This window comes from Leptotrichia sp. OH3620_COT-345 (genome assembly GCF_003932895.1).
In the GTDB taxonomy this organism is placed as follows: Bacteria; Fusobacteriota; Fusobacteriia; order Fusobacteriales; family Leptotrichiaceae; genus Pseudoleptotrichia.
Genome location: NZ_RQYW01000006.1, coordinates 1 through 57,671 on the forward strand (window position 1 = coordinate 1; position 57,671 = coordinate 57,671).

A 57,671-nucleotide genomic window follows, 5' to 3' on the forward strand; every position below is an offset into this window, starting at 1 on the left:
AAGAAAACAAATCCAACATTCAAATTATTTCAACGAAAAAATACGAGAATGAGTGTGAAGAAAAATCACTGTTTGAACGAAGTGAGTTTGTGATTTTTTAGTGAATGAAGTATTTTTGAGAGAGAAATAATTTGAGTTGGAAGTTTTTTGGTACAACTTTTTTTGCAAAAAAGGTTGTGAGGAAGAGTAATGGAGTATCCTCTTTATGATTATCTCAAGTATCGGGAATGTTGATAAGAAAATTTTACTAATAAAAAGCTTTTAGAGTTTTTAGGAAATAAAATATAAAATTTAATGGAAAATTTTTAAAATAAGATAAAAATATTTAAAGAGATGATTTTTGTTTGATAAGTAATATAAAAAAATTAGAAAATTTCAAGTTTTTTTGTTAAACTTTTTATAAAAAGTTTATATTTTAAAAAATTTATTTTTAATTTTAAAACAAATAAATAATAAAATAACAACAAGGAGGAAATTTTATGGTTATAAATTATGGGAATGGAGAGATAGCTAAAAGTATTGAAAATGTTATAATTTTTGGAAAAGTTGCAATGAAATTAGTTGTTTCGAATCTTCTTCTTATGATTTTTATACTTGTAATATTGAATATTTTATATGAAATTTTCCATCTGGCAGTAGAAAATGAACCTGCAAAAATTTTATCCAAAATAGTAAATGAATTAGTATTTGCAGCATTTTTATTTTTTATTATGACTAACTGGTTGGGAGGACTTAATATACTTGAAAATATAATAGAGCCTCTTATATTTGAACGTATTCCTAAATATATATTCGGTTTTCATGTTGGGAGTAAACCTTTATTTGTGACAGACGGTGTTCTTTTAAATCTTGACAAGGTATGGAAAACACTTGAAGAAATTCCTAATAGAATATATGATTTAAAATCATCATGGAAAATATTATTTGAATGGGTATTAAAAAGTAATTTGGGTTTTCATATAATAATGATATTATTGAAAATATTTATGTACATTATGATTATACTTTTCTTTGCAGACATACTCAGATTAATAATAGAAGTACATTTAATGTATATTTTTTCAGGAGTAGCTTTTGTGTTTATGGTATTTAAGCCTTTGAGAGAAAGTTACGGGCTTGCAATATTTAAAACTTTAATTGCTACTGGAATACAATATTATCTGACTTTTGTTTTACTTGGTTTGAGTACAGGGTACTTAAATTATATTTATACGGTAGGAGGAAAATTTATATACATTATGAGCCTGTTTCTTCTTATGGGACTTATGAAGTCAGCAATGAATATGATAAGAAGAATAGGAGGAAAATTATAATTCAGTAAAGATTGTTATTAAATTTGGAATACATTTAAAAAAGGAGATGCTTATATGAAAAGATTGTTATTTATTTTGATTTTTTTGTTTGCAGTTGGCTGTTCGGAAAAAAAGATAGCTGAGAAACGGAATGGAGAAAATATTGTTAATAAAGTAGATACTAGTTTAAAGGAAGATACCAAAAAAGAAAAAAATTATGAAATTTCTTTATTAGAAAGAATGGTAGCACTGGAAAAAGAATTGAAACCGGCTTTGGATTCAGGGGTAACAGCTGATATGTCAAATGCAGCAGCTACATTATCTGAAGCATGGGAAGAAGAATTAAATAAAATTTATGGACTTCTTATATCGGAATTATCGGAAAAGGAAAAAGAAAAGCTTCGTACTGTTCAAAGAGACTGGTTGAGTAAAAAAAAGAAAGAAGCGGAGGAATCCGAAGGAGGAAATATTGCGGTTCTTTTATCTTCCGGACGTGAGTTAGAATTAACTAAAGAAAGAACGGTAGAATTGGCAAAAATGTATGACAGTATGCATAGATAAAAATATTTTGAAATATATAGCAATATTAATTTGAAATTTAGCTGATGGTATTTATTAAATTATTATACGATACTCAGTTAAATTTTAAAATTATTTGAAGTTATTCTGTAAATTATGAGGAGGTACTTAATTCATATGTTTTGTATATTATTTGTATATTAATAGTAAAATGCAATGTTGATGCTATAAAAATATATATTTTTATAGTTAAAGAGCTGCTTTTAATTCCGTGAAACGGCTCTTTTTATTTATTTTTCTAATTTTTAAGTATAAAAAGAGAATAACAATTGAAATATTTAAAATAAAAATAAGTGGAAATACTTTCTATTATTAAATGTTGAGAATTTTAAGATTTTAATAAAATTATGGAAAATTTTATTTATTTTAAGGATATTTTATTTTTTTAAATATAATGAAATTTGATTTTATTATAAAAATTAAAAACTAAAAGGAGGTTACTTATAATTTCAGTATAAGTTTATATATTCCAAAAATTAAAAAAATGAAAATTTTCTTTATTTATTCTTTGATTTTATGTGAAGTTTTGATATAATAGATTATATTTTTTAACAGAAAGGAAAATACTAAAATGAAAAGCGTAGAAGAAGTGAATATTTCCCTTGAAGAAATACAGAAATTAAATAAAGAAATGAGAATGAAAGTTCTTGAAAAACATCCTGATGATATTGAGTTGGATGATTTGAGTTATATTACTCCTTATGATGCCGTTTTTTCAAAACTGCCATATAGATATAAACAGATAATTAAAGTAAGAGATGACAGTGAAGTAATTTTTTCACAGTTGGGAAAAGATATATTGGCACTTCTTGAAGATAAAAATGTCAATGAAATAAATTTGAATCAGGATGGATATATAAGAATAGATATGTTCGGTAAAGGAAAATTTAAAACGGACATATTTATGGAAGCAGATCGTGCTGAAAATATGATAAAACTTATTGCCGATTACAATCATGACAGTATATCTAAAGAAAATCCCATAATTTCTACAAATTTGCCCACAGGAGAAAGGATAGAATGCCTTATAGGTAATGTGGTAAAAGGAGCTCCTGTTTTTTCTTTGCGTAAAAGACCTTCGAGAATATTTCCTCTTGAGGAATATGTAAAGGCGGGAAGACTAAAAGAAGAGTACAGGAAGGTTCTTGTTGAAGAAATACATAAAGGAGCAAATATACTTATAGGCGGAGGAGTGGGAACAGGAAAAACAACTCTTGCAAATGCATGTATACATGAGCTGAAAGGAACACGTAAAAGGATAATAATTATAGAAGATACCCCTGAAATTATATGTGACTGTGATGATAAAGTCGAGCTCACTACGACAAAATACGTAAAGCTTGCAGATCTTCTAAAAACGGCAATGCGACTTAACGGTGATACCGTAATAGTAGGAGAATCACGTACAGGTGAAGAAGTGGATGTTCTTCTTAAAATATGGAATTCCGGTTCAAAAGGGGGATTTAACACTATTCATGCTGATGATGCACAGGCTGCATTGAAAAAAATGGAACAATATATGGCAAAAGTAACAGCTGTCCCTCAAATAGAAGAAATACTCCAGGCAGTAGACATTGTTGTCTCAGTAAAAAAGGATATGAACAGTAGTATTTATGTTAATGAAATTGTAAAATTGAAAGGTTATGATTATGAAAATAGAAGATATATCTTGGAAGATATAGTCACTAAGAAAATTCCTGAAAGAGAGAAAAATTAGTTAATTTGAATTTTGATATCGGAATAAGAGTTTTCCCATAAATTGAAAATGATTTTTTAATTATTAACAGTAAATGTTTTAAAAAATCGGGAAATTATTGTTTCCGGATTTTGTAAAAACAATAAAATATGTAAAGTTCAAGTTTTTTATCTTTTTCTGTTTTATTAAGTTTTTATTGTATATTAAAAATAAAGGTGTAAGATTTTCATATAAGGTAAAAATAATTTTTAAATTGTAAACCGATATATATTTAAAGTTATAAACTTTTATTTTTACTGGCTTTCGGGAATAGTGAAATACATATAGTTTAAAAGTTGGTATATTTTTATAATTTATGAAGTGAATTTTTTTATATTCATTAGAAAATAATATAGTATTTTTTAATAAATAAAAAGTTATTTTTTTTCTGTTTTAAAAAAAATGAAAAAAAATAACTTTTTTCTTTAGGGTTGAAAGTATATTAAACATTGACTTACAGAAAATAAAAATTTTAAAAGTAAAAACTGTTTTTTTGAAATTTCCTAAAACTTAAAAAATACTTTTTTTTATTATATAATATTTTTAATAATAAAAAAGAAAGGAGTACAAAACTTTGTGGATATTAAAGAAATAAAAAAAATGAAGGAAAAGTATGAATTTGGAAATTTGGAAAATTCAAAAGGAATGTCTACATCAGTGGAAATGATGTATCACGTAACCGTCAAAATACAAAGTCTGCTAAAGACGCTATATTTGATAATTATATGTCTTACAATAACTAATGCTGTTACTTTAATAGGATTGATTTACAGAAGTGTAAAAAATCCTTATATTCCATATGCTGTGAGAATTGATAAAGACGGAGCGGTAAATGGTCAGGTACTTGCAGGTCAGCAAAATATGAATGTAAGTGATAATATAATCGAATATTTTCTTGTTGATTTTATAAAAAAAACGAGAACCGTATATAAAGACAGGAATTTTTATCAGTCACAGACAAAGGAGAAAATGTCTTTTGTAAATAATATAGCAAAATCAAAAATTGAAGATTTTATAAATAATAAAACAAATACTGATGAAGTTCTGAGAAATCAGAAGTCGATTTCAGTAGAAGTTGAAAGTTTTGTAAAAATTGATACAAATAAATATCAAGTTACTTTCATTGAAAGAACTTATTCCCAAAGCGGTATTCCGGAAAGGGAAGCCAAATATACAATGGTTGCTTTCCTTGACTACATTCCTGTCGGTTCAAATGCCATGGTAAGAATGAATCCTTTAGGAATAATAATAAAAGATGCGGAATTTGGAACTGTAAGTACATCGCAGAGACAGGTTCAAACGATACCTTCAACATCTCCGATACCTCCGGTTACGCAGTAGGAGAAATTTTATGGATAAGAACAACATTCTGAAAGAACTGTTGAATCTAATTAATAATACAGGAATAAAAAATATGGAGGAACTCTCTTTCGGACTTCTTTATAATTGGAATTTTGAAAACGATTTTCATGTGCTTACTATAGGAATAAGGGAAGAATTTCATAACGATAAGGGAAGGGAATTTACGGAAAACAGTAAAAAGTTCAGGGAAGATACTCCGGTTCATAAAATTTATTTTAATACATATTATGAATTGATAAAATATCTTGTATGGATAGCATACGGCATAGAATTGTCAGATATCTTCAGCTTTGAAAGGGAAGATGCAGAGTATATGAATTTTAATTTCTCTGAAAGTGAAAATCTTAATAATATATTAAAAGAAATTTTTTCCGAAATAAGGAATGATGATGAAGTAGAAGAGTCTGTAATACAATTTCTAAAAGAAAATAAAGAAAAAGAGAGTGAAATAGATAATCTTTTTGAAGATCTTAATATTCGGGAAACAAGAGACATAATTCTTGACAGTCCCGTATATTCAGGAAATATATATTCAAATAATTGCGGATATGCTTGGGATAATATAACTGATTTTAAAATTCTTCATTTTAATATAAATTATATAAGAGGTAGTGAGAAATCTGTTTATTCATTGGATATAAAATTTCAGATAGAAAGTTATCTTGAAGATAGTAATATTGTTAATTATTATGATGTGGAAATTCCCGAATTTCTCATTTTTCCGTCAATAATTAATGATGACTGTGACAGGAGAATGCTTAAAAATAATTTATCATTAATTTATAATATGACGGAAGATATAATATACAGTATGATTTTAAAAGAATTCAGAAATTTTAGAGAATATCCTGTTGCAGTTTCTAAAATAGTTGAAGGAATAAGTCTTGAAAACTTTAAGGAAGAAGTACTTTCAAAATTGGCAAAGTATCTTGTCGGTCTGTTTTATGTAGGGAGTAGGAATATTTATACTGAAGAAGATATAATGGAATTATGTAATGAATTTATGAAACGGAGTTTCTTTGAATTTAAAAAACACCTTTTTTCAGAATTTGTAATCAGTAGTACCGGTATGAGAATAAATGATCTTAATACGGTTAATTCCTTTTATACAATGATGGAAAAGATAGCTTTAGGATTTGAAAAGGAGAAAGATAATGAAAGAATTTAAAATTAGCATAAAATCAGTTATTTTTTTCATAATATATGTTTTGTCGAATTTTACCCTTTACATCTATTTTTTCAATATGATATTTCTCAAAAAATTTCCTAATATTTACAAATCGTTGAAACAGAATACTCAAATTAATATTTTAGGCCCATTTGCTCTTACAGGAAAAAAAATGAATTACAGAGGTCAGATTATTGATATTTTGGAAAGTACATTTGTAAAACAGACAAAAGCGACAGTAATTTTTTATCTTATACTTATTAATATTATTATTTTTATCTTGTATATTCTTTTGAAAAGTAAACGAAGAACAGTTAATTCACATGGTTCTGCCAAGTGGGGAGGAATAGAGGAAATAGATTTTAAGCCGGGAAAAGATAAGTATTTCGGAGTAACTTTAAAATCGGATAAAGGAGTGGTTCTCGGAAGATTTAACGGGATAACTCTTCGTGATAACAACAATACTCACATATGTGTTACAGCACCTACAAGAACGGGAAAAGGAGTATCTATCATAATACCTACACTTATAGATTCCTGGAATGAAAGTGTAGTAGTTCTGGATATAAAAGGTGAAAATTATCAACTTACATCAGGAGCGAGAAAGGAAAAATTTGATAATCTTATTTTAAGATTTGCTCCGAAATCAAAAAATTCATGTGGTTACAATCCTCTTGCGGAAGTAAGATTTCTGACGGAATATGAAATGTCGGATGTAAGACTTATTGTAGATATTATTATGCAGGAAGATAGCGGAAGCGGAAATAAGGATCCTTACTGGAATAATTCGGCGGCAGATCTTCTCATAGGAATAATCTTTTATGTAATGTACAAGAAGTTTTTGATGGAGCCTAAATTTGTTACTGAAAACGGTGTGGAAAAACCGGTATCTACAGCAAGTATGGCAGATGTAGTTGATTTTATAACGGATCCTACATATGATGTACCTATTAAGGAGATATTACTGAGAAAAGCACAAGAAGAAAATATGATAGAGGAATTTGGAAAAAATGAAAAAATAAAAAAATATGTTTCAGAAAAATTACTGAAAATGTATGCAACAGATGCTGAAATAATAAATGAGGGAAGACATCCGAAAGCTGCAAGATATCTTGTAGAAAAAGGAAATTTACCTGAGCAGACTTTGGGTTCAATAATAGGTTCGGCAAAAGTTAAACTGTCAATATTTGAAATACCTATAGTTAAGAGAAATACGGATCACAGTGATTTCAGAATATTTGATCTTATGAATTATAAAAATCCCGTGTCTCTTTATCTGGTAGTTCCTCCGGCAGATATTATCTCGTTGTCACCTCTTATTAAAATACTGTTGTTACAGATGGTAAATATTCTTACCCCCGAAATCGACTACATAAATAAAAAAGGGCATAAATGGAAAATGCTTATGCTCCTTGATGAGTTTCCTGCCATAGGAAAACTTGAAATATTGGAAAAAGGAATAGGCTATGTGGCCGGATACGGAATGAAAATGATGCTCATTCTTCAGTCACTTGATCAGCTGTTTAAAATTTACGGAAAAGAAAACGGTTTCCTGTCAAATTGCCAAGCACAGGTATTTTATACATCAAATGATGAAACAACTGCAAATTATGTCAGCAAGTTACTCGGAAAGGAAACTATCGAACAGTTTACTCAGTCTAATAAGACAGTGGGAACAATAATAAAATCTGAAAGTCAGCAGTTTTTAGGAAAAGATTTACTTTCTCCTGATGAAGTGGGAAGATTTCCAAGTGATAAGATAATAATAAAACTCTCGGGAAGAAATCCTATAAAAAGTGATAAAATTGTATATTTTTTGGAAAAAGAATATAGCGAACTGACAAAAATTCCATATATTTATACTGAAAGTTGTTATGATACAGGTAAACAGTATATAAAGCTCACAAAGGAACAAAAAAGAAAAAATTCCGATTATCCGTATAGCTACCTGCCATATGAAGTTGCACTTAAAAATATGAAAGGTGACTTAAGGGAAATATATAATTCAATAAAAGCGGTGACTCCTGAAATGCTCAAAGAGCTTGATAAAAAAGAACTTGAGGCATATAAAAGGAGTAAAGAAAATTACATAAAAAATAGTAAAGGATTGAAAAAATATTTTGAACTGTATAGTAAACTTCAGAAAGAAGATCCGAGATTTAAAAATAAGGAATCTGAAAATAAAAACAGGAAATCAGTAACGGAAGAATGGAATAAAAGTGAAAATGAAATAAAAATTTCCGATGATGTAAATTACGATGAAATGACCAATCTTATATTTACAAATGTAAAAGATAGTTCTGATGTAGTAAGTAATATAAGTTTTGGAAATAGTTTTAATGATAAAATCAATAAAAAATAAAATGAAGAACATCCAGCAATAGTGGAAGTAAAAAAATTATGAATTCACTGATAATCGGAAATTACTACAAATTAAAAAAATGATTAATAGGGATAATTTTGAACTTATTGAAGTAATGTTAAGCGGAACTAAAAAAATGAAATACATAATAAACGGTATTAGATATAATAATGAAAAAGCTATTATAAATATTACTGTTGAACAACCGAATTTAGATATAGTAAATGATAAAGTAGCTGAAAATTTTGAAAATGAAGAGATAGGTTACGATATTTTAATAAATGAAGAAAAAGTTAAACTGATTAAAGGAATTTTTTATAAAACGATTCAAAAAGAACTTGAAAATAATAATTTGAAATATTTTAAAGAAACTTTGGATTTGACATATATAAAAATAGGAGAAAGTTGGGGGTTGGAAATAGAAAATAAAGATAAATTTTTTGATATTTTTATATCTAAATTGAAACAAGAGCAGTAATCTTTATTTTAGATATTATATGTTCTTTAGAAAAATAATTTACAAATCCTTGATGAACCTTTATTTTCATTATAAAATAAAAAAATCAAAATATTATATTTATAATTGTTTATTATATAAATGTTGAAAATAACGGAAATAATGATGAATTTATAAGGGAATTTACATTAAAAGGATAGAAAATAAATATAAAATAAAAAGTAAAAAAATATATGAATAATTGTCTAATAAAATATAAAAGGTTAGGAAAAATTTATCATATAGAATCAAATGGAAATTAAAGCATAATTTTTTGTACAAAAATACTTGGAATTTACTCTCTATCAGAAATAAAACGGCAACATTAATTGAAAAAAGGAATATGAGATAATTTATTTGAAAATAAAATTAAAAGTTCAGGAGTTGATGAATATTTGGAAAAAAACAACTTGGAAAGAAGCTTTGAAAGAATATCATTCCATAAAAAAATGGAATTTGAAAAAATGAATGAAGAAATAAATGATAAAAAATTTAGTCAAAATTCTAATTATAAATTTAAGAATAATGATAAAGAAAAAAATAAATATTATCATATAGAAAATTTAGAATTGGATTCTCAAAAAATTTTGGAAAGAGTAAAAGGACATGAAAGGGAGATTGAATTAGAGTAGCGGAGAAGAAACTATCATGAAGAGAAAGGTGATCTGAAAGGAAAGATTGTAAATATACCTTATACTTTAGGTCACACGACAGCCGAATGGAAAAGCTTGGATGATAAAAAAGTAAAAAAAGAAGTTTTAAAAAGGACATTAAGTGGTGAAAATACTAAAATGGCTATAGAAACATTGAAAAATTTTGATGTTGATGAAATAGATGCTAAGATGGAAGTAATACAGGATTTTAGTAATGATCCTAAAATTTTACAAAAATATACTGAATTATAAAAAATAAAGGTTGTTTTAATCCTACTGATGAAAATATTGAAGAATTAGAAAAATTTTTCAGTAAATATGAAATTTTGGAAGAATCGAAGCTTGATAAAAAATCGGGAATGTCGACATTGGTAGTAGGAAATAAGGAAACTAAAGAAGTGGAAATAATATTCGGATGAAGTCAGGGGCCTAGTAATGTATTTTCTAAGGGATCAAAGGGAAAACGCGCAAGACAGGACTGGAGTAAAAATAATGCCGTGTCACCGTTTCTTACACCTGAAACTCAGAAAGCGGCAAAAGATTTTGCAAATGAAGTTAAAGAAAGATATAGAAACGGTCATAATGGATACGGAAAACTGACAATGGCAAACGGTCACTCAAAAGCAGGAGAAAAAGCGATTTATTCTACTTTTTTTATGAATTTTATATAAATATACAATGTTCAATAACAGAAAACGAGAAAAAATAAAGGAGTCATAACTTACTATTATAATTGTGAAATATCCGAAATATTTCACGTTGTCGTAAACGACAGAGAGAGAAAATAAAGATATGTTTTCTTGCTATTTTAATTATATAATTTAAAATAATAAGTTTAAAAAATTTTCAGTTTATATTTTAAAAAGGAGAAGGATTATGGTTTTAAAAAAATTGGGAGTAACAGTATTTGCCGGAGTAATGTTAACAGGATTCGGATATGGAATGGATCGTGCCCCTAAAGTTAAAGTCGAAATTATTGAGCCGACTAAAGTAAGGGCTTATGAAGAAGACGATTTTAGAAGAATAAGAAGAGAGATGTATGCGAACGGAACAAAAGTAAGAGAGTTTCTTTATTTTTCACGTTGGCATGAATATCTTGAACAGGTGGAGGAAGAAAAACTTCGTCAGGAAGCTTATGAATACTCCCTTAGGGAATATGAAACAGAAGTGGAAAAAGTAAATAAAGTAAACAGAAAAATAAGAAAACATAATGAATCTACTACATATACAAATGTTCCACAAGGAGATTCTGTAGATATAAGCAGGGCTAATTATACTGTACAGAATGCAGACGATTCAAAAAACGATTAAACCCCGCCGAGTTCAAAACAATGAGCTTAGAAAAAAGTGCAAAATATAAAGAAACTGCTAAAGGCAGTCGGTATGGGGTAAAGGAAAATGGAACCATAACTGTCAGCGACAAAATATATAATGAAAACCGTGTTTCGACAGCTCATAGAACTTTGCCGTTGGGAAAAACGGTGAAGGTAATGAATTTGGATAATGGAAAATCTGTCATTGCAGTTGTAAATGACAGAGATCCCTATATAAAGAACCGGATAATAGATTTATCGAAAGAAGCTTATTAGAAGGATTGAGGATCTTAGCAAAAGAGTTATTTCTGTAAAAGTGGAGACAGTAGAAATAAAAAGTTTATTTTTGAAAGGAAAAAAATGAAGACGAAAGTAGAGAAAAAGAAAGGAAAATCCGGGAAATTTTTAAAAAATGTCATTGATAAATTTCGTATTACCACTACAAATGACAGTGTAAATTTTTATATACCTTACAGAAGAATGATTGATAAAAATACTCTTCTTTTGAAAAATGGAGGATTTGCCAGAATTTTTGAGATTGTAAATCAGGATTTGGACTATGTCGACGATATTGATAAAATTCTTGAATATCTTAATGATACTTTAAAAGAAGCAGGAAGCGGAGTAGTTCTTCATTATGAAACACAGAAAATGCCTATTACGAGAGAAGAGGAAAAAATAAGTAAATTTTCTCCTATTCCCACAGTTATAGGGCATAAAGTACGTAGCAGCCTGTTCAGAAAAAAAAGATTTTATGAAATTCATCATTATTTGACAATTTCGTATCTATATGATTACAATAAGGAAAAAAATATAGATGAAGCTTTATTTAATAATGGAAATCTCGGGAAACAGGATTATCTGAAACAGTTCAATAATTTAATAAAAGAATTTAACAGAAAAGTGGAAGACATTCTGTTCAGACTTGATTATGCAGTACTTAGAATAAAGATTCTTGAAAATGGGGAACTGTTAAATTTTCTATATAGAACGATAAACCCTCTTACTTCGAAGGTTAATCTGAAAGTTCCTCCTTTAGGTTTTTCAATTGATGAATGGTTGAGCTGTTCTCAAATGGAAATAAAAAACGGAATGCTCAAAGTGGGAAATTATTATACAAAAGTAGTAAGTATAAAACTTTTTCCTGATGCCGTCATACCTCAAATATTTTCAGAACTGGAAAAACTCAAATTTCCGTTCAGAAGTGTGACGAGGTTGATAGGATTGTCTAAAGAGGAAGCTATCAGTTCAATCAAGAATATTGAAAGATATCAGTTCGGTAAGAGATATAACATGGTACAGATTATTCTGAATGCATTTAATGCAGCAAAAGGTGAAAATCCTGATGGAGGAAATGTAAACAGAATAAGAAAATCATATGAAGCGAAATATGCAAGGGAGGAGTTGGAGGCAAATAGAGTTTCTTACGGATATTATACATTTTCCGTAATTATTTCAGATACCGATGTTCAAAAACTTGAAGAAAAGACGAATCTTGTTATAAGAGTGATAAATAGACATGGTTTTACATGCCTTGATGATAAGCTTAATGTCAAGGATGCCTATTTTGGGGCTATGCCGTCTAATATAAAGCAAAATATCAGAAAAAGCCCTATGAATTCAGAATCTTTAGGGTATATGCTGCCTATATCGTCTGTATTTGAGGGATTGAACTGGGATGAAAGAATTAAAGCTCCGAACCTTTTCAACACAATAAGTAATGACAGAATATTCCATTTTAACAATAAAGTGGATAAAGATGTCGGTCATACCCTTATTATCGGTCCGACAGGAAAAGGAAAATCGGTAATGCTTGGAACTATAGTTCTTAATTTTATGAAATATGAAAGTGAATATCTTGATGAAAGAAAAAAATTTAAAAAAAGCGGTTCACAGGTATTTATATTTGATAAAGGTGCTTCATCAAAAGTACTTACCATAGCTTCAGGAGGAAAATTTTATGACTTGGACAGTGAAAATCATATGGCATTTCAACCGTTACGTAATATTGACAAGACAAAAGATCTTGAGTTTGCCATGGACTGGGTAATGGGACTTATAGAACAGGAAGATGAACATCTCGCAAAAGATGTTGAAAACAGGAAAGAAATTTACGACGGGCTATTGTCACTTTCAAAAATGGAAGAGCCGAGAAAAAGGACAATAACAAACCTTGTAAAACTTGTTCAGTCATCTAAACTGAAAGAAGCTTTAAGAGTCTATTCTCAAGAAGGAATTTACGGTTCATATTTTGATAATAATGATGATGTTATGGAAGATGTAAACTTTATGACATTTGAAATGGGAAAAATTATGGAGAAGCCCAAAGTTCTTCTTCCCGTTCTGGAATATCTTTTCCATAGAATTGAAACTGAAAAACTTGGAAAAGATATACCTACTCTTGTAGTTTTAGATGAGTGTTGGGTTTTTTTAAGACATGAAAGAATGAAAGCGAAAATAGAAGAGTGGCTTAAAGTTTTAAGAAAAGCCAATGCTTCGGTAGTTTTTGCCACTCAGTCATTAAGTGACATTGAAAAATCGAGCATTGCGACTACAATAAAAGATGCATGCATGACAAAAATATTTTTGCCTAATGAAAATGCACTTAGTACACACAGTAAAATATATGAAGGATATAATCTTTCTCAAATTGCAATAGCTACAATAGACAGAGCTTACGGACAGAGGCAGTATCTGTATAATTCAAAATACGGGACAAGGCTTTTTGAGCTTAATCTTTCAAAACTTGAACTTGCATATGTAGGTGCGGGAGATGATATATCGAAGACAATGATAGAACGTCTGTCCAATACTTATATGGAACAGTATCCTGAACCTGAGAGAAGGAAAGAATATTTGAAAAATCTGAATAGAGCTTATCTCAAATATAAGTATGATGAAGGGAAAATTGATAGAGAAGATCTGAAAATAGCAGATACTATAATAGAAAAAATTTCTTAAATAAAAAATTAAAAATAGAAAAGGAGATAAAATGAAAAGAAAAATTACATTGTTAATAACAGCATTTACAATGCTGTTCACAAATTTGATGTTTGCTGCCAATCAGCAATTATTAGGAATATCGGTAACAACAAGCACAAATATGACTACAAATTCGGTTCTTAACAGAGTTCTGGGAGGAATAATGGGATTTCTGCCTTGGATTCAATGGATTGTTACTGCCGGAGGATTGTTAATGTTTGCAATTTCAATTTTTAACTTATATAGAGGACAACAGTTGGATTTGGCCGAACTATTTAAAAATTTAGTAATTTATGGGATAATAATAGGTGGTGCATGGTTCGGTCCTAAACTCATTTCGGATATGTCGGGAGCAAGTGACTCGGGACAGGCACAGTCTGTAAATATTGTGCAAACATATATAATTGAATAAAAGTTTTGAAACTGGCAATTTATTTGTCAGTTTTTTTTTGCTATTTTTTGTCTCTAAGATTTGTAAATAAAGGGATTGAATGGAAAAAACCTGAAATTTGACAGATTACAGTTTTGTATTATAGAATATTCATATAATAATATAAATAAGGGGAAAATACAAGATTAACAGGATAAAATAATAGTTAAAAAAATTTTAAATGGGGATAATAAAAATAATATTGAATTTACAGAGGTATTATTCAGAGAGATGAGGTTAAAGTATAAATAATTAAAAAAAGAATGGGTAAAATATAAAATTTGGAGGAAAGAAATGAAATTATTTGATGAAGATACTTTTGATGACGATCTGATTAATAGCGGTGCTGAAGAAGTAAAAAATGAAGGCGGTTTTTTTATCGACTTGGAAAGTTCAATTTCAAAAGGTCTTATAAGTACTCTCAAAGCTTTAATTTCAAATAGCGGGATATCAGACAAGATTATGAATGATATATCTGATAATAAAAAAAACAGTAAGACTGCTTCTACATTAAAGAAAAAAGGAATAGTAGGAATGGCTTTAGAAATGATAGGTAATTTCTTTAAAAGGAATACAAAAAAGAAAGAGAAATTGAAATCACCGAAAAAAATAGATACATTATTAAATAGTCAAGGTACTGAAATTTCTAAGTTAAAAAAAGAAGATAAGTCTATTGAGACACAATTATTTAAAAATTCAGAAAAAATAGAAGAAGTGATGGATTTTATTATGAATTATATGGAGAATAATGAAATGAAAACAGAAAAAAGAAATACCGAAGCTTTAAATACTTCCAGAAAAAAAGAAAAAAATTACCGTGATATGTAAAGTAAAAGAACTGTTTTATGAAAAAAAATTATAAACTATGAATAAAATATGTATTTTCAAATTAAAAGAGACTATTTTTATAGACTTTTATAAAAAAAGATTATAGATATAACATTTTTTATCTTATGGAATAGTCTATTATTTCTATTTTATACTGTCAAAAAATAAAAATAATTTTAAATTTATATAGTTTACTTAATTAAATATTAATTTTCATATATATTTTCATAAAATAAATATTGAAAAAATTTAAAAAAATGGTAAAATAATAATATGAAAAAAAGAAAATTTGAAATTATAAAAGAAAGGCAAAAAAATGAAAAGTTCAAAACCTGTTAAAAATATTTTTTTGAATTTATTTAATAATATATATTTTAATTTTTTGATAAAAAATAAAATATATAAAACTATTTTTTGCTGAATTTCCTAAATTTAATAAAAATATAAGTAAAAGGAATTTCTATGATTATGATGACGGTAAGTTAAACAACAATAAAACATTCATAAAGGAAGTTCTAGAAATAATAAAACAAAATAGCCGGTTTGCAGGATAAAGGGGGTCAATATGAAAGACATAATAAAATTTAAAGAAATGGAAATATTTGTTTTTATATTGAAGCCTAAGCTGATGTTGACAGAATATTATTTTTACAGCCAAAATCTTCATGAAATAACAGGATTTCTAAATTTTATGAATGACAGGAAATACAAAAATAACTATTACCTATATACAGAAACGGTATTTACTGTTAATGGAAAGGAAATAAAAACTAAAATAGTTGATGAAGATTATGAAGATAAAATGATTATCGATGCAAGAGGTCATCTTGTAAATTTGAATACGGTGATTGATCGGATAAACAGATTTAATTTCCGTAAAATAAGAAAAAATAAGTTTAGTAAGATATTCATAATGGAGCAGATGGATAAGTATGAATAAAGGAGTTAGGTATATGGAAAAAGAAAATGAATTTCTTATAATAGAAAATCTTACACAGGAAGAAATGGATAAAAGTTTTGAAAAATTTAAAAGGTATATAATAAAAATGTTTGCAGATTTTAGAAAAATTAATAATCAAAGTGTTAAAGTGACAGATTTGAGCTATAACATTGAAAAATTTATAAAAATCAATATGGACGGTATTTTTTATCTTGAAGGGAAATATGTAAAAGAATACTCATTTGATATACAGAAAAGCTTTTATACAAACAGTACTGAACTTACCGATGTTACGTTCCGTAATCCGATAACAGGTATAAATACGGTTTTTGCTCTTGTTATAAAGGATATAAAGGAGTTTACTAAAAAGTCCGATTTAGTTTATAAAGATGCTGTAAATATTAATATAATTGATGATTTTGTAAGATTTACGGATAGATATTTTCTTGATTTTATTAATGTTTATAGCTTGATGGATTTTAACTGCCTATATATAAAGAAGTATGGCAGAATAATACAGGTTATAGGAGAAAATAATTCTGAAATGGGGAATGATTATGAGCTGTTATCTTCTATGAATTTTATAGGAAGTGAAAACAGGAAAAATTTTCATAATATTGAAGAGATTTTGGAGTTGAAGTTTCTTGAAGACATTTCTTATGAAGAATTGGAAAAACAATATAAAAAATCTGTTGCTGAAAAGATGTGATAAAAATGAAACTTTACATATTACCTGGATTACTTATAATAATTGAAATAAGCTTTTTAGTGTATGTTATTGCAAGAGATTGTAATAAATCTTTCAGAAAAGTTGCAGAAAATATGAAAGAAAAAATTATTGAAAAAATGAAACTGAATCTTAATACGGAAACAAAAGATTTTTCAAAAAGAAGTTATCTAATTCTTTTTGGAATAGTGGGTTTTACGCTTTTTATGGATAATAAAATGGTTGTTGTAATTTTAATTACGGTATTTATGATTTTTCTTTTAAAATTAAGGATATCGTATGAAAAATTTGAAAAGCTTTTTATACATTATAAACCTTCTTTGAAAAAATACAATATATATCTGTCGATACTTCTTTTGATACAGACAATTACAATAATTTTGACAGTTTTATTTGCAGGTTGAGGGAGAGAAAAGAAAAATGTCGGATATTATACTTAATATAAATTCAGAAAATTACAATTATATCATGATTGATAGTATTTATAGGAAACTGTTAAATAGGATAACAGATGTGGAATTTGATTTTAGAAATGATGTAAAAGATGTAATTAATGTAATTGAGAGTATATTTTTAATAAATGTTAACGGAAATAATATAAAACTGGAAAGCAGATTTTTTTTACACCTTCTGGTTTTTGGTTATTTCATTGAACTTGAAAACAGTGAAAATGAAGGATTTTATAAAGTAATATTGAATAACTTTATTAAGGAAAATATGGAATCTTACGAAGAAAAATTACGAAAAATACGAAAAATAAGTGGAATGCATTTTGAAAATGAAAGCAGAAAAAAATTATACGATTTATTGAAAGATATTTATAAAGTCAGTGAGCAGATTTTTGTATTGATTGTTAGTGATGTTGGGAAAAATCAGAGAGATAAGATATTAAAACAAGTAATTCAAAAGTTTAACTCATCTAACAGAGAACTGGATAGTATAATTAAAGAAAAAGTTTCAATGGATATAAAGATAAGAAAATGTTATGACGAAATTGAAAGAATATTTGATACATTCAATATTACAGAAATTAAAGAATATAATACAGAGGAAATCAATATCGGAACGTATCTTTTAAGGATAATAAAAGACAGTATAAAAGCTATATATATTAATCTCATTATAGAAAGGGAGAATCCTGAGAACAGTTTAAAAATTTTTTTTAATTCCAATACGTGGTTTATTTATTTTTATAGCTTACTTATTACAAGGTATAAACAAGATAAATCTAATCTTTTAAAGCTCAGTCAAAATATGGATTTTTTGAAATTTGGAGCAGATACATATACTGTAAATAAAGTTATGAGAGATTTTATAGAAAAAAATAATTTGAAAGAAATGAAAAAAGAACTGAATCCGGAAATTTTCTATTTTCTTTTAGCAACGGGGTGTGGCAATAAAAGTATATACAGTACTACTTCCATAGACGGAAGCTGTATATCCGAAGTAAATTTTGCGGATGAAAATGGAAATAAAGTGTTTGAAAAGAGTCTGAAAATATATAAATTGAATATCGATTTTGCAATACTTGACTTTGTAAATATGCTTTTCATGAATGATAATAGAAATTTAAAAAGATATATAACAGAGTTTATAGAAAAATTTTATGCAGGGATAGAGCAATACAATGAAATTGAAGAAATATCTGTAGAAGTGGAACAGGCTTTAAGTAATATTTTTAATAATCTTGAAAAAAGTATGACGGTAAAGTATAACGAAATAAAGAACTTATACAGTATGAGTACAAAACGCCAGAAAATAAATATGATAAAAGAATTTATAAATATTCTTATACAGAAAGTAAATAAGGACCTTAACAGTAAAAAAAATATACTGAGAAATTATAAAATAGCAGTTGAATATCTCGAAAAACATATGAAATGCGAAATTCAGATAAGTAGAGATAAAATTTCTAAAGATGATATATTTATAACTCATAATCTTACAGATAATATAAGACTCGAAAATGAGAAAATAATGAAAAAAATAATGAAAACCGATTTCAGAACAATTGAAGAACTGATAAGCGGATATTCGGCAGATATCGAGAAAATAAATGGAAAAAGGAATGAATCTGTGGAAATTCTCAAAGAAAAGCTCATAAAAAAGTATAAGAATAAAAGCAAAATGGCTGTAAAAGTCAGCATAGGAACAGACATAAATGAGCAGGACGATACAAATCTTATTATATATATGAAGATTTTCTTTCTTATAATTATTTACAATAAGATAAAAAATAGTGATTACTTTCTTAAATTAAACGGGAAATTAAAAAAAATATATTTAAGTGTTGTGACGGATGTAATATATATGTTGAATTTAAAAGATAATTTCTTAATACAGAATTTAACTTCTATAAAAGAATATGATTATCTCCGAGAATTTTCCGAAAAGACGGAAAGTTATTTTCTTTCACTACATTTAAATAATGAAGAAAATATAAAAAAAATCAATCGGGAAACAGTAAAGGAAGCCGAAGAACTTCTGGAAGTCTTCAGAGATGCTCTGATGGACAGTTATTTTTATTATGAGGAAAGTTGTAGCGAATTAAGGGGAAGTGAAAATATTTTCGGAGAAAAAGAACAATATTCGGCAACTTTCACTATGAAAAATAGAAATACATTTGATAAAGATATGCAAAATACTGTGGATTGTTTGATTCGATCTTTTGATTTGAACAAAATATTTGTCTAAGGAAGGAGATTGTGGTGAAACTCAATAAAAACGACTTGATAAAGGAATATTCCGAAAAAGAGAAAATTCCCTTTTCAAAAAGTAAGAAACATTTTAACAACATTTTCAAATTGCTTTCGCAGGAAATAAAAAAGGGGAATACTGTTATGATAAGTGGACTGGGGAAATTTATTACAGATGAAGAAGGAAAAAGGATTTTTAAACCTTCCATGATATTAAAAAATAAAAAAGAAGAAGATTTGAGTTAATTTTAATTAATAATCTAATTAAAAGGAAAAAAGAAAGGAAAACATCAGATGAAGAAAAAGCTTGAGCTATTTATTGAAAACAAGCATAGTGAGTTAAGAAAAGTAATGGATGATACGAGAATTTCCAATTTTCTTGAAAAAAATGAACTGGACGAAATTTATGATGATAGATTTCTTGATAATAAACCGCTTGTTATGAAGTTTCTCGAAATACTTCTTTGTATGTATTTTCAGCATAAAGGGGAGAAAGTTATTATGAAAATAAAGATTGAAAAGCTTGAAAAAGAAATCAGTGAATTAAGAAAGAAAAAACAAAGGGAAGGATAGAAAATGACTCTGGTAGGAACAATTTTTTTCAATAAAGAGAAAATAAATTTTCTGTTCACAATGGGAGAATTTGGGAAGAAAAAGATTTATCTTGAATATAAAGGAAAAATGTATGATTTACGATATCTGACTAATACATTTAAAACTGAAAGTTTCTTTTTAGCTATAAAGACATATTATGACAATGGTACATTTGAAAAGCATGTTAAAAAAGTTTTAGATAGTCCGGAGTCGGAAAAACAAGTATTCAAATTTATTGACCTTGTTATAGAGATGCAGTTATCTGATAAAACAGAACACAATTCAATAATAACAAAAATAACGGAACTGGAAGTTGAGTTTGATGAAGAAGAAGCTAAATTTCTTATTATAGCAGTTACCGGAAATAAAATAGTACATAAAAATGAAAACAATATGAGCTTTTTTTATAAAAAAGTTAAAATAGAACTCGGTTATTACAGTTCGAATTTAAACAAAATTATAAATCTGATAGGCTCGTATATAGATATAAAAAAAGGATATCGGATAGTTGAGATATTTGAAATGAGTGATTTAAGATGTTTTACTGAGAGAAAAGAAAAAACGTTGTCAAATTTTGAAGAAACAGGACTTTTTTCTTTAAAACATAACGGAATAATTGATAATACGGTTAAAGAAAAGTTATATGAAGAAATAGAAAGCAGGCTAAACGATATTGTAAGTTATGAAATGTTGAAAGAATTGGTAGAATATTAAAAGGAGAAAGAGCATTTATGAAAAATTTAAAATTGAGAATAATAATATTATTATATTTTGCGGTTTTGAATGTTTTTGGTAAAATACCGTTTTCAGTGAGGATTGAAAATCAGTCTTTTGAAACGGTTCACAGACTTCCAGGTTTTAAAAATGAAGTGAGAGACGGTATAAATTCTTATACTGTAAAAGTTCTGAAAGCAGATGAGATAACGGAGGATTATTTTATTTTTGGAAAGGACGTAGTAATAAGAAGTGATTTGTATACTTATTCTACAACAAAATTTGAAAATGCAAATCTAAAAAATTATGAAGATGAAAACTCTATAAGATTTAAGAATAATGTATATTTTAGGAAAGGTGCAGTAATAAATTTCAGAACAAATGTAGAAAAAAATCTTGGAGATTTTATAAATTTTGAAAGTATATCCCTTGAAGGTAGTGAATTGTTTATAGATATAGCGGATAATTCGGAGATCCCGAGATTTTTAAAAATACCTTTATTTGTAGTTCCTGAAAATGAAATAACTCTTAATGAATTTAATGTAAGGTTGATAAAGCCTCTTATAATAGGAGAAGCGGAGTATGTAATCAAAAGTGAAAGTACGGGAAAAGGGAAAATACTTTATTTTATAGAACCGCTTTATAAAAACGAAGAAATTGCACAGAAATATGCACTTATGGAACGGAAATGCATTGATGTAAAACATGGTATTAAAAAACTGCCGGAAACAGCTCTTATAAGGGAAAAAATAACTACATTTAAAGAAAAAGGAAAAAGATTTATATTTACAAGTAATATTATAGATTTATTTATCAAATAGGAGAGGAAAATGAGAAAAATTATATGGATTCCGATACTGATTATAGCAGTTTCAATTTATGGAAAAGTTAAAATTGGAAGTTCACATTTTATACAAAGAACATTTACAACGGCAACTACTGAAAATGCTAAAAGTGTTCTTGACAAATATTTTTCCGATTTTGAATTTGGAAACAGAAAATACAGGCTTCTTTTGACTGATGATAATAGAACATATTATTATATTCAGGAAAAAATCGGACGATATAGTAACATAGGGGTTTTATTTATCCCAAAAGGGAAAAGGATAATTTGTCAGAAAGAAAAATTCTGGATTACTTCGGTTTTCTTTGATAGTAACGGACAAGTGAAAACTTTTGCGAGAAAAGAAGGAATATGTACTAAAAAATCAGCTGAAAGAGTTCTTACATTACCGGGAAAAATGGATATGTCCGAAATAGAAAGTCTTAATATAAATTTTGCTGAAAAGGTGTTTATAGACAAGAAAAATGCCGAAAAAATATTCAAATAAAGGAGAGAAAAAGAAATGAAAAAACGACCGATCTTTTCATCTCTTATGGATGAAATGGAAGTAATGGGAGTACCGTTGACTACATTTAAAATTATAATGGGACTTACGGGTATGCTTTATCTGATTACTCGAAATTTTATGTGTTTTGTAATTGCATGGCTTCTGATGATAGCTTGCCGTCTTATATGTTTTTCAGATATGTACAAGATAGATTTACTGTTTAAGCATTTAAAGGAAGAAGACAAACTTGATGCATAAATGTAAATGATATTTCATTGTAACGGATTTAGGGGTTAAAATTTTTTAAATAAAATTCCTTTGAAGTATATATGGTTTAATTAAAATTAAAAAAATAAAGAAAAAATTATGAGAAATAAATATTGAGGAAATAATATATTAGGGAAAGAAGAACGGAAAAAATGGTAAGGCGAATTATCCTGCCGGCATTAGCTGCTATATTTAGTATTAATGCAATGGCAGATGAATTTTTTCTTGGAGGACATTATAATTTTCAAAGAAAAACAGATGTTAATATTAATGGAACTAAGAAAATCAGTCAAGGGTTTAATCTCAGAGCTGAATGGCTGCCCTTTGAGAAAAATAACTTTAAAGTGGGAGCAGGTGTAGCATACGAATTTAATTTTAAACAGAAAAATGATAAGACAAAAGAAACTTTAGGGAATATTGCTTCAGTATATGGAGGGGTCAAACCTGAATGGAAAATTAACAGTGAATGGAAAGTGTATAATAAATACAAGCTTGGACTGTCATTCAGTTCAGAAAAAAATTTTGAAAGAATGGGGACATATGTTAAAAGTTCGGGGATTAAGTCAAGATTATATACGGGAATTGAAGCCGGGTTCGAGTGGAAAAACTTTTCGTTAGGTTTGATTTATGATATAGATCATAACGGTGTGAAGTATGAAGGAAAAAGCTCCAGAGTTCATCAATTGGGAATAACGATAGGATATGTATTTGATAATGGAAAAACAGAGAAATCGGAATTTATATCTATGCTTCCTGTAAAAACCGTATCAGGAGTTGAGAAAAAGGAAACTCCGCAATCAGTTTTAGATAAAGAAGAAAAAAATAAAGAAATAAATAAAAAAACAGAAACGGACTATAGAAAATGGTTTAGTTTTGATGAAGAAATAAATAAATAGTTCATATAATAAAAAGGAGAAAAAATGATGAAAAAATTTAAAAACATTTTAACAGGAATACTGATTATATTAGGGGTAGGATTTCATGGAAATGCAGTGGCTAAAAATAATTTTTTAAGTGATGAAGCAATATCAAAAATGCAAGTAAAAAAACTCATATCAGGAAAGCAGGATGCAATAAAGAGAGTTGCTACAACTTTTGATTTTTATACAGATAGTATTTATGATGTTTATGTGACACCTGATTTTGTAACAATGATTAAGTTTGAGCCTGAAGAGGATATAGTAGCAGTTATAGGAGGAGACAATACAAATTTTGAAATGGAGCAGGAATTTGGAGGAGCTGACAATTCAATTTATCTTTTTATAAGACCGACTGATTTGGATATAACGTCAAATGTAAATGTAATGACAAATAAAAGAATATATATGTTTAATCTTTATTCCACTCTTGAAATATTCAATCCTCTTGTAAAATTTAATTATCCCGTTGCAGGGAATACTATGAAAACGACAGTTATTACAAGAAATGACAGAAATATGTCATCTGTAGGCAAAAATTCTATAATGGTAGATTTGGAAAAGATAGATTCCAATTATTTAATATCAAATAAAAATCTTCCTTTTTCTCCTACACAGGTATTTACAGATGGAGTAAAAACTGTAATAATAATGCCTGAAAATATACAAGAAGCTCCTGTAATAATGGTTAAAGGTGTAGGAAGTAAGGAATTTGAAGTAGTAAACTTTGAATATGAATTTAATAAAATAATTGTACATAGAAAAATTACTGAAGCTGTTCTTAAATTAGGTAATAAACAACTGACTATAAAGCATAGATAGAAAAGGGGACAAAAAAATGTATAATAATAGAAATGATGATTATAATATGGATATAATGGCTGATGATACGGATGAAATACAGTTTTTTGATGAAGATGAGGATATAGGTAATATATCCGATTTTGAAGAAGACGAAGAAAAAAATCAGAAAGGAAACTTTTCTTTCGACGGAAATGATAAAAGAAATAAGGAAAAGAAGCCCCTTGATAAGAAAAATCTTCTTGTAATTGTGATAGCGGCAGGAATGTTTCTTATACTGGGACTTCTTGCCATACCGGGAATGATAAAAAAATCTGCAGAAAAAAAACAGACTGAAAGTGTACAGAACAAAAGTGAAGAGCAACCGGTATATACAGGAGAAACAGATTCTATTACTGCGAATGAAACAGGAAATCTTGATGTAGGAGGACAGCAAACACAGGATGCGACAATAAATATAAACGAGCCGTGTGATACTGCTAATCCCGATAATCCGGCAAATATAAATAATCCTAACTGTGCCAATATAATCACGAGTCAGGGACAGAACCAGAATTTTCCTCCTGCAACGGTACAACAGCAACAAGCTCCTGCATATTCTTCAAGTCCATCAGTAATACAGGAAATTCCTGAACCGTATAAGCCTGAACCTTATCAGTCGAGAAATATACAGAAGCCGTCATCAGGTTCGTTAAATTCCTTTTCAGGAGGGAATTCATCTTCAGGAGGAAATTTGTCGAATGGACGTTCAAATATACAAGCTTCCAATAACGGAAATACATTACAGGGTCAACAGGGAATACAGAATGAGACAGGAGGCGGTCGGCAGCAGATAAGAGTAAGACCTAAGATACAGCCAAAAGCTGACGGAGTAAATACATTTTCACTACAACAGGGAAGTTATATACCTATTGCGATAACTACTCAGATGAATAGTGATAATCCATCATATTTTATGGCGATAGTGTCGGAAAATGTATATTCCAAAGATGGAAGGCATAAAATACTTATACCTATGGGAAGTAAGCTGATAGGGAATTACATGGCTTTAAAGAATAATAATGATACGAGAATGTTTATGGTAGTGGATAAAATAATACTTCCTAATAATAGAATAATAGCATTTGATAATGCCAATATAATAGACCTTAAGGGTGAAATCGGAGCAAAAGGTCAGCTAAATACGAAGTTTCTCCAAAGATTGGGAAAAACTCTTCTTGCCGTTTCATTCAGTGTTGCAGACTTTATTCTTGATTACAGGAAAGCAAAAGCTTTGGCGAGAAATTCCGACAGGGTTACGAGAGCTACTTGGGAAGCTCTTGTAAATGATCCCGTCGATTCTGTAAGGGATACGATGGATGTTATAGATAAATCTTGGAATTCCGTAAAAAATCGTATAAAAATTCCTATTGGAACAAGGCTTAATGTTCTTACAGGAAATGAAATAGTTCTTGAAGAATATAGAAAACGAACTTACTAGTGAAAAATTCCGTTTGTATCAAGAGAAATTTCAGGATATGGAATTATGTGATTTTAAAATAAGTTAAAAAATCCATAATAAAGTTTATAATATTTTTTATCAATATTTACAGTGAGATAAGTTTAAAGTGAACTGAAAATAATATGATAATTATTTCGTATAAAGTCAGGTGGACTTTAAAATGAGTTTCACTGTATTGTTTTAATACAGTTATTTTAATAATATAAGATAAAACATACGACCTCTCAAAGTTAAATCTGAAAGGAAATAACTTAAGAGGTCGATTTTTATATTGCTTAATAAGACACCAAAATTTTTTCAGAAAAATTTGAAAAGTTTTAAATCTTGCAAAACATAAAAATAGATATATTATATAAATATAGGGAGAGGTATATATGATAAAAAAAAGACATTTTGATATTATAAATTTTATTTTAAATTCGGGAAATCAAGCAAGTATAAAGAATATTTCAGAACTGTATGATATAACAGATAGAAGTATAAGATATGATATAGATGAGTTAAACAGTTTTTTTCAAAAGAAATACGGCAGGGAAATAATAGAAGTTGCTAATAATAAATTAGACATACTTTATTCAGAGGAAAAAATAAGAGAAAAAATAGAAAATATAAAACTTGAAGAATATTCCATGTCCGAAGATGAAAGAGTGGAGTTACTTAGTTATGAGATTTTTCTTTTAAAAAATCATTTTATATTAAATTACTTTTCAAGAAAGTATAATTTCAGTAAATCGACTTTAAGACAAAGCCTTAAAAAGTTAAATGAAAGGACTTCGAATTATAATGTTTCAATAGATATGGATAATAAAGGATATAAAGTAAATGGAAATGAAATAGATATAAGAAAGTATATTATCAATATTTTACGTTATTATTTTAAAATAACAAAGGAAAATAGTCTGAAGTATGTTTTGTTTAAAAAGATTGTGGAAGAATTTTTAAATGTTTCCCGATGGAAGCGCTTTACAAAAATAATAAGGGATATTTCTGAAAAAACGAAAAAAATTGTTAGTGATGAAGCATTTGAAACTTTGGAGATTTTTTTATCAGTTTCAGAAATTAGGAATAAAAAAGGAAAACTTATAAAAAATGAAGTGGAAAATAGGAATTTTTTGATAAGAACTCCTGAGTTTAGAGAAATATCGAAAATTTTAAAGAAAACAGAAAATATTTATAAAAAGGATATACTTTATTTTACTGATTTTTATTTAGGTTCTTATTCTTATAATTTGGAATATTCATATTTTCTTAACTGGATTATGATAGAAAGCATGATAGATAAGTTTTTGGAAAATTTGAGTATAAAATTACAGATAAATTTAAGCAGAGATGTGATACTGAGGAAAGAACTCCTGAATCATTTAAAACCGGCAATTTATAGAATGAAAAATAAATTACCGTTAACAGAGTCGATTTTAGAAGATGTAAGAAATACTTACTCTAATTTATACGAAAAAACGGAGGAAAGTTTAAAAAATATTTCTCGCTTTATAAATATTCCTTTTGATAATGAAGAAACTGCATTTATAACGATAATGATTCAAAGGGCTGTAGAAAGGAACAATTCGGGACATATTTCTCAAAAAGAACCGAAAGTCCTAATAGTATGCGGTCTCGGATATAGTAGTTCAAGATTTTTATATGAAAATATTAATAATCGTTTTCAAGTAGATATAATTGATATTATCCCTTTTAATCAGTTGGAAAAGTATGATTATTTAAAAAAATCCGACATTGTCATATCTACATTGGATTTCAGTCTGGAAGGAATAGATGTTATAACGGTTAATGCTATTATGAATGAAGAAGATATTATAAAATTAAAAAACTATGGATTAGTAGAAAGAAAAAGAAAAATAAAACTGTCTGAATTATTAAGTTCCATAAAAAATATTTCTGATGAAGAAAAACTAAAAGAAAAACTAATGGCTAATTTCGGAGAAAATATATATGATGATACAAAACAGAAAAAAAACGGGGAAAAAAGTTTTAGAAATCTGATATGTTCAAGTAGTATAAGGTTAAACGTGGAAGTTGGAACTTTAGATGAATTGATAGAACTTACAGGAGAGATAATGGTCAGTTCGGGACTTGTAACTGAAGAATATATCGAAGAACTGAAAAATCAGGTTACTCAATATGGGAAATACATTTTAATAACTGACAGGACAATCTTACCTCATGGTCAACTTCTGAAAAATGTTAAAAAAACGGGATTTTCAATAGTAACTTTAAAAAATGGAGTTGAGTTTTTTGGAAATAAAATAAAAATTGTAATATGCCTTGCTTCAAGGAATAAAGATGAACATCTTCAGGCGGTTCTTGAGCTGAATGAATATCTTAAAAAGACTGAATTTGAAGATGAATTGTTAAGCAGCAAAACTTCTCAAGAAGTGATGGATTATTTAAAATATTTGGAAGAACAGGAGATAGAATAATGAAAGATTTTATAAATAAAGAAAATATTATACTTAACTTTGAAACAGAAAATAAAAGTGAGGTAATAAGAAAAATGGTAGATACTATATCTGATCATGTGCTTATTGACAGAGAAAGATTTATTGAAGATATTTTAAAAAGAGAGGAAATCGAAAATACCGTTGTAGGGTTTAAAGTGGCTGTTCCACATGGAAAGTCAGACTATATAAAATATCCTAAAATAGTTTTTGCAAAGCTGAAAAATGAAATATTTTGGGGGGATAATGAAGAAAATGTAAAATACGTATTTTTGTTGGGAATTCCTTTATTCTCTGCCGGTGAACATATAGATATTTTAATGAAGTTGTCTAAGAAGATTCTTGATGAAAAATTTAGAGAAAATCTGGGAAAAAAGAATGATAAAAATGAAATATTAAAATTAATTTTAGAATAAAGGAGATGGAAAAAACATGAAAAGAATTGTTGCAGTATGTGCTTGTCCTATGGGACTTGCACACACATTTATGGCTGCTGATTCACTGGAAAAAGCGGCAAAGGAACTGGGAGTGGAAATTAAAGTAGAAACTCAGGGAGCTGACGGTATTCAGAATGAGCTGACAAAAAAAGATATAGCCGAAGCTGATGCTGTAATTTTGGCTTTGGCAATTACACCTCAAGGTATGGAAAGATTTGAAAATTCTGATTCTTACGAGATAACTTTAAAAGAAGCTATAAGAGAAGGTAAAGAAATTTTAGAAGAAATAATAAATGAACTTTAATTCTAAAAAATAGAGGAGGTATTTAAAATGGCTAAATTGAAAAGAAGAAAAAACGGTTTCTGGCAGGAGTTTTATAAACATCTGATGACGGGAATATCATATATGATTCCTGTATTAATAATGGGAGGACTTATAGGAGCATTTTCACAAGTTGTTCCTTATGTAATTTTTAAAATTGATCCGAGTATTTCTATACTTGATGCCGTTAAATCAGGACAATACACAGGAATGAGTTTGCAGTTATTGAAATTGGCTTCGCTTATGGAAAGTTTCGGATTTACACTTTTTGGATTTGCTATTCCTATGTTCGCTGCATTTGTTGCTAATTCAATAGGAGGAAAAACTGCACTTGCTGCGGGCTTTATAGGAGGATATGTAGCAAATAAACCGATAGCTGTAATAAGTCAGGTTGAAGGTGTGTGGGATAAAATTACTCCTGTTCCGTCAGGATTTTTAGGTGCATTTGCCATTGCACTTGTTGTAGGGTATTTTGTAAAATATTTGAATAAAAGTATAAATTTGCCTAAAAACTGGTTGGCATTTAAGTCAACATTCCTTATTCCTTTACTATCATCTCTTTTCTGTATGGTAGTGATGATTTTTATTATAACTCCAATAGGGGGTTGGATAAACTTACAGATAAGGGCATTACTGCAAGCTGCAGGAGCTGCAGGTGAATATGTGTATGCTCTTGTATTATCGGCTACAACCGCATTTGATTTGGGCGGTCCTGTAAATAAAGCTGCCGGATTTGTGGCTTTAGGTTTCACAACTGAAAAAGTGCTGCCGATAACAGCGAGAACAATAGCAATAGTTACTCCGTCAATCGGATTGGGTCTTTCAACGCTGATAGATAAAAAGCTTGTAGGGAGAAAAGTTTATAACAGTGAGTTTTATGATGCAGGAAAAACTTCAATTTTTCTAGCTTTTATGGGGATTTCAGAAGGAGCGATACCTTTTGCTTTAGAAAATCCCGGATTTACCATTCCTTTATATGTTGTTTCGTCAGTAATCGGTGCATTTTCAGGTATTGCTCTTGGAGCTGTACAATGGTTTCCTGAATCGGCAGTATGGGCATGGCCTTTAGTGAAAAATCTTCCTTCATATATTATAGGTATAGCTGTAGGTTCGATTATTATAGCGGTGTGTAATGTTTTATATAGAAATAAGCTGATTAAAGAGGGCAGATTGGAAGTGGATGAAGATTAAAATGAAAAAAAAATATGATTTTCCTATAATTCCCCATACTCATTGGGATAGAGAATGGTATTTTACTACATCACGTTCAAAAATATATTCTCTGAACCATTTCAGGGAAATATTCGATGTCCTTGAAAAAAATCCTGATTTCAAATATTTTTTACTGGATGCCCAATTATCAATTATAGACGATTATCTGGAATTTCATCCTGATGATGAAAGAAGAATAAAAAGGCTTGTTTCACAGGAAAAACTCATAATAGGGCCGTGGTATACACAGACTGACCAAATGGTAATAAGCGGAGAATCCATCATAAGGAATTTGTATTATGGTATTGAAAGAGCAAAATATTTCGGTAACTATATGAGAATAGGATATATGCCTGATTCTTTCGGTCAGTCGGCACAGATGCCCCAGATACTTAATGGTTTTAATATTTTTCATAATACGTTTAAAAGAGGTCTAAGTGATAAATGTTACTCTAAAAATGAATTTTATTGGGAAGCTCCTGATGGAAGCCGTGTATTTAATGTGTATTTGGACAGATATGGTAATTTTGTTTATTTCACTTCAGAGGAAGACAGTTTAAATTACATTGTAGAAAAACTGAAAGATGAAACTGACAGAAGGTCGAATGTAGGAATTTTAACATTGTTTAATGGAGAAGACCAACGTCCTATAAGAAAAAATCTTCCTGAAATTATAAAAAAACTGAATAATTTACATAAAGACTGTAACTTTTATTTTTCCACTATAGACGGAACAATGAAAAAAATGGAAAACAACGGCTTTTCTTATGAAACAGTAAAGGGAGAAATGACTTCAGGACAGTTCAGTAGAGTACATAAATCTATTTACTCTACTCGTGCCGACCTGAAAATAAAAAATAACAAAAATGAAAATTATATTGTTAATGTATCCGAACCTTTAAATACAATAGCTTATAAACTGGGATTTACATATGAAAATAGAGTTTTTGAAAAAATATGGAAACTTATGGGAGAAAATGCAGCACATGACAGTATAGGAATGTGCAATTCAGACGAAACGAATAAAAATATAGAATATAGGTACGATACTGTCAAGTCGTTGGTAGATAATCTGAATGAACTTAAAATGAGGGAAATAGGTTCGGGGATTCCTGAAAAAGATGTATTTCAATTTCAGATTTACAATTTTCTGCCATATGAAAAAAGTGGAATTTTAAAGGCTGAAATTTTTACTCCATTTGATGATGTCGAAATTTATGATATTACCGGTAATGTTCATGAAAGTGAAATTCTGAAAAGTGTAAAACTGGAAGAGCGGATAAAAAATAAAATGAAATCTGAAGTAGGGTTTAATACAAATGATGAACCGAAATGGATAAAAGAAAATGTTGAAATATATAAAACTTCGATTTTGATTTATGCTAAAAATATTCCCGCTATGGGATATAAGACATTTTTTATGAGAGAAAGAAAAAAGAATGAGAACGGATACAAGCCTGTTTCAAAAATTGATTCAACAATAAAAGAACAAAACTCCATTGAAAATAAAATTTTAAATGTGACAGTTTGTGAAAACGGTTCACTTATTATGAAAAATAAAAAGGAAAATATTACAAAGAAAGGTTTTCTTATTTTGGAAAGTTCAGGTGATGACGGCGATACTTATGATTATTCAGAGCCTTATAATGACAGAATACTAACAAGTGGAAATTCTAAAACTGAAATATTGGAAGTAAAAAATAATCCTCTTTTAAGTAAAATAAAATATTCTCTGAAAATGTCGTTGCCTTATAATTTAGCTATGAGGGGGAAAAATAAAACTAACATTGAAACGGAATTTATTGTGACATTGTTTTTGGAAAAAAACAGTTCTCTTTTAAGAGTAAATATAGAAGTTGAAAATAAATCCATAGAGCATCGGGTACGAGTATTATTCAACACAGGAATAGAAAGTGTTGAATCTATTGCCGATCAACAGTTCGGAATAATAAGAAGACCTGTTTATTTGCCTGAAGTAGAAAACTGGAAAGAAAACGGATGGAATGAAAAACCTCGAACTATAGAACCTATGCAATCTTTTGTTTCTCTTGGAAATAAGTGTGAAAATGTGAGCATTATAACTGATTGTGTCAGAGAATACCAGATAATAGGAGAAAAATATGATACGATAGCCCTTACATTATTCAGATCCGTTCCTAAAATGGGAAAATCCGACTTGAAAGATAGACCGGGACGGGCATCGGGCATGGCTGATTGGGAAACTCCCGATGCACAACTGTTAAAAAAAATGGAGTTTAATTTCGGAATTTTTATAGAAAAAGGAGAGTATTGTTCTGCAAAAATTGCAAATGCAGCTAAGGAATATTTGACGCCTTTTCAATATTATCAAGCTGCAGAATTTAAAAATGTGGATTTATTCTTTTTAATGAATAAACCCGATATTCAGAGGTTACCTTTTAATTATTCATTGTTTTCATTTGAAAATAGAAATTGTGTTTTGAGTACGGTAAAAAAGGCTGAAAAGGAGAAATCCGTTATTATCCGTATTTATAATCCTGATGACATATTTAAAACTGATTTTGATATGAAATATAATGAGGGGACTTCAGATGTATCTGTAGTAAAATTTGATGAAGAAACTGTTATAAATAATATTGGTTTTACTATTATCGGAGATGAAAAGAATTCAGAGAACAGTATAAGAATTAATGAAGTGAAAACTTGCCAGGCTTTAAGTATTAAAGTGAAATAGGGGAAAAATAGGAAATAAAGAAAAAAGATTGTGTAAATAAAGAAGTTTAAAATCTTTACACAATCTTATTTATTATTTTTAATTTATAAAATAGATATTATTAAAAATATCATTAAAAAAAGCCTAATGATTTTTTGAAAGACAGTTTTCTCCTAATTTTTGTTTAAATATTTTGAGATATTCTTTAGAATGAGTTTGTCTTTTAACTTTCGTATATATAATAATTGAATTAAAATTTTAAACTCAGAAGATTTAAGTATATAAATAAAAATTCACTACCTTGTTTGAAGCACTGAATTATTTATAGAAAATAATTACCATGCAGAATTAGTTAAAACTTCCTCTCCGTATCCTCCATTAAGATTTTGAGAATTAGTGGAATTGTAAGCTCTTTGAACACGGATTCCTCTAATTCCAAGCTCTTTTGCAGCTAAAATATCGTCATCACTATCTCCGTAATGAATAGAAACATTGTGTTTTTTAATGTAAAATGATTTGTCATATTTATATCCCCCCGTAGGAGTGGCACCGGTATACTCCACATAGACCTCCTTAGGTAAATCAAAATATTTTTGTAATGTTTTAGAGAGTTTCGTTGATGTGTAATTTTTATCTTTTGAATGTTTAGTTCTACCTGTTATAAAGAATATGTTGTCTCCTCTTTCCAAATGCATTTTTATGAGAGATTTTGCAGATTGTTTGGGAATAGAATGTTCATCACCGTTTTCGGCAACATAATCCCAGAATTTTTGATTTTTCAGGTAGCTTCTTTTTCCTCTTTCATGTCCGGGAATCTGAAAATGATATTCGCCATAAATAAAATAACCACTTGAATGAACCAATGTATCGTCGATATCAAAACTCACATTGATAGGTCCTTTTCCTTCCAAACTTTTTTTAATATCATCTACAGAAATAAAGTGAATTGCTTTCTGAACTTTTTCAGTTGTGTAGAATCCTTCATGAGTATAAGGAACTTTAGGTCCTGCTGCAAATAATGAAATAGATGACAAAACCGTTAATATTAAAAAAATTTTTTTCATAAAACCTCCTAAAAGTTAATATAATATATTATATTATATCTTAATTTGAAATTTTTCCAATTAAAATTAAGTTATTTTTTTATTGATTTTTAGAAATTCATTGTATTATTCTAAAATTTTTTCTATTTTTGATTAAAAAATAATGGATAATATTCATATTGACATTCCTGACTATCTAAGTTATCATGTGCATATGGAAAATAAGTTTAATATTGTTAGGAGAAGTTATGGATTCAGAAAATGATTTAGGAAATAAGATAAGGAAAATATATAAAGAACTGAGGAAATCTGAAAAAAAAGTGGCAGACTATATTTTAGCCAACAGATATAAAATAGAAGAAATGGGACTTGAAGAAATTGCCAGAAACAGTAAAGTAAGCACACCAACAGTAGTGAGATTTACAAAGGCAATGGGATATGAGGGATTTAAGGAATTTAGGATTGAGCTATTGAAGTCAGGTAGAGGTGATGTGACTGAAACGGAAAATATAAATTTGTTGTTGGATTTACATGTGACATCTGATGATAAACTTGAAGATATTCCTCTTAAAATAATAGGATTAACAGTGAAGGCTCTTGAAGAAACATTTAAATTTTTAAATTATGAGACATATAAAAAAGCGGTAAAAATGATTGCAGAAGCGAATATAATAGATATTTACGGTGTAGGAAATTCAGGAAGTATAGGGAACGATTTCATGAGCAAACTTCTCAGAATAGGACTTAATTGTCGTGCATATTCGGATAATCATTTGCAGCAGCTATGTGCTTGTCATTTAGGTAAAAATGATTTAGCCATTGCCATATCTCATTCAGGTGAAACGAAAGATACGGTAGATGCTCTTAGAATTGCTAAAGAGTCGGGAGCAAAAACACTTGTTTTGACAAATTTTAAAGCTTCAGTAATAACAAAATATGCGGATATTGTCATGTTTACAGGAGATACCGAAAGCAGCTTTTACAGTGAAACAATGTCTTCGAGGATGTCTCAACTGGCAATAGTAGATATGCTGTATATGGGATTAATAGTGAGCGATTATAAAAAATATACAAAAAGATTGGATAAAATTAATAATTTGACAATAGGAAAAATTTATTAAATGAAAAGCCGTTTAAAGGACTGTATTTAATTTAGAAAAACAGGAATTAACGGTATTTTTATTTTTATAATTTGTATAAAATTTACAAAAATAGATTGACTTTGTAAAAAAATATGGTATACTTTGTATGTAATTAAATTACAAATAAATATTTTTTTGTAAATAAAATACAAATTAAGGAGGAAATAGAAAATGAATAAGATAACATTGACAGAAGTTGTAAGTAGGGGTTTAAAAATGACAAAGGAAAATAGAGCAAGTATGTTGGGGATAGGTCCTATGTCGAAAATGTTGATTAAAGCGGGTATTTTATTAGCAAAAGAAAAGGATTTTCCTTTAATGTTCATAGCAAGCAGAAATCAAGTAGATTCTAAAGAATTAGGAGGAGGATATGTATGTAACTGGGATCAGAAAGCTTTTTCAGATGCAATAAAAAATATAGCAGATGAGACAGGTTTTAAAGGGATGTATTATTTATGCAGGGATCATGGAGGACCTTGGCAGAGGGACAAAGAAAGAAAAGAACATCTTTCTGAAAAAGATGCTATGGAACTTGGAAAACAGTCGTATATAGCAGATTTGGAAAACGGATTTGATTTATTGCATATTGATCCTACAAAAGATCCTTATATAGTGGGAAAAGCTATAGATGTGAATGTAGTATTGAGAAGAACTGTAGAGCTGATAGAGTATGTGGAAAAGGAAAGACTGGTAAGAGGCTTACCTGAAATAAGTTATGAAGTAGGGACCGAAGAAACGAATGGCGGTCTTACATCAGTTGAATCTTATGAATTTTTTATTCAGGAATTAATGAAAGAATTGGACAAAAAGAACTTGCCTCACCCGTGTTTTATAGTGGGACAGACAGGGACACTGACGAGACTTACAGAAAATATAGGTCACTTTAATGCCGAAGCATCGAGAGAACTTTCAGCAGTTGCGGAAAAATATGGAGTAGGCTTGAAAGAACATAATGGAGATTATCAGGATGAGGGAATACTTTTGGGGCATCCTGCTTTGGGAATAACTGCTATGAATGTAGCTCCTGAATATGGAACTGTGGAAACAAGGGCTTATTTGAAGTTGGTAGAACTGGAAGAAATGCTATATCGAGAAAAGGTGATTTCAAAAAAATCAAATTTAAAAAACTGTATAAGAAGAGAGGCGGTTACAAGTAGAAGATGGGAAAAATGGATGACTGACGATACTGTCTCAAAAACAACAGAAGAGCTTTTACAAAATGAGGAAATAATAAGTATAATAACTGATATAAGCGGACATTATACATTTAACAATGAGATTGTAAAAAAAGAAATTGAAAATTTGTTTGAAAATCTGTCAGAAGCGGGGATAAATGCTGAAAAATATGTAATATATAAATTAAAAGAATCTTTGGATAAATATGTGGAATGTTTTAATCTGCCGGGATATACCTCAAGGCTTCTAAGCATGAAATAAAATGAAGGAAAGGAACGGATTAATAATGAAAATAGTCGATTTTCATATTCATTCGGATAATTCTTTTGATGGGGAAAATTCCATAGAAGAAATGTCTCGTAAAGGTTTAGAAATAGGGTTGTCGGAAATATGTTTCACAGAACATTTCAGTGTAGATCCGAGGGATATAAGTTATGGAGTTCTGAATTACGAAAAATATTTTTCAGAAACTGAAAAAGCAAAGGAAAAATTTAAAGGAAAACTTAAAATAAAAAGAGGACTTGAAATAGGAGAACCTCATTTGAAGGAGTACAGAAAAGACTTGGAAAAACAGCTGGAAAAAATGAAAATAGACTTTATAATAGGTTCAGTTCACAATATAAACGGTATGAAATTAAGAAAGTATATGAGTAATAAAAGAAAATATGATGTTTACTATGATTATTTCAATGAAGTTTACGAGATGATAATAAATTCAGATATTGATATAGTGGGACATATGGATTTGATGAAACGCTATGCATATGAAACGCTTGGAAATTATACTTTTGAAGATTATAGGGAAATCATTGAAAAAATTTTAAAAGCAGTGATTAGTAGAGGAATAGGCATAGAAATAAACGGTTCAGGGTATGAAAATAAAGTAGGAGAACCTTATCCTAATACCGATATTTTAAAACTTTATAGAGAACTCGGAGGAGAAATAATAACGATAGGCTCTGATTCGCATTGTTGTGAAAATCTGGCAAAACATAATTTGAAAATATTGAAGTTATTAAAAGAGATCGGTTTTGAAAATGTTTTTACTTACAATAAGAGGAAAAAAGAAGTTTTAAGCATATCAGATATATAAAAAGAAAAAACTATAAACGGAAATACTTTTGTATAACTGTCAAAAATAAAGAAAGGAGGAACTAAAATGAAACTATATATTGACATGGATTTAAAGGATAAGGAAGAAATATTATTTCAACTGAATAAGATAATATCAGAAGAAAATAAACCGGAAACTGAAAAGTATGACAAAAAGGAAGCTCATGGGGTTATTTGAAAATATTAAAAAAAGGGAAGAGCCATTTTTCACAGCTGTAAGATATTCTTTTGCTGTTTTTCAAGGAAAATTTGGGTATGTGGGAGAAGTTTATTTGGGATATGTGAGGTTTTTCAAGGAAATTGTCTGGGAAAACAGAGAAAAAATAAAATATATATTCAGATAGCGGTAAGCGGAGAATAGATATCTTGAAATACTTATAAAATTTATTTACGGAAATACAGGAAGATCAATTTGGAAAAAGGCTGAATAATGCCGACAGAAAAATGAAGTAATAAAGATATGCGGAAAGAGAAAGAAATTAATATAAAATAAAAAGAGAGGTGAAAGTTATGAAAGTAGTCGGAGTGACTGCATGTCCCACAGGAATAGCACACACATATATGGCTCAGGCGGCAATAGAAAAAGAATGTAAAAAACGAGGTTATGATGTACAAGTTGAAACACAGGGAGGAATGGGAATAGAAAATGAGTTGGAGCAGACAATCATAGACAATGCAGATATTGTAATACTGGCAGTGGGAATAGGAATAGAAGGAGAAGAAAGATTTGAAGAAAAGGAAAACCGGGGAAAAGTCATAAGAGTTGAACCGGGAGAAGCAATAAAAAATATAGTTGAAATAATAGATAAAGCGGAAAAACTGTAAATATTAAATTTTATGCTAAATTAAAGAAAGGTGCTGTATATAATGAAAAATAATAAAATATTGAAAGATTTACAGAAAGCATTTAATACCGGTGTATCATTTATGTTGCCTGCGGTTGTGGTAGGAGGGGTGTTTTTGGCAATAGCATTGGCAACAGGTAAACCTACGGATAAGGGAATGGAAGTGACGAATCAATTTATGAAAAATTTGATTGACTTGGGTATTGCAGGTTTTTCAATGATGATTCCTATCCTATCGGGATATATAGCAAATACCATAGCAGGAAAACCTGCTCTTGCTCCCGCAATGATATTAGGGTATGTGGCAAATAATCCTATAGGATCGGGGCAAATAAAAACAGGATTTTTAGGTGCTATGATTATGGGGATTGCTGTAGGATATTTTGTAAACTGGTGTAAAAAATGGAAAGTACCTGCAACTATACGTACAATTATGCCGATACTTATTATTCCTATTGTTACAACATTTGTTCTGGGAATGTTGTATATTTATGTAATAGCTGTACCAATAGGATTTCTTATGAATCGCCTTGTAGATACATTGGGAACTTTACAAGGAGGAAGCGCAATTCTGATGGGAATAATTATAGGTGCAATGACGGCAGTAGATATGGGGGGTCCCATTAATAAAACGGCGACTGCTTTTACACTGGCACTTATGGCGGAAGGAATATATGCACCGAACGGAGCTCACAGAATAGCAGTAGCAATTCCTCCATTGGCTATGGCTTTATCTACATTCATAGATCCTAAAAAATATACTGAAGAAGATAAAGACTTGGGAATTTCAGCCTTTTTTATGGGACTTATAGGAATAACCGAAGGGGCAATTCCTTTTGCAGTAAAAGACATGAAAAGAGTATTGCCTGCCATTATAATAGGAAGTGCGGTAGGAGGAGCTTTAGGAATGGCTAACGGAGTGGAAGCATTGGTTCCACATGGAGGACCTATTGTTTTACCCGTTGTAAACGGAAAGCTTTGGTTTATACTGTCAATGCTCTTAGGAACTTTAATTTCAGTAGCTATACTCCATTTTACAAAGCCCGACATAAATGAAGAAAAGTAAAAAAATCATAAATGAAAGATTTTCAACAATTTAAAAAAAGTCTGTTTTATAAGTTAAAGAACTCTATACTAAGATAAAAAATATATTCAGTCATTTTTATAAAATGGGAAAAAGTAACAGTTTATAATTTTGAAAAAGATATTATTTACAGTTTATAAGTTGCTTTAATTTTTAGAACAGCTTTTTTGTTTGGAGATATATAAAATTTAGAGTTAATTTATTTGAAGTCGGATTATCCGAGTTAATTGTTTTTTCTTTTATAACATGGAGGGTATCAACAATTATTTATATTTTTAATTTCAAAATATAAATAAAAAATGATAAGAAAAAATAAAAAAAAATAAATAACTTGACAAAACGATAAAATAAGGTATATTAAAAATAGAAGAATAATAAAATAGAGAGGTAAAAAATATGGATATAAGAGAGTTAATAAGTGAAAAACTTATCTTCCTTGATTTTAAAGGAGATAATAAGGAAGAAATTTTAAATGTAATGGGAAAATTGATAATGGAAGAAAAAAGACTTCAAAGTGAAAAGTACGGAGAAGAAGAAGCCCTAAAAGGGTTTATGGATTCTGTAAAGGAGAGAGAAAAAGTATTTGCAACAGCAGTAGGGTTTTCTTTCGCAATACCTCATGGGAAATGTAAATATGTAAAACAGGCTTCTATTGCCTATCTTAGACTTGCAAACGAAATAAAATGGTCTGAAGATGAGAAAGTCCGTCATATTTTTATGATAGGAGTTTCAGATGAAAATGAAGGTGAGGAGCATCTGAAAATACTGATTAAATTGTCTACGGCAATATTGGAAGACGACTTCAGAGAAAGATTGGATAGAGCTGAAACAGCAACTCAGGTAATAGAACTGATGAAAGAGTATTCGGAAAAAGAAAAGACAGTTTAAAATAAATTAATATAGAAAGGAAATGAGGGAATCTCATTAAAGGTGAAAAATATGAAAATAGTAGGAGTAACTGCATGTCCGTCAGGAGTAGCACACACATATATGGCAGCAGAAGCTTTGAAAAAAGCGGCTATTGCAAGGGGACATGAAATTAAAGTGGAAACTCAAGGACAGATAGGGCTGGAAAATGAAATCACTCAGGAAGAAGTAAATGTTGCAGATGTAGTGGTTCTGACAACGGATATAGGACTTAAAAATACTGAAAGATTTGAAGGGAAAACTATTGTTAGGATAGGAATAAGCGATCTTGTAAGAAAAGCACCGGTTTTAATAGAGAAAATAGAAGAAGCTCTGAAAAATAGGAAATAGAGGAAACTCAAGATCAGGTATATATGTGAAAATAGAATACAGCAAGTAGAACATAAAATATGAAAAATAAATAGAAATAAAATAGGAAAAGGAGAATGTTATGTTAGATTTATTGAAAAATACTAAACAGCATTTAATGACGGGAGTTTCGTATATGATACCTTTCTGTGTTGCAGGAGGAGTTTTGTTGGCATTGGCGGTGATGTTTTCAGGAAAAGCGGCTGTTCCTGAAACGGGACTGTTAAAACATATGTCTGATATAGGAATTGCAGGATTGACATTGTTTATTCCTATACTGGGAGGATTTATAGCTTATTCTATGGTAGATAGACCCGGAATAGCTCCGGGAATGATAGGAGCATATTTGGCAAATTCCAAGGGAGGAGGATTTTTAGGAGCTATAATAGCCGGAATTATTGCAGGAATAACAGTTCACTATCTTAAAAAAATAAAGGTTCCGAAAGTTATGAGTTCTGTTATGCCTATTTTTATTATTCCCTTGTTGGGAACATTTATAGTAGGAATGCTTATACTCTTATTTATAGGGGAACCGATAGGAGCTTTTATGACAGGCTTATCTACATGGCTTAACAGTATGCAGGACAGTTCGAAAATTATATTGGGTATAATATTGGGAGCGATGATTACTTTTGATATGGGAGGTCCTCTCAATAAGACGGCATTTTTCTTTGCCGTGGCAATGATTCCTACAAATTCATCGATAATGGCAGCAGTGGCTGTTGCGATATGTACACCTCCTTTGGGACTGGCATTGGCTACATTCATATTTAAAAAGAAATTTACTGTTGCAGAACGTGAATCAGGGAAAGCAGCCCTTGTAATGGGATGTATAGGAATAACTGAAGGAGCAATACCTTTTGCAGCAGGAGATCCTATAAGAGTAATACCGTCAATAATGATAGGAGGGGCAGCGGCTTCTGTAATGTCACTTTTACTGGGAGCGACTAATCAGGCAGCTTGGGGAGGTCTTATTGTTTTACCTGTTGTTACAAATAAAATAGGATATATGGGTTCAATAGTTGTAGGGACAGTTATAACGGCGGTAGCAGTGTCTTTATTTAAAAAAGAAGTAGAAGCTGAAGTATCTGTTAAAGAAAAAAATGAAAGTAATGATGATTTTGAACTTGATATAACATTTGGATAATATAGAATTTTTTCAATGTTTTAGGGTCGTTTCAGAAGTTAGAAAAATATATCGGTTTATAAAGTATGAGTAATTTTATCATTTTTATAAGGTTAATATAAAGTATAACTATACTAAGAATACATACTTTATGTTTATAAATACTTTTTAACTTTTGAAACGGCCCGTGTTTTATTATTTATATTTGTTGATTAGTTATGATAATGCCGGAATTTCGTTTCCAAATTCAGCTTTTTTAATGATTCTCTGGTTGGAGCTTCCTCTGAATTCAAGGTCAGGCGTATATAGTCTTTTTATAAAAGGACCGTCAACAAGTACATCTATATACTCAAGACATTTTTTTCTGTTTTCATCAAGCTTTATGTTTTCTAAAGTATAGCCTGTGTAAAGCCATATGTTTTTTCCTGTTTTTTCTTTTAAAAACTTGAGAACTTTCAGCATATCTACAGGATTATATAAAGGATCTCCTCCGCTTATTGTTATGCCGTCAAGAATGGAATTTTCATTTATTTCTTGTGCAATGTTTTCAAGCATTTCGTAAGTAACACGTTCTCCGTTAAGAGGATTCCATGACTTTTCATTATGACATCCCGGACATTTATGTGTACAGCCTGAAAAATAAAGGGAGTATCTAAATCCTATTCCGTCAACTATAGTTTCTTTAAAAGTTTTCAAAATTCTCAAGCTGAAATCATTATTGTTTTTGTTCATAAAAATCACTATCCTCTACTATTTTTTGAATGTTCCATTCATTCTTTATTAAATATTTTATTTACAGTCCATGTTTTACACGATCTTTTTCTTCAGCCTTTTTTGCACTGTTCCAACAGTCCAAATCTCCTGTAAGATAACCTGTAATCCTTCTTATTTTTGAGATATCATGGCTTCCGCATACCGGACATTTGTCATTTATTATTGCTTCGGTTCCACATGTTCTACATCTGTCTACAGGATGATTTATTGAACCGTAGCCTATTTCACAATCCTTCATAGTTTTTACTATTTTTAATATTACTCCTATATTTTTTCTTGCTTCTCCGTCCAGTTCAACATAAGTAATATGTCCTGATCTTGTAAGATTATGGAAAGGAGCTTCTTTTTTTATTTTTTCAAAAATACCTATTTTATTTTTTACATCAATGTGAAAAGAATTTACATAGTAATCTCTATCTGTTACATTGGGAATATCTCCGAATTCTTTTTTATCAATTTTTAAAAATCTTCCTGCGAGGCTTTCAGCAGGAGTTGCCAAAATAGAAAAGTTGAGTTTGTGAAACATTTTCAGTTCATCGGTTATTTCACTCATCATTTTTATTGTATTATAAAGAGTACTATAAGCAAGTTCGCTATTACCGTGATCTACATCGAAAAGTGCATACATTGCATTTGCTCCTCCTACAAATCCTATACTCAAAGAGCCTGAATTTAAGATATCATACAGCTCCTCATTAGGTTCTTTTTTACCCATACCTTTCCATAAGTCATTTGCTCCCATAAAAGGAAATTGTTTTGCCAGTGCAGTTCGTTGGAAGTTATATCTTTCAAGAAGCTGTTCAGCAACAAGATAAGTCATTTCTTTTATTTTTGTTTGAAATTCCTTTACGAGCATTTCGTTTTTTATACTCAGTTTTTCCTGCTCACTGTTAAAGTTCATTTTATTTAATTCTTTTTCGACTTTTTGTCTTGTTTTTATAGCGATTCTTGGGAAATTAATACTTGTAAATGATAGATTTCCCCTTCCAAGACTACTTTTTTCTCCGTTCAGATTTTCAAAAACTCTTGTTCTACAACCCATTGTAGCTACTTCATATTTATACTTCAGGGGGTCATCAATATTCCATAATTCATGTTTATTGAAAGGTGAATCAAGAAAAAGGAAATTCGGAAACAGTCTTCTGCTTGTAGTTCTGCAAGCGAGAAGAAGTAAATCAAAGTTAGGCGTGGAAAACTTTATTTTTCCATTTATCATTTCTTCAAAATTATCCATATTTTCCATTGCCAATTTATAGTCTTCATCTGAATAGCTTATTCCTTCTTTTACTTTAAAAATCTGTATGGGGAATATAGGTGTTTCTCTTTTTCCAAGACCGTCTTCAGTAGCTTTCAGTAATTCCCTTATGACCATTCTTCCTTCTTCGGAATAATCGGTACCGTAATTAATTGATGAAAATACGACTTGATTTCCTCCTCTTGAGTGCATTGTATTCAGATTATGGAGAAATCCTTCCATTGCCTGATAAGTTTCAAGACGTGTGTCATCATAGGCAATTTCCAGAAGTCTTTTAATCTGGGATTTTTCTATATTGAAATACTCTGAAGTTTTTTCAATAATTTCATTGTCAGGGAGAATAGTATGAATACTCTCATTTATAAAAGCTTTTACTTTTTTATTAGTTTCATCGACATAATCAAGGGAAAGAAAACTCAAAATTCTATATCTGAAATGTCTTCTGAAAGATTTTAATACCCCTTTAGCCATATAAAAGTCAAATGCAGGGATGGATTGTCCTCCATGCTGTTCATTCTGATTAGTTTGAAAAATTATAGTGGCAAGAGTAGCATAAGTAGTTATACTTTTGGCTTCCCTTATATATCCATGTTTAGTATGAAATCCTTTTTCAAACATATCTGCCAGATCATACTGAAGACAAGTCGTCGTTTTACTCGGATAAAAATCGAGATCGTGAATATGAATTTCACCCTTTTGATGTGCTTCAGAAAACTTAGGAGATATTAAATTTTCCAGTGCGTACATTTTGGAAACTTCACTTGCAAAGCGCATCATCTGACCTGCGGGAGTCATGGACGACATATTGGCATTTTCATTATTTATATCATTTTTTTCCACTTTTACTATTCCGTCAATTACATTTTTTAATGTTCCGGATAATTGCATTTTTTGTCCTCCTGATTTTTGTTTTCATATACAATAAACACAATATATTGTTTATTTTCTAAAATATATCACAATATTTTGTATTTTTCAAGTTCTTAATTTTAAGTTTTGGAGTATTTTAATTAAAAGGAAATTTAACATCCTGTAGAATCTAACTTCTAACAAAAAATAAAGACTAAAAATAATATTATATTTACTATTATTTAATAATCTTTATTTTAATTTTTATTTTTACTTTCCAAATTTGTTTGTAATAATATTGTTTTTTAAAATAATTACTTAAAATTCAGACGCTTTTTCCATTTAAGTAAAAGAAAATTCCGGTATAGATTATGTTATAGTTGAAAATTATGAAATATAATAAATTGAGTTATATTCTTCTGACTTAAAGGCAGTTATAACTGAGTTTTTTTAGGATAGCTGATATTTTATAAATTAATGATGATGGATATAATACGGAACAGAAAAAATAATAAATCTGTTGTTTTATTATTTTCCTGTATGTCCAAATCTATTTTCCGGACAGTAAAAATCCTATCTCTGCAAGTATGGCGGAACCGAGATATGTCCCTAAAAATACAAATATTCCTACAATTACAATTTTCCATGAAACTTTTCTTAAATCTCCCAATCTGTCTGCTATGGATATACCGGCATATGTAAGAATAGGAGTAGTGATAGAAAGAAAGTCTACTGAATTTATAGCTTTAATAACTTGAGGGGAAATAAGACACCCGGCTAAAGAAACCATAGACACCCAACCTAAAATAGGAAAATCCTTTATTATTTTAAAAGGAAATTTCTGAACTGCACTGTGAATGAATATTCCCAGAACTGAGAATATTCCCAATATAATCAGACCTGTTAATGTCTCAATAGTAATAGGAGTTGACTTGGGATTTTTAAGAAGTTTTATCCATTGGGTAAAAAGTATGAGGAGAAGACTCATTATTAATGTCGACATTATTTTTATATATTCTTTTTTCTTATTATTTTCCATTTTTTTCCTCCTTAACCAGTTTTGAGTAAATGAATTTTTGTAAAGGAACTGCAAGAAATACCATTGTAAATGTTCCTATAAAGCTCGTGAGAAGCTGACTTGCCGCGGCATAAGCCCTTATTGTCTTTTCCAAATGAGGGTAAACTGCTACAAGACTTGAACTTGCTCCGGTCATCATACTTGCAGAACCCATTCCTGAAGCAATTGCTAAAGCTTCAGGGCTAAGTCCCAAAGATGTAAATAAAGGTGCGACAATACTGAAAAATAAAGCTCCGAAAAGAGTTCCAAAAATATATATGGCAAGAACTCCTTCACCTTCGGGAGAATTTAAAGTATATTTTTCTGAAATATATGCAAGTTCACCTTCACGTCCGAGACCCAGTGTCGCTCCTATGGCTTCTCTTTTCAGTCCTAACAGTATAGCTACAGGAAGTCCTAAGATAACGGTTCCGAGATTACCCGTTTCCTGCACTAAAAATATCCATCCGATTGATAATATATCTTTTAGTTTTGGTGCTACATCGGCACCGTATCTTGCCATTAGAGGCAACATAATTATAATCAGGTATTTTCCTGCAAACTTTACATTTTCTTTTGAGTATACTTTTTGAAATATTCCTTTTCTGAAGACTTTTATTGCAAAAATCATTGTTATCCCAAGAGCGAAAACTAAAGGCAAAAGACTTATCCTTATTTTTCCGACCATTATTACTTTTATTCCTATAAATTCAGCAGCTAATATTACAATTGCTGAAAATATAAATAGATAAATAAAATTTTTATTTTTCATTTTTCTCTCCTCCAAGTTTCAGTATTATTTTTTCGTATTCTTTGTAACTTTTTTTGTAAAGTCTATTTTTATCAATTTTTCCTGACATATTTTTTAAAACTTTGAATATAAATTCGGGAAATATTGAAAAAATATATTCAGTATCGTCGTGTATGAAATCAGTTCCGTGTATTGTCCCTTTAAATCCGCTGTATCCGATCTGAATACAAGGGAACATATATGACAGGTCCCCTATGTCACCTGCAGCACTTATTGCCCTCTCTGTTATAATATTTTCTATTAAAGCAAAATTTTTATATTCTTCTTCCACGAATCTTGAAAGATATCTGTCCTGTTTAAAAGGAAGGTACCCCATGCAAGTTTCTGTTTTTACTTTTCCTGACATGGACAGAGCAGATCCTTTTGCCGCATTATCAAGTTTTTCAATTCCCTCGAGTATGTATTCTACGGATTGTGCTCTGAAATCACATCCTATTTTAATTTCCTGAGGAATGACATTTACTCCCATTTTGTGATTTAGTATGACCGGATTCAGCCTCACCATTTCTCTTTCGTTGAAATGCTGTCTTAATAATCCTAATGCAGTATTAAAAACTGTAGACATACTGTATGCATTAATTCCTTCCTGAGGGGCAAAACCTGCATGTGCCGCTTTGCCTATAAAAGTATAGTTTTTGTAAATGAAACCCGCCAAGTCTGAATTTATTTCTATTGTTCTTTTGCCATATTTTCCTCCCATTGAGTGGATAGCTATTCCAAAGTCAAATTCGTCAAATATACCTAGCCTCATCGCCTCAGGTTTACCCCCGAAATATTTTATTTCTCCTTTTTCTCTTAAATTTTCTCTATATTCGAGATCAAGAAATTCTTCTGCAGGAACAAATACAAAGCTGATATTGTAATCCAGATTTTCATATTCACGAGTTAGAAAAAGTTCTTTAAAAAGTGAAAGAGCAATGGCAACTTGTGAATAATGACCGCAATTATGAGCTGCCCCTGTATTTTTGTCGGCATGGAAATGTGCAGGTGTATAAACTGCATCAAGCTCAGCAATAAATACCATATTCAGAAGATTTTTTTTATTTTTCGGAAGAGAGATTTTCAGCCCCGTCCGGGAGAATTTATGTATCTTTATTTCAGGTGCGTATTTTAAAATAAAGTTTTCTATAATTCCTGAAGTCCTGAATTCTTTATACCCAAGCTCCGGATGTAAATAAATGTCTTCCGCTATTTCATAAATTTCATTAAAATTTTCAGAAAATCCCATTTCTTCTTTTGTATCCTTTCAGTAATAAAAAAATATAATTTTTACTGAAATGATCTCCTCCTTTCCTTTATTTTCAATACTTTCTTTTATGTTACCATATTTTTATACTGTTATCAAGCAATATAGGAAGTTTATCATTTAAAATATGTGTTAATTTTTCTCGTTTTTGTTTTTTTATTATATGCTATACTTTAAGTGAGTGAAAAGTAATTAGAAAAAAAATAGGTTTTGAAAAAAGATAATACCTATAAATATATTATTATAAAGTTTATATGATAAAAGATCAAAAGAAAATAGATGAATATTATGAAATGATTATTCAAAAAAATCCCGAGTATGTGGGGATTTTTTATGTAGGAGTTAAAACAACGGGAGTTTTCTGCCGTCCTATATGGCCTTCAAAGAAGCCGGAAAAAGAAAACTGTGAATTTTTTGAAACAGCGAAGGAAGCGCTGCTTGCCTCGTACAGACCGTGTAAAAGATGTCAGCCTTTAAATATTCCTTCATCTCTTTCTCCTGAAGTAAGGAAACTGATTGCCGCTGTTGAGAAAAATCCTGAAAGAAAATGGACTGACAGAAGAGGACTTGAAAGGGAAATAGAAAATTTAAGGAAAAAATTTAACGGGGCATTAGTTCCCGGCACAAATAATGTTCTCAAAAAACTGAAACTGGAATTGAATCATTATTTTAAAGGTTCATTAATGGAGTTTTCCGTTCCCCTTGCAGAAGAGCTCGGAACACCTTATCAGAAAAAAATATGGAAGCAATACCTGCAGGAACTACTTTAAGCTATAAGGAATTAGCCGTAAAATCAGGTAATATAAAAGTAAGCAGAGCAGTAGCAAGGGCAAACGGAACAAACCGGATTTCCATTCTTATTCCATGTCACCGTGTTATTAATTCCGATGGAGAGTTGGGAGATTACGGAGGAGGTGTACATAGGAAAAAATGGCTGTTGGAACTGGAAAGAAAGAGTGTAAGCGATTATTAGCTAATTTTTTCTATTATCGGATATCAAAGCTGATCTAACAATATAGGTTTAAAGAAAATGTTGGAATGGGAGTATTATTGTTACTACAATTGATGAATAGTATAATTGACTGTAGTGCCTTTTTATTACAGAGTAAGAGAAAATAACCGAATTTGACTATGCGAGATATTTTCTCTATTTATTTTTAATTGATTTATCTTATAAAATAATATATAATTTTCTAAAATAAAAAAGCGGAAATATAAATTTTGTCAGATAGAGGTGAAGTTATGAAAGAAAAAATTATAATTGTTGATTTCGGTTCCCAATATAGTCAACTTATAGCAAGGCGAATAAGGGAAATGGAAGTTTACTGTGAAATTGTACCGGTAATAAATATTGAAAAAATAAAAAGCGGACAAGAAAAAATAAAAGGAATTATTTTTTCGGGAGGTCCTGCTTCGGTTTATGAAAAAGATTCTCCTACTGTGGATGAGTCTGTTTTCAGTCTTGATATTCCTATACTGGGAATATGTTACGGGATGCAGCTTATTACTCATCTGAATGGAGGGATTGTAGAAAAAGCTGAAACAAGAGAATTCGGAAAAGCTGTACTGAAAGTAGTTGACAGTAATAATTCTCTTTTTTTAGGTGTTCCTGAAACTTCCAATATATGGATGAGTCATAATGACCATATTACAAAGCTTCCGTCAGGATTTGACATAATTGCAGAAACAGATTCTTCAATAGCTGCAATATCTAATAATAAAGGGATTTACGCATTGCAGTTTCATCCTGAAGTAGTTCATTCTCAGTGTGGAACGGAAATTATTTCAAATTTTGTATTTAATATATGCGGTTGTGAAAAAAACTGGAAAATCACCGGTTTTATCGAAGAGAAAACAAAATATATAAAAAAAATAGTCGGAAGTGACCATGTGCTTCTTGCGTTGTCGGGAGGAGTGGATTCTTCAGTTGCTGCAGTTCTTATTAACAATGCTATAGGTAAACAGCTTACATGTATGTTTGTGGATACGGGGCTTTTAAGAAAAGATGAAGGGAAAAAAGTACTTTCATATTATAAGGAACATTTTGATTTGAATATTGTATTTGTTGATGCTAAAGATAGGTTTTTAAATAAACTTAAAGGAATCGATGAGCCTGAAGCTAAAAGAAAAATTATCGGAAATGAATTTATAGAAGTATTTAATGAAGAAATTCGAAAACTGAAAGGACAGGAAGGAGCAAAATTTCTTGCACAGGGAACGATTTATCCTGATGTGATTGAATCTCAGTCCATAAAAGGACCTTCACATACCATAAAGTCACATCATAATGTAGGAGGACTTCCTGAAGACCTTAATTTTGAACTGCTTGAACCTTTAAAAGAACTTTTTAAAGATGAAGTAAGGAAAGTAGGACGTGAACTTGGACTTCCTGATATTATTATAAACAGACACCCATTTCCGGGTCCGGGACTTGGAATAAGAGTTATCGGAGAAGTTACTGCTGAAAAAGTGAAAATATTACAGGAAGCTGATGATGTATTTGTAACCGAACTCATGGAAAAGGATCTTTACGGAAAGGTAGATCAAGCGTTTATAACATTGCTTCCTGTGAAAACTGTAGGAGTTATGGGTGACCAGAGGACTTATGAATATGTGGCTGCTATCCGTTCGGTAAATACTATTGACTTTATGACTGCTACATGGTCGAAACTTCCTTATGAGTTTTTAGAGGATGTATCAAATAAGATTATAAATAAAGTGAACGGAATAAATAGAATTGTGTATGATATTTCTTCCAAACCGCCGGGAACAATTGAGTGGGAGTGATAGTAATAAATATGTTTCTGCTATAGAACCATTGAAAACGCAGGGTTTTAGCGATTTAAAAGCGTAAAAACTGTCTTAGTGATACTATTTTGATACTAAAAAGTCCCAAGAGTAGGTTCAAAAGGGAGTTGTTGAATTTAGATAAATTGTTTAGAAAGCCTTCCATCATTTTGGTGGGAGGCTTTTGTGGATATGGTATAAATCAATAAAAACGAAACTTTGAATTTCTAATGTCTGTGATATCTTGTTATTCTTAAAGCTATTTATAAATGGCTATTTGTAAATTGATATTTAGCTGCTAATATAAAAAATGGAGGTATTTTTATGGCTAATATGATTGAACGCATAGGAGTTCATCATTGTGCTGAAATCGCTGTGCGTAATAAATGGATATTTAGAGAACAACCAGTTGATGATATTGGCATTGATGCTCATATGGAATTTGTTGACGAGTCTGGCAAAAACAGACAACTTTTAGCATTGCAAATCAAATCAGGCTCCAGTTGGTTTAAGGAAAAAAAAGATGATTATATAGTTTTTAGAGATATAAATGAGAGACAATACAATTATTGGACTACAAATTCCTTACCGTGTATTGTAGTTTTATATAATCCAGATGATGATATGTGCATTTGGCAGAAATTAACTGATAAAACTATCGAAAGAACAAAAGGAGGTAGAGGCAAGGGATTTTTTGTTAAAGTTCCTACCGCTCAGACATTTTTAAATCATCCATCAAATGAAATACTTCTTTCTTTTACCAACCTACCAAAACATGTTTTAAATTATAACTTTTTGTTGTCTCAAAAGAAATTCATTCAGATTATTAAAGATGGAGGAACAGTTAAACTTCATTCAACAGAATGGGTAAACAAGAGTAGTGGCAAAGGAGAGACAGAATTGATTGTCGATGATGGAGAAAATGAAAAGAGATATTTATATCCATATTATTTTCCTTTTACTCCTTACACTGAAGTTTTTCCTAAATTGTTCCCCTGGGCAGATTTTGAAGCTGATGAAGATTTTTATATGGAAGAAGACGAATCACTATGGCGTGAATATCATTGTTATTATGATAAAGAGGATGAAGAATGGCTTATTGTTGGAGATTCATTTGAAGAATTTCGAAATAAATTAAATCCGATGCGTAGCATTAACCATTCAGGAGAAGTGGCTGAATATATGTTGACTTTAAGTATAAACGAATTAGGCAGATCATTTTTAACCATAGATGATTATATATCACAAGATCAACCATATACAAAGGCAGTACCAGAAGAATAATAATATTACGGAGAGAAATATGAAAAAAGTTAATCTTAGTGGCAGCATGGAGAATGAAATATCGGTTGATAGATACAGACTTGATCCTACCGAGAAGTATGTGATTAATCTTATAGAAGAAATGGAATTTCAACAATCAATTATGATGTCATTTCAGATAATGGGTTATCCTCCAGCACTTAAAAACTATCATGCATGGTTATTTGAAAATGGGTTCAGTGTGGAAGCCCCAAATCCAACGAATGAATTTGTGGCTAAATATTACGGTGTTAAACCACTTTGGAAAACTGGTTATTCCCAAGGTATTGTTGTAAAGGATGAGAAGGATAGTGATTATTTTATTGTTATGGAGTGTAGCAACAAGAATAAAGGATATAAACATACAATAGTAATACTTACTTTAGGTGGATGCATGTGAATTCTTGCAAATATGACAAAGTAATAACGATTATTTTTGTCACATTAATTATAAGGTAAGGTTATGAATTATTTTTTAGATGAATGTGTAGTACAATAAATACAAAGCACATAACTTTAAGATCTAAAATCTTTCAGTTATGTGCTTTTTCTGTGCCTATTTTATTTCCGGTGGAATTTTAACTGACATACCGTTATTAAAGCGTTTGAGATTACTTTCTTCAAAAGGAACATAATCTTTTTTTAGACTGTCGGGGTAGTTTGCCTTCCAATCCTCATATGCTTCTCTTGTGATCTCATTATTTTCGTATTTTTTCTTCATTTTTTGCCATTGTTCGAGCATGCCTCTAATTCTAAGAATGGCTTCACTACCAAAATAGATACCTGTGGTAGTATATTCAGGATCTTCGTCATTTACAATAACAGGTCTTATATTGACTTCAATGCTGTCGTCCAGCTTAAACAAGAATCTCATCAAATCATGTTCCGTATAGGGATAATCAGGTTCTTTTAAATACTCTTTATTTACATGGAGTGCAGTAGATATATTTTCCAAAACATCCTCTTTGGGAGTGCGAATATCAAGCTCATATTGTCTGATTCTAACATCATCTAAATGCGTTCTGTCTCCTAATGCTTTTTGAGTGATTCTCCGTAGTTCACGGAATTTCTTTATCAATTTACCCAAACTCAATTCCATCACCTCCTTAGGAGCAAATTTGTTTCTCTTATTACTATAATCGAAAACAAGAAAAAATTCAATAGAAAAATAAAAAATAAAAAAAGGACTTGACAGAAACAAAAAAGCTACTTATAATCTAAAATAGAAACAGAAACAAATATGTTTCTAAAAAGAAAGGAGGAAAGTGCGATGGAAAAATTATTTCTTACTTCAAAAGAGGTTGCCGATTTACTAAATATTTCGCAGCAACAGGCTTATAAGATCATCCGAGATATGAATAAGCAGCTTGCTGAACACGGCTTTCTTATCCTTAGGGGAAAAATCAATAAGAAATACTTTCTGGAACAAATCTACAAAGCAAAGGAGGAAGAATAATGCCGGCATATAAGGATGAAAAAAGCGGAAAATGGTTCGTTTCATTCTATTACAAAGACTGGGACGGTGAAAGCAGAAAGAAGTTGAAGAGAGGGTTTGAAACAAAGAAGGATGCAATAGCTTATGAGAGGAATTTCACAGTTAAAATGTCAGGTTCTCTCAATATGTTATTTGAAGATTATTTTGAACTGTATAAATCCGATGTGATTGGAACTGTAAGGCTTAATACTTGGATGACAAAGGAGCATATGATAAGAACGAAAATACTCCCGTTTTTCACCGGAATGAAAGTCAGCGAGATAAAGCCTGTAGTCGTTAAGAAATGGCATAATGTACTTTTGAACATTGAAAATGCGGAAGGAGAAGTGTACAAGCCAACTTACCTGAAATCGATCCATGCACAACTTAGCTGTATGTTCAATCATGCGGTCAAGTACTACGGACTAAAACAGAATCCGTGCAAGATAACAGGACGAATCGGAAAGCAGAAGAGTGATGAGGAAGTAGCGTTTTGGACAAAAGAGGAATACTTGCAGTTTATAGAAGCTGTTAAGGACAAGGATATTTCATTTTATGCTTTTGAACTACTTTATTGGACGGGAATTCGTTTGGGTGAACTCAGAGCTTTGACGAAAGGGGATTTTAACTTTGAGAAAAAAACAATGAGAATCAGCAAATCCGCACAGAGAATTAACGGAGAAGAGGTCATTACCGATCCAAAAACACCAAAAAGTAAGCGAACAATCATACTTCCGGATTTTCTAATCAAAGAACTTCAAGACTACTTCTTAAAGATAGAATACTTTTCTGATGAAGAACAAATTTTCCCGAAATGCAAAACATACTTTAACAAAGAAATGCAGAGAGGGATTAAAAAGTCCGGAGTTAAGAAAATCAAGCTTCACGCACTGAGACACAGCCATATATCGCTACTGATAGAAATGGGTTTTACACCTGTTGATATTGCAGCAAGAACAGGACATGAGAGCATAAAGGTGTTGATGGATTACAGCCATATGTTCCCTAACAAACAGATGGATATGGCGAATCGGTTGGATAAGGAGGGAGAATACAGTGAAAGCACCGAAATTTCCAAGCTATGATGAAGCGGTTAATCGCAAGTCAAAAAAAGGAAAACCGCTGATGACTAAGGAAGAATGGGAAAAGCTTGAGGAAGAAAGAAAGCAAAAAGACAAAGACAAGCATGTAAAGTCTGATAAAAACCGAAAGCGACGGGCAACAATAGTTTTCAGAACTACCGAAAAGGATCGAGAAATCATATTCAGTAAAATTGCACTATCAGGGTTAAACAGACAAGACTATATGACGGATGCAATATTGAATGCACCGATAAAGGTTGTTGCAACAAGGAATGTGATCGACCAATGTAAAACGGAGCTGCAAAATATTTTTGCGGAGCTTCGGAGGATAAACAGTTATGAGAATATGGCTGAAAAGGACAAATATGTACTTGAGATGATTTGTCAAATTATTGAAGCGGCACTAAAAAATAAAAGCCTTTAGCCAAAAGACCAAAGGCAAGATGAAAGTACAACTTGGTATTTCATCCCTGACAAGATTATTTTATCAGGTTGTACTTCCGTTCTCAATAAAAATTTTAGGAGGTTACCATGATAAACAAGGAGAACTATCTACAAAATATTCCACTTGAATTAAGGCAATATAAGCAATGGCTGTGGTTTAAGAGAATTGTAAAAGTAGACAAATGGGGAAAAGAAAAAATTTCTAAAATACCCATCAGCCCAATCACATTAAAATCAGATGGTTGGAACGATAGAAAGCATTGGACGGATTTTGAAACGGCAGTTAAAAATTTAGAAAGTAGTGGCTCGGATGGATTGTCTTTTGCACTAAGCAAAGATGATCCATTTGTTTGTATCGACTTAGATCGGGTTGATGACAGCTTTGGAGATTTTCTAAATGACTTCCATGACACCTATCGAGAAGTCTCACAATCCGGGAGAGGTGTTCATATCTTTGCTAAAGGTGTGATTGCAAAAAACTTCAATAATCAAATCGAAAAAGTGGAGATGTATCAGGAAAACAGGTGCATTGCGATGACAGGAAATATCCAAAGGTTTGGGAATGTGCCTGTCAGAACGATCAAGCCAAAACAAAAAGAACTGGATAAATACTATAAATTATTTGCTCCGAAAGATAGCATTAAAGAAGCGATTAGAAAGTATCAAGTGATGGATGACCGGGTTCCGGATAGCAACAAAGTTATAGAGATAATGTGCAGACATAATGCGAGGGCGAAGGCTTTGTTTGAAGGCTCGAACACAAGCGGAGATCCAAGCAAAGATGATTTTGTACTTCTTCTTTTCCTAAACAGCTTTACGCACGGAAACGCAGAAATGATGAAAGAAATCTTCCTCAGATCTGCACTGAATCGAATGGGAGATAAAAGCAAAAGAAGGACAGAAGCAGGCTATCTTAGATATTTGGATGAGAGTATTAGAAAAGCATTGCAGGGAGGCAATCAAAGATATTGGGATTATAACTATCACAGAAAAAAAGGAGGATATTCGCTTGAATAACTGGCTTACATTTGATGATGTGGAGCTTTCCGATTACTTGAATCGTGAGCTTGAACTCACAGAGAAGGGACAAGTCAAAAGTACAACCACCAATCTCATTACTGTGTTAGTAAATCCTTGTTTTTGCAAAGAAAGAGAGATTTTATCCGGTCATATATTTTTCGATACTTGCAGCATGACGATTCAGTTTTATGGATGGCTGAGAGGTGAAAAAAGTTCGGATTTTGAAATTCGAAAATGGAATGACCATATGACGAATATCCTTGGTGTTGAAATCGAGAGAGAGTTTGGCATCAAATATTCCAAAAGTCGTATGGAAGATGCAATCACTTTTGTTGCACATAAAAGAACGATAAACTTGCCTGCAATGTATATGAAATCCTTGACTTATGATGGCAAGGAACATATTTCAAAATTGCTTTCAAAATATCTTGGGGCAGAAGAAAATGAGCTGAATTCCTGGATAATGAAACATATCTTGGTCGGTATGGTAAAACGGGTATTTCATCCGGGATGCAAGTTTGATGAACTGATGGTTTTGACAGGCTCTCAAGGTGTGGGAAAGACATCCTTTATTGAAAAGCTGGCACTGTTCCCCGAATGGTATTGTTCGCTCAATAACATCAAAGGCAAGGATGCGGTCAGCAATTTGGTGGGGAAAGTCGTAGTAGAACTGGAGGAATTTGTGGCACTTAGAAACGCAAAGAGTGCTGATGAAGCGAAGCTCTTTATTTCTGCAAGAACAAGCACAGTAAGACTTCCATATGAGAGGTTTTCAAGAGATGTAAAACGAACTTGTATCTTGATTGCAACGACAAATGATGCGACATTCCTGGGAGATTTTTCGGGAGAGCGAAGATACTTGCCGGTCAAAGTAAATATGGAAAAAATACAGATGCCGCTCATGTATGATCCTGAAAAATTTCCTGTATTGGAAACTATCACAAAAGAAGAACATGAGGAAATGGTAAGAAATGACTTCGAAGGAGCCATTGCAGAAGCCGTATATCTTTACGAAAACAAATTACACGATTTCTATTTGCCGAAAGAATTGAGAAATGATCTGAATCTTGTCATTCAAACGCATAAAAGTGAAAACCGACATGTCCAAAACTTCCTGGACTTTATGGAATGGAAAACGACAAAATCCGATACGCCGGATCTCCTTTGTTCCGCAGAATTTACAAGTAAGTACCCTGAAACGAATGAAAAAGTCTTTTCGGAACTGATGGCAAATGAGATGGCGGGAGAATGGATCTTAGAAGCAAATGTGAAAAGCAAGAAGGTAAGGATTGACGGAGTGGTTCGAGTAAGTAAGAAATTCTACAAAAGGACAATAACTACAGACTTTGTGGAAGTAGAAGCCTCGGAGATACCGTTCTGAGAGTTTTGAAAAAGTCCGCTACCGCTACTTTGCTACCGACTTCAAAGGTAGTGTGGTAGTGGTAGCGATAACTTTCAAACTTCTATAAAACGGAACTTGAGCAGAATGAGAGTTATCCCTCTTGGCTACGGATGCCCTTATTCTTCTGTGATAGTCATAAGAGAATAGAGCTTATTTTCACAAAAAGAGTATGTTCAGAGAGATAGCAAGCATATACTTTTTGACCACAGTCAAAAAAGTAGGCTTGTAAGCTGGGAATTCAGCTTAACCAATTTTACCCTCGCCTAATTATCTCGGCAACTCAAATAAATTTTCGTTGGAGATAATTGGCTGGGGCAGACCCTAGGGAGAACCCTAAGACCCCGAAAAAGAAAGGAGTGATGAAACATGTCAAAGAGCGTTAATCGTAAAAACAATTGCACCGTTCATTTCATGGTGAATGAAGAAGAGATGAAGGAACTCAATCGAAGATTTGCAATGACCAATTTTAAGAGTAAGAGAGAGTTTTATCGAGATAGTATTTTCAAGAACAGGATCATCAGCATTGATTTATCCGGTGAGTTTCGAAAAGAACTGAG

The 57,671-nt window shown here is 30.4% G+C and carries 61 protein-coding genes (1 of these 61 running past the window's edge); 54 read left to right on the forward strand and 7 right to left on the reverse strand.

What is annotated here, in order from left to right; all coding sequences use genetic code 11:
* Positions 1 to 479 precede the first annotated feature (479 nt).
* The 33 genes from EII29_RS04745 (at position 480) to EII29_RS04895 (ending at position 32,828) form a co-directional block, all read left to right on the forward strand.
* The gene (locus EII29_RS04745) at positions 480 to 1,313 is read left to right on the forward strand and encodes a hypothetical protein (RefSeq protein WP_125236395.1); all 834 of its coding nucleotides are present in this window, start codon (positions 480 to 482) and stop codon (positions 1,311 to 1,313) included.
* Between the two features lie 54 nt (positions 1,314 to 1,367).
* Positions 1,368 to 1,853, forward strand: a complete 486-nt coding sequence (locus EII29_RS04750; RefSeq protein WP_125236396.1) for a lysozyme inhibitor LprI family protein — start codon at positions 1,368 to 1,370, stop codon at positions 1,851 to 1,853.
* Between the two features lie 589 nt (positions 1,854 to 2,442).
* Entirely contained in the window at positions 2,443 to 3,588 is a 1,146-nt protein-coding gene (locus EII29_RS04755; protein ID WP_125236397.1) for an ATPase, T2SS/T4P/T4SS family, read from the forward strand.
* 594 nt (positions 3,589 to 4,182) lie between these two features.
* On the forward strand, positions 4,183 to 4,947 hold the full coding sequence (locus tag EII29_RS04760; protein WP_125236398.1) for a type IV secretion system protein: 765 nt from the start codon (positions 4,183 to 4,185) through the stop codon (positions 4,945 to 4,947).
* A gap of 10 nt (positions 4,948 to 4,957) precedes the next feature.
* The gene (locus tag EII29_RS04765; protein ID WP_125236399.1) at positions 4,958 to 6,136 is read left to right on the forward strand and encodes a hypothetical protein; all 1,179 of its coding nucleotides are present in this window, start codon (positions 4,958 to 4,960) and stop codon (positions 6,134 to 6,136) included.
* A 172-nt stretch (positions 6,137 to 6,308) separates the two neighbouring features.
* On the forward strand, positions 6,309 to 8,498 hold the full coding sequence (locus EII29_RS04770; protein ID WP_158612465.1) for a type IV secretory system conjugative DNA transfer family protein: 2,190 nt from the start codon (positions 6,309 to 6,311) through the stop codon (positions 8,496 to 8,498).
* A gap of 79 nt (positions 8,499 to 8,577) precedes the next feature.
* Positions 8,578 to 8,976 (forward strand): hypothetical protein, encoded by a 399-nt coding sequence (locus tag EII29_RS04775; protein ID WP_148096405.1) that lies wholly within the window; start codon positions 8,578 to 8,580, stop codon positions 8,974 to 8,976.
* A gap of 413 nt (positions 8,977 to 9,389) precedes the next feature.
* The gene (locus tag EII29_RS04780) at positions 9,390 to 9,626 is read left to right on the forward strand and encodes a hypothetical protein (RefSeq protein ID WP_125236402.1); all 237 of its coding nucleotides are present in this window, start codon (positions 9,390 to 9,392) and stop codon (positions 9,624 to 9,626) included.
* A gap of 96 nt (positions 9,627 to 9,722) precedes the next feature.
* Entirely contained in the window at positions 9,723 to 9,899 is a 177-nt protein-coding gene (locus EII29_RS12025) for a hypothetical protein (RefSeq protein WP_158612466.1), read from the forward strand.
* A 245-nt stretch (positions 9,900 to 10,144) separates the two neighbouring features.
* Entirely contained in the window at positions 10,145 to 10,318 is a 174-nt protein-coding gene (locus EII29_RS12030) for a hypothetical protein (protein WP_158612467.1), read from the forward strand.
* 205 nt (positions 10,319 to 10,523) lie between these two features.
* Positions 10,524 to 10,958, forward strand: a complete 435-nt coding sequence (locus tag EII29_RS04785) for a hypothetical protein (RefSeq protein WP_125236403.1) — start codon at positions 10,524 to 10,526, stop codon at positions 10,956 to 10,958.
* Between the two features lie 20 nt (positions 10,959 to 10,978).
* Positions 10,979 to 11,236: a septal ring lytic transglycosylase RlpA family protein gene (locus tag EII29_RS04790; RefSeq protein WP_125236404.1), complete on the forward strand. Its 258-nt coding sequence runs from the start codon at positions 10,979 to 10,981 to the stop codon at positions 11,234 to 11,236.
* An 84-nt stretch (positions 11,237 to 11,320) separates the two neighbouring features.
* Positions 11,321 to 13,921 carry a TraM recognition domain-containing protein gene (locus EII29_RS04795; RefSeq protein WP_125236405.1) on the forward strand — a complete coding sequence of 867 codons (2,601 nt, stop codon included), beginning with the start codon at positions 11,321 to 11,323 and terminating at the stop codon, positions 13,919 to 13,921.
* A gap of 31 nt (positions 13,922 to 13,952) precedes the next feature.
* Positions 13,953 to 14,354, forward strand: a complete 402-nt coding sequence (locus EII29_RS04800) for a hypothetical protein (protein ID WP_125236406.1) — start codon at positions 13,953 to 13,955, stop codon at positions 14,352 to 14,354.
* Positions 14,355 to 14,666: 312 nt separating this feature from the next.
* Positions 14,667 to 15,200 (forward strand): hypothetical protein, encoded by a 534-nt coding sequence (locus tag EII29_RS04805; RefSeq protein ID WP_125236407.1) that lies wholly within the window; start codon positions 14,667 to 14,669, stop codon positions 15,198 to 15,200.
* A gap of 565 nt (positions 15,201 to 15,765) precedes the next feature.
* On the forward strand, positions 15,766 to 16,140 hold the full coding sequence (locus EII29_RS04810; RefSeq protein ID WP_125236408.1) for a hypothetical protein: 375 nt from the start codon (positions 15,766 to 15,768) through the stop codon (positions 16,138 to 16,140).
* A gap of 13 nt (positions 16,141 to 16,153) precedes the next feature.
* Positions 16,154 to 16,849, forward strand: a complete 696-nt coding sequence (locus tag EII29_RS04815) for a hypothetical protein (RefSeq protein ID WP_125236409.1) — start codon at positions 16,154 to 16,156, stop codon at positions 16,847 to 16,849.
* 5 nt (positions 16,850 to 16,854) lie between these two features.
* The gene (locus EII29_RS04820) at positions 16,855 to 17,271 is read left to right on the forward strand and encodes a hypothetical protein (RefSeq protein WP_125236410.1); all 417 of its coding nucleotides are present in this window, start codon (positions 16,855 to 16,857) and stop codon (positions 17,269 to 17,271) included.
* A gap of 16 nt (positions 17,272 to 17,287) precedes the next feature.
* Complete coding sequence (locus EII29_RS04825; protein WP_125236411.1) at positions 17,288 to 19,561, forward strand: hypothetical protein; 2,274 nt, start codon at positions 17,288 to 17,290, stop codon at positions 19,559 to 19,561.
* A 14-nt stretch (positions 19,562 to 19,575) separates the two neighbouring features.
* Entirely contained in the window at positions 19,576 to 19,809 is a 234-nt protein-coding gene (locus EII29_RS04830; protein ID WP_158612468.1) for an HU family DNA-binding protein, read from the forward strand.
* 48 nt (positions 19,810 to 19,857) lie between these two features.
* Complete coding sequence (locus EII29_RS04835) at positions 19,858 to 20,136, forward strand: hypothetical protein (RefSeq protein WP_125236413.1); 279 nt, start codon at positions 19,858 to 19,860, stop codon at positions 20,134 to 20,136.
* Positions 20,137 to 20,139: 3 nt separating this feature from the next.
* Positions 20,140 to 20,871: a hypothetical protein gene (locus tag EII29_RS04840; RefSeq protein WP_125236414.1), complete on the forward strand. Its 732-nt coding sequence runs from the start codon at positions 20,140 to 20,142 to the stop codon at positions 20,869 to 20,871.
* Between the two features lie 17 nt (positions 20,872 to 20,888).
* Positions 20,889 to 21,692 (forward strand): hypothetical protein, encoded by an 804-nt coding sequence (locus tag EII29_RS04845; RefSeq protein ID WP_125236415.1) that lies wholly within the window; start codon positions 20,889 to 20,891, stop codon positions 21,690 to 21,692.
* A gap of 9 nt (positions 21,693 to 21,701) precedes the next feature.
* Positions 21,702 to 22,202 carry a hypothetical protein gene (locus EII29_RS04850; RefSeq protein ID WP_125236416.1) on the forward strand — a complete coding sequence of 167 codons (501 nt, stop codon included), beginning with the start codon at positions 21,702 to 21,704 and terminating at the stop codon, positions 22,200 to 22,202.
* Between the two features lie 15 nt (positions 22,203 to 22,217).
* Positions 22,218 to 22,460 (forward strand): VirB3 family type IV secretion system protein, encoded by a 243-nt coding sequence (locus EII29_RS04855; protein WP_125236417.1) that lies wholly within the window; start codon positions 22,218 to 22,220, stop codon positions 22,458 to 22,460.
* A 161-nt stretch (positions 22,461 to 22,621) separates the two neighbouring features.
* A complete protein-coding gene (locus EII29_RS04860) occupies positions 22,622 to 23,365 on the forward strand; it encodes a DUF481 domain-containing protein (protein ID WP_125236418.1) in 744 nt (247 codons plus the stop codon).
* 27 nt (positions 23,366 to 23,392) lie between these two features.
* Positions 23,393 to 24,208 carry a TrbG/VirB9 family P-type conjugative transfer protein gene (locus tag EII29_RS04865; protein ID WP_158612469.1) on the forward strand — a complete coding sequence of 272 codons (816 nt, stop codon included), beginning with the start codon at positions 23,393 to 23,395 and terminating at the stop codon, positions 24,206 to 24,208.
* A 16-nt stretch (positions 24,209 to 24,224) separates the two neighbouring features.
* Positions 24,225 to 25,667: a TrbI/VirB10 family protein gene (locus tag EII29_RS04870; RefSeq protein WP_125236420.1), complete on the forward strand. Its 1,443-nt coding sequence runs from the start codon at positions 24,225 to 24,227 to the stop codon at positions 25,665 to 25,667.
* 395 nt (positions 25,668 to 26,062) lie between these two features.
* A complete protein-coding gene (locus EII29_RS04875; RefSeq protein WP_125236421.1) occupies positions 26,063 to 28,126 on the forward strand; it encodes a transcription antiterminator in 2,064 nt (687 codons plus the stop codon).
* Complete coding sequence (locus EII29_RS04880) at positions 28,126 to 28,560, forward strand: PTS sugar transporter subunit IIA (RefSeq protein ID WP_125236422.1); 435 nt, start codon at positions 28,126 to 28,128, stop codon at positions 28,558 to 28,560. The genes EII29_RS04875 and EII29_RS04880 overlap by 1 nt, the downstream gene beginning before the upstream one ends.
* Positions 28,561 to 28,576: 16 nt before the next feature.
* Positions 28,577 to 28,885, forward strand: a complete 309-nt coding sequence (locus EII29_RS04885) for a PTS fructose transporter subunit IIB (protein ID WP_125236423.1) — start codon at positions 28,577 to 28,579, stop codon at positions 28,883 to 28,885.
* A gap of 27 nt (positions 28,886 to 28,912) precedes the next feature.
* Positions 28,913 to 30,094 carry a PTS fructose transporter subunit IIC gene (locus EII29_RS04890; protein ID WP_125236424.1) on the forward strand — a complete coding sequence of 394 codons (1,182 nt, stop codon included), beginning with the start codon at positions 28,913 to 28,915 and terminating at the stop codon, positions 30,092 to 30,094.
* A 1-nt stretch (position 30,095) separates the two neighbouring features.
* On the forward strand, positions 30,096 to 32,828 hold the full coding sequence (locus EII29_RS04895) for a glycoside hydrolase family 38 C-terminal domain-containing protein (protein ID WP_233573257.1): 2,733 nt from the start codon (positions 30,096 to 30,098) through the stop codon (positions 32,826 to 32,828).
* Positions 32,829 to 33,142: 314 nt separating this feature from the next.
* Here EII29_RS04895 and aphA read toward each other — a convergent pair whose 3' ends face one another.
* Positions 33,143 to 33,871 carry an acid phosphatase AphA gene (gene aphA / locus EII29_RS04900; protein ID WP_125236426.1) on the reverse strand — a complete coding sequence of 243 codons (729 nt, stop codon included), beginning with the start codon at positions 33,869 to 33,871 and terminating at the stop codon, positions 33,143 to 33,145.
* A gap of 227 nt (positions 33,872 to 34,098) precedes the next feature.
* Between aphA and EII29_RS04905 the strand changes: the two genes are divergently transcribed.
* From EII29_RS04905 to EII29_RS04945, 10 genes are all read left to right on the forward strand, one after another.
* Positions 34,099 to 34,971 (forward strand): MurR/RpiR family transcriptional regulator, encoded by an 873-nt coding sequence (locus EII29_RS04905; RefSeq protein WP_125236427.1) that lies wholly within the window; start codon positions 34,099 to 34,101, stop codon positions 34,969 to 34,971.
* Positions 34,972 to 35,163: 192 nt separating this feature from the next.
* Positions 35,164 to 36,429 (forward strand): class II D-tagatose-bisphosphate aldolase, non-catalytic subunit, encoded by a 1,266-nt coding sequence (locus tag EII29_RS04910; RefSeq protein WP_125236428.1) that lies wholly within the window; start codon positions 35,164 to 35,166, stop codon positions 36,427 to 36,429.
* A gap of 25 nt (positions 36,430 to 36,454) precedes the next feature.
* Positions 36,455 to 37,261, forward strand: a complete 807-nt coding sequence (locus tag EII29_RS04915; protein ID WP_125236429.1) for a histidinol-phosphatase HisJ family protein — start codon at positions 36,455 to 36,457, stop codon at positions 37,259 to 37,261.
* A gap of 66 nt (positions 37,262 to 37,327) precedes the next feature.
* A complete protein-coding gene (locus EII29_RS13025) occupies positions 37,328 to 37,459 on the forward strand; it encodes a hypothetical protein (RefSeq protein ID WP_255411016.1) in 132 nt (43 codons plus the stop codon).
* A complete protein-coding gene (locus EII29_RS04920) occupies positions 37,428 to 37,625 on the forward strand; it encodes a hypothetical protein (RefSeq protein ID WP_125236430.1) in 198 nt (65 codons plus the stop codon). The genes EII29_RS13025 and EII29_RS04920 overlap by 32 nt, the downstream gene beginning before the upstream one ends.
* Positions 37,626 to 37,791: 166 nt before the next feature.
* Positions 37,792 to 38,106 carry a PTS fructose transporter subunit IIB gene (locus EII29_RS04925; RefSeq protein WP_125236431.1) on the forward strand — a complete coding sequence of 105 codons (315 nt, stop codon included), beginning with the start codon at positions 37,792 to 37,794 and terminating at the stop codon, positions 38,104 to 38,106.
* A gap of 42 nt (positions 38,107 to 38,148) precedes the next feature.
* A complete protein-coding gene (locus EII29_RS04930) occupies positions 38,149 to 39,192 on the forward strand; it encodes a PTS fructose transporter subunit IIC (RefSeq protein ID WP_125236432.1) in 1,044 nt (347 codons plus the stop codon).
* A gap of 414 nt (positions 39,193 to 39,606) precedes the next feature.
* Positions 39,607 to 40,098, forward strand: a complete 492-nt coding sequence (locus EII29_RS04935) for a PTS sugar transporter subunit IIA (RefSeq protein WP_125236433.1) — start codon at positions 39,607 to 39,609, stop codon at positions 40,096 to 40,098.
* Between the two features lie 51 nt (positions 40,099 to 40,149).
* Positions 40,150 to 40,467: a PTS fructose-like transporter subunit IIB gene (locus EII29_RS04940; RefSeq protein ID WP_125236434.1), complete on the forward strand. Its 318-nt coding sequence runs from the start codon at positions 40,150 to 40,152 to the stop codon at positions 40,465 to 40,467.
* Between the two features lie 100 nt (positions 40,468 to 40,567).
* The gene (locus tag EII29_RS04945) at positions 40,568 to 41,632 is read left to right on the forward strand and encodes a PTS fructose transporter subunit EIIC (protein WP_125236435.1); all 1,065 of its coding nucleotides are present in this window, start codon (positions 40,568 to 40,570) and stop codon (positions 41,630 to 41,632) included.
* 195 nt (positions 41,633 to 41,827) lie between these two features.
* Here the strand turns inward: EII29_RS04945 and nrdG are convergent, their stop codons facing one another.
* The 5 genes from nrdG to EII29_RS04970 form a co-directional block, all read right to left on the reverse strand.
* A complete protein-coding gene (nrdG, locus tag EII29_RS04950; protein ID WP_125236436.1) occupies positions 41,828 to 42,343 on the reverse strand; it encodes an anaerobic ribonucleoside-triphosphate reductase activating protein in 516 nt (171 codons plus the stop codon).
* A 61-nt stretch (positions 42,344 to 42,404) separates the two neighbouring features.
* Positions 42,405 to 44,528 carry an anaerobic ribonucleoside triphosphate reductase gene (locus EII29_RS04955; RefSeq protein ID WP_125236437.1) on the reverse strand — a complete coding sequence of 708 codons (2,124 nt, stop codon included), beginning with the start codon at positions 44,526 to 44,528 and terminating at the stop codon, positions 42,405 to 42,407.
* Between the two features lie 511 nt (positions 44,529 to 45,039).
* Positions 45,040 to 45,528, reverse strand: a complete 489-nt coding sequence (locus EII29_RS04960) for a hypothetical protein (protein ID WP_125236438.1) — start codon at positions 45,526 to 45,528, stop codon at positions 45,040 to 45,042.
* Entirely contained in the window at positions 45,518 to 46,318 is an 801-nt protein-coding gene (locus EII29_RS04965) for a DUF3100 domain-containing protein (RefSeq protein WP_125236439.1), read from the reverse strand. The genes EII29_RS04960 and EII29_RS04965 overlap by 11 nt, the downstream gene beginning before the upstream one ends.
* Positions 46,308 to 47,585, reverse strand: coding sequence for a M20/M25/M40 family metallo-hydrolase (locus EII29_RS04970; RefSeq protein WP_125236440.1), 1,278 nt, complete (start codon positions 47,583 to 47,585; stop codon positions 46,308 to 46,310). The genes EII29_RS04965 and EII29_RS04970 overlap by 11 nt, the downstream gene beginning before the upstream one ends.
* A 272-nt stretch (positions 47,586 to 47,857) precedes the next feature.
* On the opposite strand from EII29_RS04970, the gene EII29_RS04975 reads away from it, so the two are divergent.
* From EII29_RS04975 to EII29_RS04990, 5 genes are all read left to right on the forward strand, one after another.
* Positions 47,858 to 48,373 carry an Ada metal-binding domain-containing protein gene (locus EII29_RS04975; RefSeq protein WP_233573258.1) on the forward strand — a complete coding sequence of 172 codons (516 nt, stop codon included), beginning with the start codon at positions 47,858 to 47,860 and terminating at the stop codon, positions 48,371 to 48,373.
* Positions 48,343 to 48,576, forward strand: coding sequence for a methylated-DNA--[protein]-cysteine S-methyltransferase (locus tag EII29_RS12795; RefSeq protein WP_233573259.1), 234 nt, complete (start codon positions 48,343 to 48,345; stop codon positions 48,574 to 48,576). The genes EII29_RS04975 and EII29_RS12795 overlap by 31 nt, the downstream gene beginning before the upstream one ends.
* Before the next feature lie 269 nt (positions 48,577 to 48,845).
* A complete protein-coding gene (gene guaA / locus EII29_RS04980) occupies positions 48,846 to 50,390 on the forward strand; it encodes a glutamine-hydrolyzing GMP synthase (RefSeq protein ID WP_125236441.1) in 1,545 nt (514 codons plus the stop codon).
* A 324-nt stretch (positions 50,391 to 50,714) separates the two neighbouring features.
* Entirely contained in the window at positions 50,715 to 51,674 is a 960-nt protein-coding gene (locus EII29_RS04985) for a DUF4365 domain-containing protein (protein WP_125236442.1), read from the forward strand.
* 19 nt (positions 51,675 to 51,693) lie between these two features.
* Positions 51,694 to 52,092: a hypothetical protein gene (locus EII29_RS04990; RefSeq protein WP_125236443.1), complete on the forward strand. Its 399-nt coding sequence runs from the start codon at positions 51,694 to 51,696 to the stop codon at positions 52,090 to 52,092.
* A gap of 156 nt (positions 52,093 to 52,248) precedes the next feature.
* On the opposite strand, the gene EII29_RS04995 is transcribed toward EII29_RS04990, so the two are convergent.
* On the reverse strand, positions 52,249 to 52,785 hold the full coding sequence (locus tag EII29_RS04995) for a helix-turn-helix domain-containing protein (RefSeq protein ID WP_125236444.1): 537 nt from the start codon (positions 52,783 to 52,785) through the stop codon (positions 52,249 to 52,251).
* Positions 52,786 to 52,962: 177 nt separating this feature from the next.
* Here EII29_RS04995 and EII29_RS05000 point away from each other — a divergent pair, with 177 nt between their 5' ends.
* The 6 genes from EII29_RS05000 to mobC form a co-directional block, all read left to right on the forward strand.
* Positions 52,963 to 53,148: a DNA-binding protein gene (locus EII29_RS05000; RefSeq protein ID WP_125236445.1), complete on the forward strand. Its 186-nt coding sequence runs from the start codon at positions 52,963 to 52,965 to the stop codon at positions 53,146 to 53,148.
* On the forward strand, positions 53,148 to 54,251 hold the full coding sequence (locus tag EII29_RS05005; protein ID WP_125236446.1) for a site-specific integrase: 1,104 nt from the start codon (positions 53,148 to 53,150) through the stop codon (positions 54,249 to 54,251). Before EII29_RS05000 ends, EII29_RS05005 begins: the two co-directional genes overlap by 1 nt.
* A complete protein-coding gene (locus EII29_RS05010) occupies positions 54,223 to 54,672 on the forward strand; it encodes a hypothetical protein (RefSeq protein ID WP_125236447.1) in 450 nt (149 codons plus the stop codon). The genes EII29_RS05005 and EII29_RS05010 overlap by 29 nt, the downstream gene beginning before the upstream one ends.
* A gap of 107 nt (positions 54,673 to 54,779) precedes the next feature.
* Positions 54,780 to 55,709: a DNA primase gene (locus tag EII29_RS05015; protein ID WP_125236448.1), complete on the forward strand. Its 930-nt coding sequence runs from the start codon at positions 54,780 to 54,782 to the stop codon at positions 55,707 to 55,709.
* A complete protein-coding gene (locus EII29_RS05020; protein ID WP_233573260.1) occupies positions 55,618 to 57,093 on the forward strand; it encodes a virulence-associated E family protein in 1,476 nt (491 codons plus the stop codon). Before EII29_RS05015 ends, EII29_RS05020 begins: the two co-directional genes overlap by 92 nt.
* Before the next feature lie 387 nt (positions 57,094 to 57,480).
* On the forward strand, positions 57,481 to 57,671 hold the 5' portion of the coding sequence (gene mobC, locus EII29_RS05025; protein WP_125236450.1) for a plasmid mobilization relaxosome protein MobC. The gene runs 190 nt beyond the window's last position; only the first 191 of its 381 coding nucleotides appear in the window; it begins with the start codon at positions 57,481 to 57,483; the stop codon falls past the right edge of the window.

What these genes read in the sequence shown, in the direction of transcription:
- EII29_RS04965 (WP_125236439.1), bottom strand. Translation starts at nt 46,318, where the DNA reads ATGAAAAATAAAAATTTTATTTATCTATTTATATTTTCAGCAATTGTA.
- EII29_RS04905 (WP_125236427.1), top strand. Translation starts at nt 34,099, where the DNA reads ATGGATTCAGAAAATGATTTAGGAAATAAGATAAGGAAAATATATAAA.
- EII29_RS05000 (WP_125236445.1), top strand. Translation starts at nt 52,963, where the DNA reads ATGGAAAAATTATTTCTTACTTCAAAAGAGGTTGCCGATTTACTAAAT.
- EII29_RS04785 (WP_125236403.1), top strand. Translation starts at nt 10,524, where the DNA reads ATGGTTTTAAAAAAATTGGGAGTAACAGTATTTGCCGGAGTAATGTTA.
- EII29_RS04920 (WP_125236430.1), top strand. Translation starts at nt 37,428, where the DNA reads ATGACAAAAAGGAAGCTCATGGGGTTATTTGAAAATATTAAAAAAAGG.
- EII29_RS12795 (WP_233573259.1), top strand. Translation starts at nt 48,343, where the DNA reads ATGGAAGCAATACCTGCAGGAACTACTTTAAGCTATAAGGAATTAGCC.
- EII29_RS04955 (WP_125236437.1), bottom strand. Translation starts at nt 44,528, where the DNA reads ATGCAATTATCCGGAACATTAAAAAATGTAATTGACGGAATAGTAAAA.
- EII29_RS04855 (WP_125236417.1), top strand. Translation starts at nt 22,218, where the DNA reads ATGAAAAAACGACCGATCTTTTCATCTCTTATGGATGAAATGGAAGTA.
- EII29_RS04765 (WP_125236399.1), top strand. Translation starts at nt 4,958, where the DNA reads ATGGATAAGAACAACATTCTGAAAGAACTGTTGAATCTAATTAATAAT.
- EII29_RS04795 (WP_125236405.1), top strand. Translation starts at nt 11,321, where the DNA reads ATGAAGACGAAAGTAGAGAAAAAGAAAGGAAAATCCGGGAAATTTTTA.
- EII29_RS04970 (WP_125236440.1), bottom strand. Translation starts at nt 47,585, where the DNA reads ATGGGATTTTCTGAAAATTTTAATGAAATTTATGAAATAGCGGAAGAC.
- EII29_RS04755 (WP_125236397.1), top strand. Translation starts at nt 2,443, where the DNA reads ATGAAAAGCGTAGAAGAAGTGAATATTTCCCTTGAAGAAATACAGAAA.
- EII29_RS04865 (WP_158612469.1), top strand. Translation starts at nt 23,393, where the DNA reads ATGAAAAAATTTAAAAACATTTTAACAGGAATACTGATTATATTAGGG.
- EII29_RS13025 (WP_255411016.1), top strand. Translation starts at nt 37,328, where the DNA reads ATGAAACTATATATTGACATGGATTTAAAGGATAAGGAAGAAATATTA.
- EII29_RS04925 (WP_125236431.1), top strand. Translation starts at nt 37,792, where the DNA reads ATGAAAGTAGTCGGAGTGACTGCATGTCCCACAGGAATAGCACACACA.
- EII29_RS04930 (WP_125236432.1), top strand. Translation starts at nt 38,149, where the DNA reads ATGAAAAATAATAAAATATTGAAAGATTTACAGAAAGCATTTAATACC.
- EII29_RS04825 (WP_125236411.1), top strand. Translation starts at nt 17,288, where the DNA reads ATGTCGGATATTATACTTAATATAAATTCAGAAAATTACAATTATATC.
- EII29_RS04990 (WP_125236443.1), top strand. Translation starts at nt 51,694, where the DNA reads ATGAAAAAAGTTAATCTTAGTGGCAGCATGGAGAATGAAATATCGGTT.
- EII29_RS04845 (WP_125236415.1), top strand. Translation starts at nt 20,889, where the DNA reads ATGAAAAATTTAAAATTGAGAATAATAATATTATTATATTTTGCGGTT.
- EII29_RS04870 (WP_125236420.1), top strand. Translation starts at nt 24,225, where the DNA reads ATGTATAATAATAGAAATGATGATTATAATATGGATATAATGGCTGAT.
- EII29_RS04985 (WP_125236442.1), top strand. Translation starts at nt 50,715, where the DNA reads ATGGCTAATATGATTGAACGCATAGGAGTTCATCATTGTGCTGAAATC.
- EII29_RS04800 (WP_125236406.1), top strand. Translation starts at nt 13,953, where the DNA reads ATGAAAAGAAAAATTACATTGTTAATAACAGCATTTACAATGCTGTTC.
- EII29_RS04840 (WP_125236414.1), top strand. Translation starts at nt 20,140, where the DNA reads ATGACTCTGGTAGGAACAATTTTTTTCAATAAAGAGAAAATAAATTTT.
- EII29_RS04915 (WP_125236429.1), top strand. Translation starts at nt 36,455, where the DNA reads ATGAAAATAGTCGATTTTCATATTCATTCGGATAATTCTTTTGATGGG.
- EII29_RS04935 (WP_125236433.1), top strand. Translation starts at nt 39,607, where the DNA reads ATGGATATAAGAGAGTTAATAAGTGAAAAACTTATCTTCCTTGATTTT.
- EII29_RS04850 (WP_125236416.1), top strand. Translation starts at nt 21,702, where the DNA reads ATGAGAAAAATTATATGGATTCCGATACTGATTATAGCAGTTTCAATT.
- EII29_RS04945 (WP_125236435.1), top strand. Translation starts at nt 40,568, where the DNA reads ATGTTAGATTTATTGAAAAATACTAAACAGCATTTAATGACGGGAGTT.
- EII29_RS04860 (WP_125236418.1), top strand. Translation starts at nt 22,622, where the DNA reads ATGGTAAGGCGAATTATCCTGCCGGCATTAGCTGCTATATTTAGTATT.
- EII29_RS04820 (WP_125236410.1), top strand. Translation starts at nt 16,855, where the DNA reads ATGAAACTTTACATATTACCTGGATTACTTATAATAATTGAAATAAGC.
- EII29_RS04815 (WP_125236409.1), top strand. Translation starts at nt 16,154, where the DNA reads ATGGAAAAAGAAAATGAATTTCTTATAATAGAAAATCTTACACAGGAA.
- EII29_RS04940 (WP_125236434.1), top strand. Translation starts at nt 40,150, where the DNA reads ATGAAAATAGTAGGAGTAACTGCATGTCCGTCAGGAGTAGCACACACA.
- EII29_RS04880 (WP_125236422.1), top strand. Translation starts at nt 28,126, where the DNA reads ATGAAAGATTTTATAAATAAAGAAAATATTATACTTAACTTTGAAACA.
- EII29_RS04805 (WP_125236407.1), top strand. Translation starts at nt 14,667, where the DNA reads ATGAAATTATTTGATGAAGATACTTTTGATGACGATCTGATTAATAGC.
- EII29_RS04835 (WP_125236413.1), top strand. Translation starts at nt 19,858, where the DNA reads ATGAAGAAAAAGCTTGAGCTATTTATTGAAAACAAGCATAGTGAGTTA.
- EII29_RS04810 (WP_125236408.1), top strand. Translation starts at nt 15,766, where the DNA reads ATGAAAGACATAATAAAATTTAAAGAAATGGAAATATTTGTTTTTATA.
- nrdG (WP_125236436.1), bottom strand. Translation starts at nt 42,343, where the DNA reads ATGAACAAAAACAATAATGATTTCAGCTTGAGAATTTTGAAAACTTTT.
- EII29_RS04775 (WP_148096405.1), top strand. Translation starts at nt 8,578, where the DNA reads ATGATTAATAGGGATAATTTTGAACTTATTGAAGTAATGTTAAGCGGA.
- EII29_RS05020 (WP_233573260.1), top strand. Translation starts at nt 55,618, where the DNA reads ATGAGAGTATTAGAAAAGCATTGCAGGGAGGCAATCAAAGATATTGGG.
- EII29_RS05005 (WP_125236446.1), top strand. Translation starts at nt 53,148, where the DNA reads ATGCCGGCATATAAGGATGAAAAAAGCGGAAAATGGTTCGTTTCATTC.
- EII29_RS04910 (WP_125236428.1), top strand. Translation starts at nt 35,164, where the DNA reads ATGAATAAGATAACATTGACAGAAGTTGTAAGTAGGGGTTTAAAAATG.
- EII29_RS04750 (WP_125236396.1), top strand. Translation starts at nt 1,368, where the DNA reads ATGAAAAGATTGTTATTTATTTTGATTTTTTTGTTTGCAGTTGGCTGT.
- EII29_RS04885 (WP_125236423.1), top strand. Translation starts at nt 28,577, where the DNA reads ATGAAAAGAATTGTTGCAGTATGTGCTTGTCCTATGGGACTTGCACAC.
- guaA (WP_125236441.1), top strand. Translation starts at nt 48,846, where the DNA reads ATGAAAGAAAAAATTATAATTGTTGATTTCGGTTCCCAATATAGTCAA.
- EII29_RS04875 (WP_125236421.1), top strand. Translation starts at nt 26,063, where the DNA reads ATGATAAAAAAAAGACATTTTGATATTATAAATTTTATTTTAAATTCG.
- EII29_RS04890 (WP_125236424.1), top strand. Translation starts at nt 28,913, where the DNA reads ATGGCTAAATTGAAAAGAAGAAAAAACGGTTTCTGGCAGGAGTTTTAT.
- EII29_RS04895 (WP_233573257.1), top strand. Translation starts at nt 30,096, where the DNA reads ATGAAAAAAAAATATGATTTTCCTATAATTCCCCATACTCATTGGGAT.
- EII29_RS05015 (WP_125236448.1), top strand. Translation starts at nt 54,780, where the DNA reads ATGATAAACAAGGAGAACTATCTACAAAATATTCCACTTGAATTAAGG.
- EII29_RS04790 (WP_125236404.1), top strand. Translation starts at nt 10,979, where the DNA reads ATGAGCTTAGAAAAAAGTGCAAAATATAAAGAAACTGCTAAAGGCAGT.
- EII29_RS04960 (WP_125236438.1), bottom strand. Translation starts at nt 45,528, where the DNA reads ATGGAAAATAATAAGAAAAAAGAATATATAAAAATAATGTCGACATTA.
- aphA (WP_125236426.1), bottom strand. Translation starts at nt 33,871, where the DNA reads ATGAAAAAAATTTTTTTAATATTAACGGTTTTGTCATCTATTTCATTA.
- EII29_RS04745 (WP_125236395.1), top strand. Translation starts at nt 480, where the DNA reads ATGGTTATAAATTATGGGAATGGAGAGATAGCTAAAAGTATTGAAAAT.
- EII29_RS04770 (WP_158612465.1), top strand. Translation starts at nt 6,309, where the DNA reads ATGAATTACAGAGGTCAGATTATTGATATTTTGGAAAGTACATTTGTA.
- EII29_RS04975 (WP_233573258.1), top strand. Translation starts at nt 47,858, where the DNA reads ATGATAAAAGATCAAAAGAAAATAGATGAATATTATGAAATGATTATT.